This window comes from Pseudomonas sp. RIT411 (assembly GCF_003057735.2).
GTDB classification, from domain to species: Bacteria; Pseudomonadota; Gammaproteobacteria; order Pseudomonadales; family Pseudomonadaceae; genus Chryseomonas; species Chryseomonas oryzihabitans.
Window position 1 is genome coordinate 212,068 of the sequence record NZ_QBIZ02000007.1, and the last position, 45,510, is coordinate 257,577.

Genomic DNA, 45,510 nt, shown 5'->3' on the forward strand with positions numbered 1-45,510 from the left:
GCGCGTCGGCGACGAGATCGCCGCCTGTGTCAGCCACGCCCTGCTCTTCGGCCATTTCCGGCTGGACGAGCAACGGGCGGCCGACCACCTGGGCGTCAGTCGCGCCGTGGTGCGCGAAGCCCTGATGCGCCTGCGCGACCGCGGCCTGGTGGAAAAGGAACCCTATGGCCAGTGGCTGGCCGGTCCGCTCACCGCCCAGGCCATCCGCGACGACTACGAGATCCGCGCCCTGCTGGAACCCGACGCGCTGTTACAGACCGCGCCGGGTCTGGCGCGTAGCGAGCTGCTGGCGATGCTGGAACGGCTGGAGCAACTGGCCGACCATCCTGCCCCCACCTCTTGGGCGGCGGTGGAGCGCATCGAGGCGGATCTGCATGGGCGGTGCCTGGCCGGCCTGCGCAATCGCAAGCTGGCCCAGCTGATCGCCCACAGCCAGAGTCCGTTGAACGTCTCGCGCATCTTCCACCAGTCGCTCGGCACGCCGCTGGACGAGGCGGTGCTGGTGGAGCATCGCCTGGTGCTGGAATCCCTGCTGGTGGGTAGTCCGGACTCGGCGGCCAGCCAGTTGCGCAATCACCTCCTGCGCGGCCGCGATCGCACCCTGCAGCGGCTCAAGGTGCTCTCGGTATTGCCCGACCCGGAATTGCCGGCCTACCTGGAGCGCCTCAGCTAGTGTGGTGTTTCAGACGTTATCTGCACAATTTTGGCGGCGCTTTTTAGGCCCCGGCGGCGTTCCACTCCTCGCCATAGCCCTGCTATGACTCGTCGCGGCGCCTAGCCAGCTCGGAACGCCGAACCGCCAAAAATCACTCGCCAACTCTTGCGCGAACGTCTGAAACACCACACTAGCGCGCCCGCAGGTGCCGCACGTAGCGGTCGCCGATGAACTGGATGCCGCACACCAGCACCACCAGGATGGCGATCACCACGGCCATCACCTGGGTGTCGTAGCGCTGGTAGCCATAGCGGATCGCCAGGTCGCCGAGCCCGCCCGCGCCTATGGCACCGGCCATGGCCGAGGCGCCGATCATGGCCACCAGGGTCACGGTGAAGCCGCCGATGATGCCGGGTAGCGCCTCCGGCAGGAGCACGTTGAAGACGATGTGGCGCCGCTCGCAGCCCAGCGCCTGGGCCGCTTCTATCACCCCACCGCCGACCTCGCGCAGGCTGACCTCGGCGATCCGGGCAAAGAACGGCGTGGCGCTGAGGGTGATGGGTACCACCGCCGCCCAGACGCCGATGGTGGTCCCGGTGATCAGCCGCGTCAGCGGGATCAGGGCCACCAGCAGGATGATGAAGGGCGTGGCGCGAAAGGCGTTGATCAGGGTGCCCAGCACCCGGTTGAGGGTGGGCGCGGCAAAGATGGCGCCGCGCCCGGTGGTGACCAGCACCACTGCCAGGGCGATGCCGGCGAACCAGACGATGGCCGCCGATACGCTGACCATGGTCAGGGTATCGAGAAAGGCCTTCCACAGCGCCTTGAGCATGAAGTCAGACATAGCCCAGCACCTCCGCCCGGGCGAACAACCCGGTCTGGGTCAGGAAGCCTGCCAGCCGCCGCTCCGGTGCCGCGGTCGCCACCAGCAGGCGGCCCAGGGCGTGGCCCTGGATACGGTCGATACCGCCATGTAGCAGTTCGACCGGTGCGCCGAGGGCCTGGCCCAGCGCCTGGAAGTCGGGCTCCACGCCCTGGCCGTCGTAGCTGAGTTCCAGCACCGCGCGGGCACCCGGTTGCCGGGTGGCACCGAGCCGCCTGGCCAGATCCGCCGGCAGCTGCGCCGCCAGGGGTGCCAGCAGCGCCCGGGTGGCTTCGGCCTGGGGCGCGCCGAACAGCTGCCACACCGGGCCCTGTTCGACGATGCGGCCGTGTTCCAGCACCACCACCCGGTCGCAGATCTGGCGGATCACCGCCATCTCGTGGGTGATGAGCACGATGGTCAGTCCCAGGCGGCGATTGATGTCCTGCAACAGCGCCAGGATCGACTGGGTGGTCTCCGGATCCAGCGCCGAGGTGGCCTCGTCGCAGAGCAGCAGCTCGGGCCTCAGCATCAGCGCGCGGGCGATGCCCACCCGCTGCTTCTGGCCCCCGGACAGCCGCGAGGGATAGACCTGTTCCTTGCCCTGCAACCCGACCAGCTCGAGCAGTTCCCGCGCCCGGGCTTCGATCTCGTCGCGGCGAAAGCCGGCGGCCTTCAGCGGCAAGGCCAGATTCTCCAGCACCGTCTGCGAGGCCAGCAGATTGAAGTGCTGGAAGATCATGCCGATGCGCCGCCGCAGCGCCACCAGGCGATCCCCCTTCAGGGTGCCGATGTCGACGCCGTCGACCAGGACCTGACCGGCGCTGACGTCTTCCAGGCGATTGAGGGTGCGAATCAGACTGGACTTGCCGGCGCCACTGCGACCGATGATGCCGAAGATCTCGCCACGGGCGATGCTGAGGTCGATGTCCGCCAGGGCGGTCACCGGCAGCGCGCCGCCGGTGTAGATCTTTTGCACGCCGCTCAGGCGTAGATGCTCGCGCGCGGGAGCGGCCTGGGGTTCGGCGGGCGGCGGCGCCGGTGCGGTTCTGAGTAGTGCATTGCTCATCGGGCGGCCTCCTGCCGGTTCAGCCAGGCCAGGCTGTACAGCTGCGGATTGCCATAGGCCTGGGCGATGGCCTCGCGCACCCGCGGATCGTTCTGGAACACCTGGATGAAGGTGCGGATCGCCGGGTCATCGGCCTTGTCCGGCTTGGTCACGAATCTCAGGGCATAGAGGTGACCGCTGGCCTCGTCGTCGCTGAACAGCAGGGCGCTGTTGGGATCCGTGGTGCCGGCGGCGAGGATGTGCGAGGGATAGCTTTGCGCCAGGGTCACGTCGTCCAGCACCCGCGCCAGTTGCGGACCGGGCAGTTCGATGAATTTCAGGTGGCGCGGATTGGCGACGATGTCCTGCAGGCTGGCCTTGGGCCCGGTACCGGGCTTGAGCTGGATCAGGCCGGCCCGGGCATAGAGGTGCAGCCCGCGGCCCTGGTTGACCGGATCGTCGGCCACCGCAACGGTGGCGCCGTCCGGCACCTCGGCGAAGCTCTTCACCCGTTTGGAATAGAGACCGACCTTGTTTTCCACGCCATAGGCGATGGGCACCAGGCCGTAGCCGTTCTGGGCATTGGCGTTTTCCAGGAAGGGTTGATGCTGGAAGTAGTTGACGTCGATGTCGCCGTGGGCGAGCGCCAGATTCGGCGTGTTCCAGTCACTGAAGGCGACGATTTCCACCTCCACACCCCGCTCCCGCGCCACCTCGGCGGCGCGCTCCAGGGCGGCGTTCTGCGGACTGTCGTTGATGCCGAGGCGGATCTTCTGCGGCTCGGCGGCCTGGGCGGACAGCGCCAGGGTGGTGCTCGCCAGGAGCAGCCCGAGGCGCTGGAAAAGTGGAGGAATAGCCATGGGAGACCTCGAGATGTCGAGGGCTCGTCCGGTGGTCCGGTGGAACCCGTAAGGGAAAGGGGATCAGCTGCCCTTCTGGTCGGGCGTGTCGACGAAGAAATAGTCCTGCCAGCTGCCGGGCTGGTTGCGGATGGCCCCGATGCGGTACATGAATTCCGCCAGCTTCAGGGTGTTCTGCGGCGCCGTGTCGAAGTTGACCTCGGGGCTTTCGATGATCTGCTGGATCAGCGCCGGATCGAGGCGCGAATTCTCGACCTTCACATAGGTACGGGCGGCGGCGGCCTTGTCCTTCTCGATGATCTGTCCGGCCTCGACCAGCGCCTCGCGGAAGGCCTTGTAGGTCTTGGGATTGTCCCGGCGGAATTTCTCGGTGACGAACACCAGGTTGGGCGAGACGGCCCCACCCAGCACGTCATAGGAACTGAGCACCTTGTGCACCTTACCGCTGGCCAGTTCCTGCTCCTGGAACGGCGGATTGGCGAAGTGGCTGTTGATCTCGGTACCGCCGGAGATCACCGCCGCGGTGGCATCCGGATGCGGCACCGCCACGGTCAGGGGATCCAGGCGATTCCAGTTCTTCTCGCCAAAGGCCTGGGCGGCGGCGTACTGCAGGAAGCGCGACTGCACCGAGACGTTGACCGCCGGCACGGCGATGCGGTCCTTGGCGGTGAAGTCGGCCAGGGTCTTCACCTGCGGATTGTTGGTGACCAGGTAGTTGGGAAAGGCCCCCAGGCTGGCCACGGCCTTGACGTTCTGCCGACCATGGGTGCGGTCCCAGAGGGTGAACAGCGGCCCGAGCCCGGCGGAGCCGACATCCACCGCGCCCGACAGCACCGCCTCGTTGACGGCCGCGCCACCGGACAGCTTTATCCAGTCGACCTTGATGTCGACGCCCTCCTGCTTGCCGTGCTTTTCGATCAGTTGCTGGTCACGCAGCACATGCAGGATCACATAGGACACCCCGAATTGTTCGGAAATGCGCAGGGTGCCTTCGGCCTGGGCTGCCTGGGGTGCGGCGACCAGTCCGGTGAGCAGGCTGGCGGCGAGCCCCAGGGCCAGGGGACGACGGGTGAAGGGAAGACGTGGGGGCATCGGGGTGCGCTCATCCTTGGAAGTGGCTTATAGCCTACTCAAGCTGTTCAGCGTTTTTGAAATAAGGATGGGTTATATGGATAGGTCGAGTGGCAGTGTCGCTTTTCCCTCACCCCAACCCTCTCCCACAGGGAGAGGGAGCGCCCAACATGCGTAGGTTGGCGTTGAGCCCGTATGGATGCCTGCTCCCACTACCCGGCACCCGGCACCCGGCCCGCAGGTTGGCGCTGCGCGAAGCGAAGCCCAACACCACCCTGCATCCCGCCCTACTCCCGCGCCGCCTGCCGCGGCGCGTCCGGTTTGCTCACCCGGAATCCCTCGGCGAAGGTCGCCCGGGCCTCCAGGCGCTGCGGGATCAGGCCGCTGCGGTGGTAGAAATCCGCCGCCGCCTGCTGGTCGGCCACCACCTGCGGGTCGATGGGCTCCCAGTGCAGCTGACGGCGCTCGAATTGCAGCCGGGCCACCGCCTCGGGAAAGCCGATGATCTGCGCCAGGGTCCTGGCATAGCCATCGAGGTGGGCATAGCCCCAGCGCTGGGCGGCGGCCAGGCGGTCGAGGTAGTCCTGCAGCGCCGCGCGCCGGGCCGGATCGGCCAGGGCCGTGTCGGTGGCCGCCAGGAAGCTGTTGCCCGCCCAGAGCCCGCGACCACTGACCAGCACCCGGGCGCCGTCGACCTGCTCGGCCTGGGCGGTGTAGGGCTCCCAGGTCGCCCAGGCGTCCACCGAGCCATTGGCCAGGGCCATCTTGGCATCCACCGGGCCGAGGAAGCGAAAGCTCACGTCCTGGGCGGTCAGGCCCACCGAGTCCAGCGCCTTGAGGGCGATGTAATGGCCGATGGAGCCACGCCCGGTGGCGATGCGCTTGCCCTTGAGATCGGCCGCGCTACGCAGCGGCGAGTCGCGCGGCACGATCACCGCCGTGCCATAGGGATCGGACTTGTCCACGGCGATGGCCTTGACCGGCGCGCCAGCGGCCAGGGCGAACAGCAGCGGGCCATCGCCGATGATGCCGGCGTCCACCGCGCCGGCATTGAGCGCCTCGGCCAGGGGCGCGGCGGCGGGAAATTCCGCCCACTGGATCCGATAACCTGGCAGGTCGCGCAGGCCGTCGGCGGCCTCCAGCTGGGCGCGCATGTTGCCCTTCTGGTCGGCGATGCGCAGGGTCAGGGGCTCGGCGGCCAGGGCCGCGGTGGCGGCGAGCAGCAGCGGTAGCGCCAGCAGGGTACGGCGGATGAGGGTCATGGTTTGGCTTCCTGGGTAAAGACGGAGGCATCGGCCAGGGCGGCGACGTCGACAGGTTTGGGCAGCACCTGGAGCTCGCTGAACAGATCGGCCACCTGCTGCACCGCGGCGACGTCCGCCGGCTGCACCGGGCGCAGGCCACGGGAGGTGCGGGTGGAAATGGCCACCGCAGCGCCTTCCGGCAGCCGCGTCAGCTCGGCATAGACCCGTGCATAGTCCTGCGGATGGGCGACCGCCCAGGCCCGTGCCTGGGCCAGGCGCCCGGCGAAATCGGCGATGGCGGCGCGCTTGCCCGGGTCCTCCAGCGACGCCGGGGTGGCGGTGAGAAAGCCCAAGGCGGTGGTCAGCCCCTGGCCATCGCGCAGCAGCCGGGCGCCGTGCTGCTCGGCGATGCCGAGATAGGGATCGAAGGTCGCCCAGGCGTCGATCTGCCCGGCATTGAAGGCGGCACTGGCATCGGTGGGCAGCACGAACTTGACCGTGACGTCCTCACGCTTGAGCCCGGCCTCTTCCAGGGCGGCATAGAGCAGGTGCTGGGAGATGCTGCCCTTGGCCGAGGACACCACCACGGTGCGCCCCTTGAGATCCCTCACCGAATGGATAGGTGAATCCTTCTGCACCAGCAGGCCGTTGGCCTGGGGGTAGCCGACATTGGTGGCGATGAGCTTGAGCGGCACGCCGCCGGACGCGGCCATCAGCACCGGCAGGTCACCGGCATAGGAGGTATCCACCGCGCCGACGCGCTGCGCCTCGAACAGTGGCGCGGCGCCCTGGAAGTTGGCCCAGCGATAGTTGTAGGGCGCGCCTTCGAGGGTGCCGGCGGCTTCCATCATGGCGCGCAGACCGCGGGCCTGGTCGCCCAGCACCAGGGTCACGTCGGAGAGATCCGGCGCCGCCTGGGCCTGCCCAAGCAGCAGGGCCAGGCCCAGCGTGGCGAGCAGTCGCTTCATTGCGCGTACTCCCGGCCTTCGTGACGCTCCAGTTGACGTACCGCCGCCTCCCAGTGACGGACATGGGCGCCGCGCGCCAGATTGCCGGGGATGAGGTCGCTGACCTTCTGCGCGACGGCGTCCGCAGCGATAACCAGCTCGGCGCCACCGCTCTGGGCCGCCAGTTGCGCGGCGCAGGAGCGCTCCAGGTAATAGAGGTGCCAGAAGGCCTCCTCCAGACTCGCGCCCACGGTGAGCAGGCCATGGTTGCAGAGGATCATCGCCGGGTGCGCCCCGAGGTCGGCCACCAGCCGACTCTGCTCGTCCAGATCCAGGGCCACGCCCTCGTAGCCGTGATAGGCCAGGCGGCCGAAGAACCTCATGGCGTGCTGGGAAATCATCAGCAATCCATCGCGCTGGGCGGAGACGCCAATGCCGGCGGCGGTGTGGGTGTGCAGCACCGCATGGAGTTCCGGCTGGGCACGGTGGATGGCGCTGTGGATCACGTAGCCGGCCGGGTTGATGCCCAGTCCGGTGGGGTCGAGGACGATCTCGCCATCAATGTCCACCTTCACCAGCGAAGAGGCGGTGATCTCGTCGAAGGTCTGGCCGAAGGGATTGATCAGGAAGTGCGCCTCCGGGCCCGGCACCCGCAGCGAGAAGTGGGTGTAGATATGGTCGGTCCAGCGTTCGCGGGCGGCCATGCGATAGGCGGCGGCGAGTTTGACCCGCGCCTCCCATTCGGCGGCGGACACCTGGGCGCGGACGCTGGCGAGGGCGTTGTGGAAGGCGGTCATGCGGCGGCTCCGGAAGCAGAAGAGGCGCCAGGGCGACGGGCGTTGCCCTGGTCTGCTTAGAACCTAACGTTGCGACTCGCCGAGACGGAAATATCGATTGCGCATAACCTAATATGCACATAATGGATAACCTAAATTGCAAATTATGTGAATTATGGTTTTCAGCACAGAACCAATCGATCTAAGGTGCTGGGCGCCGGCCTTGCTTTAATGGCCGTCATCGCCCACCCGGCTTACTTGTGGAGCCCTCCATGACGCTTAGGCTCGACCGCCTGCGCCTGTTCCTGCATGACCTCGCCACCCTGGTCGACGAACACCCTGCCGAGCCGCAGCTGCTGCAGCGCGGCGCCGCCCTGCTCGGCGAACTGGTCCGCCATGACGACTGGCTGCCCGAGGACTGCGCCCTGCCCCGCCCCGAGCGCTATAGCCAGTACCTGCTCTATGCCGATGCCCGTCAGCGCTTCTCGGTGGTGAGCTTCGTCTGGGGGCCGGGCCAGGCCACGCCGGTGCATGACCACCGCACCTGGGGCCTGATCGGCATGCTGCGCGGCGCCGAGACCGCTCAGGGCTTCGCCCGCGATCCCGCCGGCCGCCTGCTGCCGGAAGGCGCTCCCGTGCGTCTGGAGCCGGGCCAGGTGGAAGCGGTCTCGCCGCGGGTGGGCGACATCCACCAGGTCAGCAACGCCTATGCCGACCGCACCTCCATCAGCATCCACGTCTATGGCGACAACATCGGCGCCGTGCGCCGCGCCGTCTATGCCGCAGATGGCCAGGAAAAGCCCTTCATCTCCGGCTACACCAATCGCCAGCTGCCCAACCTGTGGGACCTGTCCCAGGAGACCGCCACACCATGACCGCCATCCGCACCGCCGAGGACATCCGCCAGGCCCTCCTCGCCGGCACCGAAGTCGCCCTGCTCGACGTCCGCGAAGAAGACCCCTTCGCTGCCGGCCACCCGCTGTGGGCCGCCAATCTGCCGCTATCGCGCCTGGAACTGGAGGCCTGGTCGCGGCTGCCGCGGCGCGATGTGGCCATCACCCTCTATGACAATGGCGAAGGTCTGGCGGAACGCGCGGCCGAACGCCTGCACGCCCTGGGCTACACCGACGTGGCCCTGCTCGAGAGCGGCCTGGCGGGCTGGCGCGCCAGCGGCGGCGAACTCTTCATCGACGTCAACGTGCCGAGCAAGGCCTTTGGCGAACTGGTGGAAGCGCGCCGCCATACCCCCTCGCTGCCCGCCGAGGAGGTCAAGGCGCTGCTGGATCAGGACGCCGACCTGGTGATCCTCGATGCCCGCCGCTTCGAGGAATACCAGACCATGAGCATTCCCGGTGGCGTCAGCGTGCCGGGCGCCGAACTGGTGCTGCGGGTCGCCGAGCTGGCACCCGATCCGCGGACCCGGGTCATCGTCAACTGCGCCGGCCGGACCCGCAGCCTGATCGGCGCCCAGTCGCTGATCAACGCCGGCATTCCCAATCCGGTGGCCGCCCTGCGCAACGGCACCATCGGCTGGACGCTGGCCGGCCAGACCCTGGAGCACGGCCAGCAACGCCGCTTCGGTGCGGTGAGTCCGGCGACCCAAGCGACCGCCGCGACCCGCGCGCGTCAGGTCGCCGATCGCGCCGGTGTCGCCCGGCTGGCCTTCAGCGAACTGAACGCCTGGTGCACCGAGGCGCGGCGGACGAACTATCTGATCGATGTGCGCACCCCCGAGGAATTCGCCGCCGGCCACCTCCCTGGCGCCCGCTCGACGCCGGGTGGCCAGCTGGTCCAGGAGACCGATCACAGCGCCCCGGTACGCGGTGCCCGCCTGGCCCTGGTGGACGACGACGGCGTGCGCGCCAACATGAGCGCCTCCTGGCTGGCGCAGATGGGCTGGGAGGTGGCGGTGGTCGACGCCATCCCGGCCGGCGCCCTGAGCGCCACCGGTCCCTGGCAGCCGCCCGCTCCCGTCCCCGGGCCGGTGGAGCGCATCTCGGTGACGCGCCTGCAGGAATTGCTGGCGGAGCCCGGCACCCTGGTGGTGGATGTCACCGCCAGCGCCAACTATGTCCAGAGGCACATCCCGGGCGCCGCCTGGGTGCTGCGCGCCGATCTGCCGGCAGCGCTGCCGCCGGCCGAGCGCTATGTCTTCACCTGCGGCAGTGGCCAACTGGCCGCCTTCGCCGCCGTCGATGTCCAGGCCATTACCGACCGGCCGGTCTTGCTGCTGGAGGGCGGTACCGCGGCCTGGCTGGCTGCGGGTCTGCCGGTGGAAGGCGGCGAAACACGGCTGCTGTCGACCCGGCGCGATCGCTACCGGCGCCCCTATGAAGGCACCGATGCCCCGCGCGCGGCCATGCAGGCCTACCTGGACTGGGAATTCGGCCTGGTCGAGCAGTTGCGGCGCGATGGCACCAGTGGCTTCCGGGTGATCTAGCCGCTGCTCCGCACGAAGGCCGCCACCCAGGCCGCCGTTTCCACCAGTGCCTGGGTCTGGCTCAGGCCGCTGCTCTTGAGCGGCTTGAGATCGTGGTCGGCGGTGGCGATCCACTGCACTTCGAGCGTGGGCGCCAGGGCATAGCCGGCCACCTCCGTACGGGTGCCCAGGGCATCCCGCTCGCCCTGGACGATCAGCGTCGGCGTGGCCAGGGTCGCCAGGTGCTCGGTGCGCAGCCGCTCGGGCTTGCCGGCCGGATGGAAGGGATAGCCCAGGCAGACGAGGCCCGTCGCGCCCAGTTCGTCGGCCAGCAGACTGGCCATCCGCCCGCCCATGGACTTGCCCGCCAGCCACAACGGACCGCTTTCTGCCGCGCGCCAGGTGGCGACCATGGCCCGCCAGTGCTCCAGCAGGACCGGCGCCGGATTCGGCGGGCGGCGCCGGCCTTCGGCGCGGGCCCGCGCCATGTAGGGAAAGTCGAATCTCAGGGTGCGGATGTCACGCCGCGCCAGTGCCTCGGCCAGCTGCTCCATGAAGGGGCTGTCCATCCCCGCCCCCGCCCCATGGGCCAGCAACAGGGTCGCCAGCGGCGGACCCGCGGGTCGGCATTCGCGAAAGCTGTCGAGGTACAACTCGTCTGCCATGGGCTACTCCTCGTCCAAACGCCAAAGCTTAACCGGCTATCCATTGATCTGGATCAATAAAGCGCAGGCCGCGCCCCTCACACTGGGCACCTCGAAACCATTGGAGCCCGGCATGACAGCCGCCCTCGTCTGGGACGCCGACCTCATCGCCCGCTACGATCGCGCCGGCCCCCGCTACACCTCCTACCCCACCGCCGTGCAATTCCACGACGGCATCGGTCCCTTCGACCTGCTCGGCGCCCTGCGCCTGAGTCGCCAGGCCGGACGCCCGCTGTCGCTCTACCTGCACGTGCCCTTCTGCGCCAACATCTGTTACTACTGCGCCTGCAACAAGGTCATCACCAAGGACCGCAGCCGCAGCGTCGCCTACCTCCAGGCCCTGCGTCAGGAGATGGTCCTCACCAGCCGGCACCTGGACGGCGGGCAGCGGGTGGAGCAGCTGCACCTCGGCGGTGGCACCCCGACCTTTCTCAACCCCATGCAGCTGCGTGAGCTGATGGCCGACCTGCGCCGGCACTTCACCCTGGCCGACGGCGACCGGGGCGACTACTCCATCGAGATCGATCCGCGCGAAGCCGACTGGAGCACCATGGGGCTGCTCCGCGAGCTGGGTTTCAACCGCGTCAGCTTCGGCGTCCAGGACCTCGACCTGCAGGTGCAGCTGGCGATCAATCGCCTGCAGCCCTTCGACGACACCCGTACCCTGGTGGAGGCCGCTCGCGCCCTCGACTATCGCTCCATCAACCTGGACCTCATCTACGGCTTGCCGCGGCAGACCCCGGCCAGCTTCGCCCACACCGTGGAGCGGGTGCTGGAATTGCAGCCGCATCGCCTGTCGGTGTTCAACTACGCCCACCTGCCGCAGCGCTTTCCGCCGCAGCGGCGCATCGAAGCCAGCGAACTGCCGGACCCCGCGGCCAAGCTGGAGATGCTGCAGCGAACCGTGGAACAGCTGCTGGCCGCCGGCTATCGCTACATCGGCATGGACCACTTCGCCCTGCCCGACGACGACCTGGCCATCGCCCAGGAAGACGGCACCCTGCAGCGCAACTTCCAGGGCTACACCACCCACGGCCACTGCGACCTGCTGGGCCTCGGGGTCTCCGCCATCAGCCAGGTCGGCGAGGTGCTCTGCCAGAACACCCCCGATCTCGCCCGCTACCAGGACCGCCTGGGCCAGGGCGAACTGGCAGTGGCCCGCGGCCTGCGCCGTTCGCGGGACGACCGCATCCGCGGCGCGGTGATCGCCCAGTTGATCTGCCATTTCCAGCTGGATTTCGCCGCCATCGAGCGCAGCTGCGAGCTGGATTTCCGCCAGTACTTCGCCGACGCCTGGCCGCACCTCGAGGCCATGGCCGCCGACGGCCTGATCCGCCTCGATGCGCGCGGCCTGCAGGTGCTGGCGCCGGGCCGCCTGCTGATCCGCGCCCTGTGCATGCTGTTCGACCGCTATCTGCCGGGCCACGACAACCAGCGCTTTTCCCGGGTGATATGACCCATGCCTGCCACGACTGCTAAAGTTAGACTTTTGGAACCAGACGAGAAGCGATCTTCCCCCATGACCGAGCCCCTCAAGCTGCGCAACGCCCAGGCCCATTGCAAGGATTGCAGCCTCGCCTCGCTGTGCCTGCCGCTGTCGCTCGATCTGAAAGACCTGGACGCCCTCGACCAGATCGTCAAGCGCGGCCGGCCGCTGGCCAAGGGTGACCACCTGTTCCGCCAGGGCGATACCTTCGGCTCGGTCTACGCGGTGCGTTCCGGCGCCCTGCGCACCAGCAGCCTGAGCGATGCCGGCGAGGAGCAGATCACCGGCTTCCACCTGCCCAGCGAACTGGTCGGCCTGTCGGGCATGGACACCGAGCGCTATCCGGTCTCGGCCCGGGCGCTGGAGACCACCACCGTCTGCGAGATCCCCTTCGAGCGCCTGGACGAACTCTCCGAGCAGCTGCCGCAACTGCGCCGCCAGCTGCTGCGGGTGATGAGCCGGGAGATCCGCGATGACCAGCAGATGATGGTGCTCTTGTCGAAGAAGAGCGCCGACGAGCGCATCGCCACCTTCCTGGTCAACCTCTCCGCCCGCTTCCATGCCCGCGGCTTTTCCGCCCAGCAATTCCGCCTGAGCATGTCGCGCAACGAGATCGGCAACTTCCTCGGCCTGGCGGTGGAAACCGTGTCGCGCGTCTTCACCCGCTTCCAGCAGAGCGGGGTGCTGGCGGCCGAAGGCAAGGAGGTGCGCATCCTCGATTCCGCCCGCCTCTGCGCCCTGGCCGGCGGTCAGCTGGAGGGCTGAGGCCAGGGGTCCTGCCTGAGCGGCAGGACCCCGAGCCCCTAGAAGCTGTAGCTGACCGTCGCGGTCACGTTGCGCTCCTCGCCGAAGTAGCAGAAGTCCAGGCTGTAGCAGGACGCCACATAGTCCTTGCCCAGCACGTTGTTGGCATTGACCCGCGCCGTGAGTCCCGGCAGTCCCAGGCGGGTGAAGTCATAGGCGAGCATGGCGTCCACCAGGGTGTAGGCCGGTACCTTGCGCGTATTGGCCTTGTCCGCCCAGCTGGTGCCCACGTAGCGGGCACCGGCGCCGACGCTGAAGCCCGCCAGGGGCCCCGCCAGCTCGTATTGCCCCCACAGCGATGCCTGGTGCCGCGGCGCCTGATTCGGCGTATTGCCCTGGGTGCTGTCCAGCGCCTGGGTGTACTCGATGTCGGTGAAGGTATAGCTGCCCAGCAGCTTGAGCCGCTCGGCCAGTTGCAGATGGCCCTCCAGCTCCAGGCCCCGGGAGCGGATCTCGCCCACCGAGGAATAGAAATCTTCCTGGGGCAGCTTGGTCGCCACGTTTTCCTGGGTGATGTGGAACAGCGAGGCGGTGTAGAAGCTGGCGCTGCCCGGCGGCTGGTATTTCAGGCCCAGCTCCCACTGCTTGCCCTCGGTGGGCTCCAGCGGATTGCCCGCGGCGTCGTTATAGGCATTGGGATTGAAGGAGGTGGAATAGCTCAGGTAGGGCGCCAGGCCGTTGTCGAACAGATAGAGCGCCCCGGCGCGCCCGCTGGCCTGGCCGCGGCGCGCGCTGCTGCGGGTACCCGCCTGGCGATCCTCGATGCCGATCTCCACCCAGTCCTGGCGCAGACCGAGCGAAAAGCGCCAGCGATCCAGTTCAATCAGATCCTGCAGGTAGACACCGGTCTGCTCCAGTGCGCGGCGGTATTCGCTGCCCGGGTAAACGGTCACCTGGCCACCGTAGCTGGGCTCGAAGGCGTCCAGCGGATCCGCCGTGCCACTGGGCCAGTCGACGTGGGTCCAGCGGCGCTGGTAGTCCAGGCCGGCCAGCAAGGTATGGCGACTGCCCGCCCAGTCGAAGTCCGCCTGCACCAGGTTATCCAGGGTATAGGCGTGCAGATTCTCGCGGCCGCCGGAGTAGTAGCGATTGAGCAGGTCGCTGCTGCCGACATAGCCGTAGCCATAGACCTGCTCCAGCTCGACCCGCGACTTGGCATAGCGGAAATTCTGCCGCGCGCTCCAGACGTCGTTGAATCTGTGCTCGAACTGATAGCCGACCATCTGCTGGGTCCGCTCGAACTTGTCGTGATCGGGCTCGCCGTCGAAGAAGTGGTTGCTGATGTAGCGGCCATTGCGGCGATAGAGGCTGCCTTCGGCGGGGACGCCACTGTGGTAGCCGCCATCCGGATCCTTTTGCAGATAGGCCTGCAGGGTCAGGGTGGTGTCGTCGCTCAGGTCGATGGCCAGACTGGGCGCCAGCGCATAGCGCTCTTCCTCCACGTGATCGAACTGGGTGTCGCTGTGCTGGGCCAACCCCACCAGGCGATAGGCGATATGCCCCTCCTCGTCCAGCGGTCCGCCGAAATCGAAACCGGCGCCGCGCTGGCCGAGATTGCCCAGGGTGGCCTGGACCTGGTGGTAGGGCTGGTACAGCGGCTTCTTGCTGGTCAGGGCCACCAGGCCGCCCGGCAGGCTGCGGCCATAGAGCACCGAGGCCGGTCCCTTCACCACGTCGATGCGTTCGAGGAAATAGGGATCGACCTGCAGCGAGCTGAAGGTGCCGCTGTCGCCCATGGTCTTGAGGCCGTCGAGAAAGACGTTGTCGACGCTGTTGTCGGCGAAGCCGCGCATCACCACGTAGTCGTAGCGATTGGAGGCGCCGATCTGGCCAGTGAAGATCCCCGGGGTGTACCTCATGGCCTGCTGCACGGTCTTGGCGCCCTGGTCATCGATCTGTTCGCGGGTCACCACCGAGACCGACTGGGAGGTTTCCAGCAATCCCTTGCTGGTCTTGGTGGCCACGTCGCTGTGGGTCGCCAGGTAGCCATCGGTCTCGCCCAGGGCATTGCCCAGGGCGAAGCCGGTCACCGTGGTCTCGCTGAGGGAGGTCACACCGCTCGCGGGTATGGCCTCTAGGCGATAGCTGTCATCCGCCTGGCGCACCGCCTGCAGGCCACTGCCCTGGAGGATCTGCTGGAAGCCCTCGGCCGGCGTGTAGCGACCCTGCAGGCCCGGACTGCGCCGACCTTCCAGCCCCTGGGCGGGGGCCGACAGCAGTACACCGCTCTGGGCGGCGAAGGTGCTCACCACCGTGGCCAGACTGCCCGCCTCGATGCGGTATTCCTGCGCCAGGGACGCCGCCTGGGCCAGGCCCTGGGACGTGGCCAGGCCGGTGATGCCCAGTGGCATGGCCAGGGCGAAGACGCGCAGGGCGCGGCGCAACGGATGCAGGGTGAAACGGGTTTGGCGATGCATGAGGGGCCTCGAAGCGGAGATCGTTTCCCCCAAGCCCCGCGAGCGCGCCAAAGGGGAACCGCTCGCCGCAAATTTTTTTCAGGCGGGTACGATCTGCACCCACCAGGGCAGGCGTCGCTCCACCCGCACCGGCAGGCTGTCGGCCAGTGCGGCCAGGGCGCGGTCGGTGTCAGCCAGGGGATAGCTGCCCACCACCCGCAATTGCGCGACCGTGGCGGTGCAGGTCAGCAGGCCTGGGCGATAGCGCCCCAGCTCCGCCACCAGCGCCGCCAGCGACCAGTCGTCCACCACCAGCCGCCCCTGGCGCCAGAGTTGCCGCCCCGGATCGACCGGCCCCAGTGGCCGCACCGCGGACGCGGTCATGAGGGCCCGGTGGCCCCGGGTCAGGACCTGAGCACCGGCCTGGAGTGGCGCCAGCTGCAGGGCGCCGTCATAGGCCGCGACCTCCAGCCCGTCGTCACGCAACCGCACTGCGCAGCAGCCCGGACCGGGTCTTACCTGGCCGAACGCCGTGTCCAGTCGCAGCGGCGCCGCCCCGTTCCGGCCTTCCAGCAGCACCTCGCCGCGCAGCAGCCGCCAGCGGTCTGCGGCCTCCTGCGCCAACTGGCTGTCGGTGTTGAGCCAGACGCGCCCCCCGGCGGTCAGGTCGAAGGCACGGATCTCGCCGACCGCCGTGCTCAGGGTGGCGCCCTCCCCCAACCGCCAGTCGTCCGGCCGCGCCCAGCCCAGGGCCAGTCCGCCCACCGCCAGACCCAGCACCTTGAGCGCCCGCCGCCGGCCCAGGGACTCGCGCCGCGCCAGGGCCAGGCGCCCGGACGGCGGCAGACCGCTGAAGCGTGCACTGATTTCCTCCACTCGCGCCCAGGCCACCGCGTGGCGGCTATCCGCCTGTAGCCAGCGCTCCCAGGCCCGCTCGGTGGCCGGATCCACCTCGTCGGCAGCCAGTTCGGCGAACCAGTCCGCCGCTTCTGCCAGAGGTCCGCCGCCGCCAGGCGTCAGCGCACTCAAGACACCAGTTCCAGGCAGTGCAGCATGGCCTGGGCCATGTACTTCTTGACCATCCGCTCCGACACGCCCAGGCGCTCGGCGATGACGGCATAGGTGAGGCCTTCCAGCTGCGCCAGCAGAAAGGCCTGGCGCACCCGAGCAGGCAGGCGGTCGAGCAGCGCATCGAGTTCGGTCAGGGTTTCCAGGATCAGCGCCTGGGCTTCCGGTGAGGGCTGCACGGCCTGCGGTCGGGCCGCGAGCACCTCGAGATAGGCGCGCTCCACGGCCTGGCGCCGCCAGTGGTTGGCCAGCAGGCCCTGGGCGACGGTCGCGAGAAAGGCGCGAGGTTCGCGCAGGCGCTCCAGTTCCCCTTCCCGGGCCAGCAGCCGCACGAAGGTGTCCTGGGCCAGATCGGCCGCCTGCCCCAGGCAACCCAGTCGCCGCTGCAGCCGCTCGCGCAGCCAGCCGTGATGATCCTGGTAGAGGGTCCGGATGTGTCCATACCGGTCGGACTCGAGCGTCTGCATCACCATCCTCGGAAGCCGCTGATTTCCGATAATGATAATGCTTCTCGATCACAAGATACAGCCGTGTCGTGCGCCCGAGGTGCGCAGACGGCCAAGGTAGAGCGTTAGAGACTGATCGGCTTGCGCCCGGCGAAGGCGTGCGTCAGGGTGCCGCCATCGACCAGGTCCAGTTCGCCACCCAGGGGCACGCCATGGGCGATACGCGAGATGGTCAGGCCCTTGGGCGCCAGCAGCTGGGCGATGTAGTAGGCGGTCGCCTCGCCCTCCACCGTGGGGTTGGTGGCGATGATCATTTCCGTGAAGCCACCCTCGCTGACGCGCCGCTCGAGTTCGGGTACGCCGATGGCGTCCGGACCCAGGCCGTCGATGGGCGACAGGTGCCCCTTGAGCACGAAGTAGCGCCCGCGATAGCCGGTCTGTTCGACGGCGAAGACGTCCATGGGCCCCTCCACCACGCAGAGCAGACTGTCGTCACGCCGGGTGTCGGCGCAAAAGCCGCAGATCTGGTCTTCGCTGAGGGTGCGGCAGCGCTGGCAGTAACCGACCCCTTCCATGGCGGCGCTGAGGGCAGAGGCCAGGCGCTGGCCACCCTGGCGTTCGCGCTCGAGCAGTTGCAGGGCCATGCGCTGGGCGGACTTCTGGCCGACACCGGGCAGGACCCGAAGCGCATCGATCAATTGGCGAATCAGGGGACTGAAGCTCATGGACTACCGTACTGGAAGGCGGGAGAGACGGGTGCCCGATGGGCACCCGCAGCTGGAACAACCTAGAAAGGCATCTTGAAGCCGGGCGGCAGCTGCATCCCGGAGGTCATGCCGGACATCTTGTCCTGGCTGTTCTGCTCGATCTTGCGCACGGCGTCGTTCACCGCGGCGGCGATCAGGTCTTCGAGGATTTCCTTGTCTTCCTGCATCAGGCTGTCGTCCAGGCTGACGCGCTTGACGTCGTGTCGGCCGGTCATGACGACGCTGACCAGGCCGGCGCCGGATTGACCGGTCACTTCGGCGTTCGCCAGCTCTTCCTGCATCTTCTGCATCTTTTCCTGCATCTGCTGGGCCTGCTTCATCAGGCCGGCCATGCCACCTTTCATCATGTCTGCTACCTCGAACTATGAATGGAAAACCGGTCAGGCTTGGGTGTCGACCGGCTCGATGGTACCCGCGCGCACCGTGGCGGCGAACTGTTGCATCATCTGGCGGATCAACGGATCGTCCTGGATGGACTGCTCCGCCTGTCGCTGACGCTCCGCCCGGCGCCGGGCCGCGGCCTGGGCGGGCGTCTCCTGCTCGGGGGTCTGGATGGTGACCTCGAGCGTGATGGGACGTCCCTGCTGCTGGTTCAGCGCATCGTTGAGCCGGCGCTGCTGGTTGGCGTTGAACAGGGCGCTCTGCGCCGGATCCAGGTGCAGGTGCCAGCGATCGCCGTCCACCGCCACCAGGGTGCAGTTGGCCGCGATGCTGGCGGTCAACCCGCCCAGCTTGAGGTCGGGGAACAGGGTCTGCCAATCGGCTGCCAGACCGGTCGCCGGTTGCACCGCCGGCGCCGGCACCGCGGTCACCGCTTCGGCAGCCGGCTCACCCAGGCTGTCGAGATAGTCGTCCAGCCCGACCTCGTAGTAATCCTCGGCCGGCGGCGGCTCTTCGTCACCGTCCAGTTCGTCACCGGAGGTGTCCGCGGGCAATTCGGCGATCACCGTGGCCTCAGGGGTCGCCTCGACCTGGGGAGTCGGTAGCGCCCTGGGGCCAACCGGCGCATCAGCCGCTTCGACCGGAGTTTGAGCCGGAGCCGGAGCCGGAGCTGGAGCTGGAGCTGGAGCTGCAGTCGGAGCCGCCTTGACCGCCACGGGCGCAGGATCCTCCCAGGGGAGATCCACCGGCTCTTCTACAGGGGTGGTATTACTGGAGACAGGCGTTGCCGGCACCGGCGCAGGTGCTGCCTCGCGTGGCGACGGGCGCGCAGGCGCAGCCGCTGCCGGAACCGCCGCGGCCACCGGACGGGGGTTGGAGTCAGCCGTGGCCGGGCTGGCTCCCGTCGTCTTTAGTGCCGGTCGCTCGGCAACCACCGCACCGGCGGGCCGGAAGGCCAGCATGCGCAGCAGGACCATCTCGAAGCCGTGGCGCGGATCCGGTGCCAGCGGCAGATCGCGCCGCCCGAGCAGACCCAGCTGATAGTAGTACTGGACATCTTCCGCCGGCAGCGTCTGCGCCAAACTCAGCACCCGCTCGCGATCACCCTGGCCATTGTCCACGGCATCGGGCAGCACCTGGGCGATGGCCACGCGGTGCAGCACATTGAGCAGCTCGGCCAGCACGCCGCCCCAGTCGGGGCCCTGCTCGGCCAGATGGCGAACCGCGTCCAGCACCGCGCGACCGTCACCGTCCAGCAAGGCCTGGAGTACATCGTAGACCTGGCCATGATCGAGGGTCCCGAGCATGGCGCGCACATCGGCGGCCAGTACCTTGCCCTCGCCAAAGGCGATCGCCTGGTCGGTCAGGCTCATGGCATCGCGCATGGAGCCATCGGCCGCACGACCCAGCAGCCAGAGGGCATCGTCCTCGAAGGGAATGCTTTCCGCGGCGAGCACCTGCTGCAGGTGGGAGACGACCCGCTCCGGCGGCATGTTCTTCAGCGAGAACTGCAGGCAGCGCGAGAGGATGGTGACCGGCAGCTTCTGCGGATCGGTGGTGGCGAGCAGGAACTTGACGTGGGGCGGTGGCTCTTCCAGCGTCTTGAGCAGGGCATTGAAGCTGTGGGTGGAAAGCATGTGCACCTCGTCGATGAGGTACACCTTGTAGCGACCGCGGGAGGGCGCGTACTGCACGTTCTCCAGCAGCTCGCGGGTGTCTTCCACCTTGGTACGGCTGGCGGCGTCCACTTCGATGAGATCGACGAAGCGGCCTTCGTCGATCTCGCGGCACACCGAGCAGCTGCCACAGGGCGTGGAGCTGATGCCGGTCTCGCAATTCAGGCACTTGGCCAGGATCCGCGCGATGGTGGTCTTGCCCACCCCGCGGGTACCGGTGAACAGATAGGCGTGGTGCAGCCGCTCGTTGTCCAGCGCATTGATCAGCGCCTTGAGCACATGGGTCTGGCCGACCATTTCGCGGAATGACCGCGGGCGCCATTTGCGCGCAAGAACCTGGTAACTCATCGAGACCTGATCAGGAGAAGACGTGGGGGGCGCCCATGCTAACGAAGAGGGGCCGCGAATGCATCCCGCGGCGTGGCATCGGGGCGACGCCGGGCGGGCTGTGGCTACCTCCCTAGATGGAGGCGGCCTGGCGGATTTTCAAGCGATCAGGAGGGAAAACGGCGGGTAAAAAGCCGCTTCAGGCACGCCGGCAGTGGTCCTCACCGTCGGCCAGGACCACGCTTGCGACATAGGCTGCCAGGGCATCCAGCTGGCTGCGCAGGCGGGTCACGGTGGCGTTCATCTTGAAGGGATTGATCGCCTCTTCGTTGGTCAGGTCGATCCTGATCAGCAGCAGGGGCTCGCTGGGGTGGTAGATCTGCGCGACCAGCGTCGTCTCGGTGTCGCGTCGGCAGTCGACACGATAGGGATGGAGGCCATTGCTCAGGGCGCGTCCTGCGCATTCGAGTCCGTTCTTCACAAGAGATCCTTGGACATCTGTCCAGTGGTGAGGGTACGGCGCGCATGATGGCACAGAGCCATGAACCAAAACAGTGCATTTCGTCACGAAAGCCCTGTGGCGTGGTCGCGGAGCGCTGGGAGACGAGGCGGAAAAAGAGGAGGGAAACGCGGAAGAGGAAAAGCGCGGGGCAGAAATGGAGGTGGCCCCGCCAGCCACACCCCGGCACACGACATCACCGCTGCGGCTGCTCCCTTCCGGGCCTGACCGGGTTCACGGTTGATCGTTGCGGGGGGACCGACAGAGCCACCATAACGCCTCACCCTGAGGTGAGGTGCGTCATTCTACGCGGTTGGGGCGAAGTTGCAAGCCATACAAGGACTTAGGTTCGCTAGGGTGCTGCCTGCAGGTCCCAGAGCGCAGCGAAACTGCCCTCCCCCTCGCGCAGCCGCTGCGGCGGGCCGTCCTCGACGATGACGCCCTGCTCCAGCACCAGGATGCGGTCGAAGCCGGACAGGGTGGAGAGCCGATGGGCCACCGCCACCACGGTACGGCCTTCCATCAACTCCAGCAGGGCCCGCTGGATGACCGTCTCGGAATGGCTGTCCAGCGCCGAGGTGGCTTCGTCGAGGATGAGAATGGGCGCATCCTTGAGAAAGGCCCGGGCGATGCCCAGACGCTGGCGCTGACCACCGGAAAGCAGCACGCCGCGCTCGCCCACCGGAGTGTCGTAGCCCAGCGGCAACTCGCGGATGAAGTCGTCGCAATAGGCGTGACGGGCCGCCGCCTCCACCTCGGCGTCGCTGGCTTCCGGCCGGCCATAGCGGATGTTCTCGCGAATGCTGCGATTGAACAGCGCGGTCTCCTGGGGCACCACGGCGATGCGCTGGCGCAGGCTGTCCTGACTGACCGTGCGAATGTCCTCGCCATCGATGCAGATCCTCCCCCGCTGGATATCGTCGAGGCGCTGCAACAGGCCGATCAGGGTCGATTTGCCGGCGCCCGACGGCCCCACCAGCCCGATCTTCTGGCCGGCCGGCACCTCCAGATCGAAACCCTGGAACACCTGCCGACCATCGGGATAGCGATAGTGCACGCCGGTAAAGCTCAGGGCGCCGCGCGCCTGGGTCAGGGGCCGTTCGACGTCGCTCTGGCCGTGGGGCTGGATAAGGATGCGCAGGGTCTCGCCGATGGCGCCCAGTTGCTGAGTGGTGTCCACCAGCGCCAGGGCCAGGTCACGGGAGCCGTGCAGGATGCGAAAGGTCAGGGCACTGACCATGACCACGTCGCCGGCGGTGATGCTGCCGCGGCTCCACAGTGCGATGGCCCAGGCCAGCATGCCGCCGGCCATCAGCGACAGGCAGGTGTCGTGGAGTACCCGGGCCTGCTCCAGATGCATCCAGCTGCTGCGCTGGGCACGCGCCTCTACGCCGATGGCCTGGGCCAGTCGCTGCACCTCGCGCTCTCGGGCGGAAAAGGCCTTGATGGTCCAGACGTTCTGCACCAGGTCCACCAGCTCGCCGCCGACATGGGCCGACTGAGCGGCGAAGCGCTGGTGCCGCGCCCGCCCGCGAATGCCGAAGGCGGTGATCACCAGCGCCACGATCAGCACGAAGGCCACCAGCGCCCCGGCCATGCGCAGGTCCACGGTGCAGAGCACCACCACCGCGCCGATGAAGTCGACGCAGGGCGGCATGATCTTCCAGGCCAGGCCGCCGTAGATGGCCCCCGCGGCCGCTCCGGTGGCGGAGATGCGATTGCCCAGGGCCCCGGCGAAATGCTGGGAGAAGTAGTGCATCGGATGGCCGGTGAGATAGCGGAACAGATCGACGCGCAGATCGGCGCAGCTGGCCACCACCGTGCGGCAACCCAGCCAGCCACCGCTACGCCAGAACAGGTTCTCCAGCACGATCAGCGAGATGAACATCCAGAACGGCCCCCACACCGCCGCCCGGCGTGCCGGATCGGCCATGGCATCGACCAGCAGCTTCATGCCGTATTGCACTGCCACCGCACAGGTCGCCGCGCCGACCACCAGCAACAGCAGGCCGCCGAAGTGCCAGGGTCGCAGGCGGACATAGCGCCAGAGAAAGGCGCCGACCCGTTCCGGCAGGGGCCATTCGGCGCGCCGCCGCTCGCGGCGCCGAGCTGCGCTCATCGCTCCTCTCCGCCTGCCAGTAGCTGGCGCTGACGCTGCAGGACCTCGGCCAGAGGCTCGTGCAGCGCCCGGTGCCCTGCCCCGTCGGCCACGCCGAACAACCCGGTGGGACAGAGGCGGTCATCGTCCCAACCGGGATAGTCGAGCACCGGATACAGGCAGATGCCCTGCACCGGCACGCCCTGGCGCAGCGCCCGCCCGACCTGATCGGCCACGTGTTCCAGCCAGGCGGCGCGGGCCGGGCCTTCGGCCCCCGTCTCGGCGATCAGCAACGGCCGGCCATAGCGCTGGTGGACTTCGGCCAGCATGCCCTGCAAGGGTCGATAGGCCGGATCCTCCGCCGCCAGGGTACCGCCGTCCAGATACCACTGGTTGTCGGAGTAGTAGTTCAGACCCAGGATGTCCAGGTAATCGGGGCGCCCGCCCAGCCCTGGCCACTGGCGCCCGCTGAGCAGGTCCCAGGCCTCGAACTGGGCCTGGCGATAGGCCTCCGCAGCCTCGCGCTGTTCGGGGCGGCGCGCGACCACATGGATCAGCGGATCGATGGCCAGGAAGCGCGCCGCGGGCAACTCGGCTCGAATCGCCTCGATGGCGGCGATGCTGGCGCGCACCAGTTGATGCTTGAGCTCCTGACCGCGGCCGCGAGCGCCGGGATTGAACAGGCCCTGATCGCCGCCAGCCCAGGCCCAGTAGGAGATCTCGTTGATCGGCGCCAGGCACGGACGGGTCTCGCCCTCCTCCCGCAACAGTCGGGCAAAGGCGGCGGCATAACGGGCGAAGGCGTCGACGAAGGCCGGCCGCCAGATATCCAGGTGATCGGGCCAGCCATAGTGGCAGAGGTCCCAGATCACCTGGACGCCGGCCGCCCGCGCGGCTCGCACCTGCGGCAGGACACTCGACCAGTCATGGTGCCCGGCCTGGGCCTCCACCCGGTGCCAGCGGACGCCATCGCGCACGGTACGCAGGCCCTGGGCGGCCACCGCGCCATAGTCTTCCGCGGCCCAGCGGTCATGGCCGGTGCTGGTGAGCAGATCCAGGCGTCGGCCATCGGCGCGTCTGTGGCTGGAGCATTCGAAGCCGGCCATGAAGAAACTCTGGAAGGGCGAGCGTTCGGCTATCACGTCTCTCATGGGGCCTGCCTTGCCAGGCTTTCGTGGTGTTCGGCGCTCTCCCCCGCCGCCGGCCCGAGCTCCGCCTCCTCGATGCGCTTGTAGGCGGCCAGCGCCTGGCCCACCACCTGGTCCATGTTGTAGTAGCGATAGGTCCCCAGACGGCCGATGAAGATGACCTTGGGTGTCGCCTCGGCCAGGTGCTGGTAGCGCCGGTACAGCTCGGCGTTTTCCGGGCGTGGAATCGGATAATAGGGCTCGCCCTCCGCGCTGGGATATTCGTAGGTCAGGCTGGTGCGCTCGTGGGTCTGGCCGGTGAGGTGCTTGTACTCGGTGATGCGGGTGTAGGGCACCGCTTCGCTGGGATAGTTGACTACCGCCACTGGCTGGAAGCGCGGCGTATCGCGCGTCTCGTGCTTGAAGGTCAGGGAACGATACGGCAGGCGGCCGAAGCGATAGTCGAAGAATTCGTCGATGGGTCCGCTGTAGACCAGGTGCTCATGGGGGATCAGTTCGCGGATCTCCCGGTAGTCGGTGTTGACCATCACCTTGATGTTGGGGTGATCCAGCATCCGTTCGAACATCCGGGTGAAGCCATGCAGGGGCATCTGCTGGAAGGTGTCGCCGAAGTAGCGATCGTCGGTGGTGGTCCGGGTCGGCACCCGCGCCGTCACCGAGCGGTCCAGTTGCGACGGATCCAGTCCCCACTGCTTGCGGGTATAGCCGCGAAAGAAGGTCTCGTAGAGTTCGCGCCCGACCTGGTTGATCACCACGTCCTCGGAGGTGCGGATGTCTTCGACCGGCTCGGCGCGGGCGGCGAGAAAGGCTTCGGCGCCCTGCTCGTCCAGCTCCAGGCCATAGAGGCGATTGAGGGTGGTCAGGTTGATCGGGATGGGCACCTGCTGACCCGCGACGTCGGCCAGGACCCGGTGCTCGTAGGGCCGCCACTCGGTGAAGCGCGACAGGTAGTCGACGATGCGCTGGGAATTGGTGTGGAAGATGTGCGGACCATAGCGGTGCACCAGCACCCCGGCATCGTCATAGTGATCAAAGGCATTGCCGCCAATGTGCGGGCGCCGATCCACCACCAGCACGCGCTTGCCCAGCCCCGCGGCCAGCCGTTCCGCCAGCACGCTGCCGGCGAAACCGGCCCCCACGATCAGATAGTCGAAACGCTCAAGCGCCGTTACCGCCATTGGATCTTCTCCCGCATCAGGTCACAGGTGCTGTCCCAGGACATCCCGGTCAGCAGGGCATCGGCGCGCGCCAGAAAGGCTTCGCGCTGATCTTGACTGGCCAGGGCCGCCTCGCAGGCAGCGACAAAGGCCTCGGCGCCTTCTGCGATCCAGACCACGCCGCTGTCGCCGTAGGTGCGCACCACATCGGTGATGGGCGTCGACACCACCGGACAGCCGCCGGCCAGGTATTCGGGCGTCTTGGTTGGGCTGATGAAACGCGTCGCCTCGTTGAGGGCAAAGGGCATCAGGGCCACGTCCCAGCCCGCCAGATAGGCCGGCAACTCGTCATAGGTCTTGCCGCCCAGGTAATGCAGATTGGGCAGCTGCGGCAGGCTGGCCGGATCGATCTTGACCACCGGACCCAGGATCACCCACTGCCACTGGGGACGCAGCCGCGCCACCGCGGCCAGCAGGTCGAGATCCAGGCGCTCGTCGATCACGCCATAGAAGCCCAGCCGCGGCCGCGCCAGACCGGCCTGGTCTGCAGGCTCCGGCAGGGCCGCGCGAGCCTGGCCGAAGTGCGCCACGTCCACGCTGCTGGGAAAGGGAAAGACCCGTGGATGGCGGTCACGCTTGGCCTCGTAGAGGCTGTAGCCCCCGGTAAACACCAGGTCGGCGCGCTGCAGCAATTCCCGCTCGCGCTGCAGCAGGGCCGGGGGCGCGCCGCGAAAGGCCGAGAGTTCGTCCATGCAGTCGTAGACCAGGGTCTGCGCCGGGATCTCGCCGGCATAGTCCAGCGCCATGGGCGTGAAATACCAGGCCACCGCCACCGGTTGCCGCAACTCCTGCAGATAGGTCTGCAGCAGTTCCTGCTGGGCGCAGGCTCGGGCTTCCGCGGACAGGCAGCGAGGCAGATGAGGCACCAGTACCCGCACGCCGTTCTCTTCCACACGCACCTCGAGGTGCGACCGGCCATCCGTGGCATCCAGCGGCTCTTCGCAATAGAGCACGTTGTAGTGCTCGGCGAAGCGCACCATCTCGTGCTGCGGACGCTGGTAGACGAAGCTCCAGCGCAAATGGGCCAGGCATAGCAGCAGCGGCCTGGCGGGATCCAGGGGGCGCTCCGCAACGCGCGCGGGCTGTTTGGTCTTGCCGATCGTTTCGGTATGGGGGCCGGCCCAACTCATGGTGTGCTCCTGTGAGATCGGACGCCTGGCCAAGGGCGGCAAAACAGCCGCGCCTCGGCCGGCGCCTTGGCAACTTGCATAACGTCCAGAGACCGTCCAGAAGGTATCGGCAGTCTGACTGCGCGATATCGAGCAACGTTATCGACTTATCCAATTGGCAAGGGTTCATAACTTTATCGATGAACTTCCGCTTCGCTAGAACCAATATCCTCATTCAACTTCAGAACAACGTCTGCTCGATGAATTGGCATAACTAACGCTTCGCTCGAAAATAATTAAAGCGAAGCGTTAGTTGCACTCGAGTCTGCACGAAACAGTTATTTCGAATTAATGGCTACAGGCTTGGTGAGGACGGTTGCATGTTGATGATCACGGGCGGCGCAGGCTACATAGGTTCCCATACGACGCTGGAGCTGCTCCGTGCGGGCCACGAAGTGGTGATACTGGACAACCTGGTCAACAGCCGGGTGGAGGCCGTGCAGCGCCTTACCACGCTCGCCGGGCGGGCGCCTGTCTTCGTGCGCGGGGACGTCCGGGATCGCGCCCTCCTGGATCGGCTGTTTCAGGAGCTGCCGATCACCGGGGTCCTGCATTTCGCCGGACTCAAGGCGGTCGGCGAGAGCGTGCAGCACCCCCTGCGCTATTTCGACAACAACGTCGGCGGCACCCTGGTGCTCTGCCAGGCCATGGCCGCCGCCGGGGTGCACCAGCTGGTCTTCAGCTCTTCTGCCACCGTCTACGGTCACTGCATTCCACCCATCAGCGAAAGCTGCCCGACTGCCGAGCCGACCAACCCTTATGGCCAGTCGAAACTCATGGCCGAGCAGGTGCTGCGCGGGCTGGCCGGGGCCGATCCGCGCTGGTCCATCGCCGTGCTGCGCTACTTCAATCCCATCGGCGCCCATCCCTCCGGGCTGATCGGCGAAGATCCCCAGGGCACGCCCAACAACCTGGTGCCCTATCTGCTGCAGGTGGCCAATGGTCGCCGGCCCTGGCTGGATGTCTACGGCGACAACTACCCGACGCCGGACGGCACCGGCGTGCGCGACTACATCCATGTCCAGGACCTGGCCCGCGGTCATCTGTCGGCGCTCAACGCCCTGGCCGAGCGCCCCGGGGTTTCGACCTGGAATCTGGGCACCGGACGCGGACATTCGGTCAAGGAGGTGGTGGCGACCCTGGAACAGCAACTGGGCCGCGACATCCCCTGTCACTTCGCCCCGCGACGCGCGGGCGACGTGGCCCAGTGCTGGGCCGATCCGGAAAAGGCCTGGCAGGAGCTCGGCTGGCGCGCCGAACGCAGCCTCGCCACCATGCTGGAAGATGCCTGGCGCTGGCAGTCGCTCAATCCCCATGGCTATCGCCAGACGGCCAAGGCGGCTATCGCCGTGGAAGAAGTTCTCGAAAAAGAACAACGTGCGAGCGAACCCGCCACGCGTTCCGCTTGAACCTGGAAATTATTCTGGCCGATATATAAGGCTTCGCTTAAACCAAACGAAGCCTTATTTTTTCAGTTATTGCCTTGGCACTAGCTTAAAGCAGTTTTTAAACGAAGCGATAAATATGGGTACGTCTTTATTACCGCTTCGTTATACCTAACAACGCCTGCAGTTATTGGCAGAAGGAGTGAAGATCAGACCCTTGCGGGCCTGATCCCTGGCGCTAGCGGACGCCTTGCGCCTCGAGGATCTGCAGGAAGGCATCCTCGTCCAGCACCTTGACCCCCAGCTCGTTCGCCTTGGTCAGCTTGGAACCCGCCCCTGGCCCTGCGACCACCACGGCGGTCTTGGCCGACACCGACCCCGACACCTTGGCGCCCAGGGCTTCCAGGCGCTCCTTGGCCTCGTCGCGACTCATGGCCTCCAGGGTTCCGGTAAGCACCCAGGTCTGGCCGGCGAACGGCAAACCCTGCACCGCCTGCCGGGTACTTTCCCAATGCATGCCGAAGGCCTTGAGCTGCGCCTCGATGGCCAGCGCCTGGGCGACGTGGTCCGCGTCGGCGAAGTACTCGCGCAGCCCCTGCTTGGCTCGCTCGTTGAGGCCGGACAGGGTCTTGAAGGTCAGCCAGTCCTGCGAGCCTTCGATCAGGGCCGCCAGGCTGGGAAAGGCCGCGGCCAGCGTCTTGGCGCCGGTCTTGCCCAAGTAGGGAATGTGCAACTGGTCGAGGAAGTCGGCGAAAGCGGCGTAACCGGAAAATTCGGCATGCACCTCCCCCTCGTCGGCCAGCTCGATGCCGTTGGCCAGCAGCGCCTCCAGCACGTCGCGGTTGTGCGCGGACTGGAAGAAGTTGTGAATCTCGAAGGCCACCTCGGGCCCGATGTCCGGCAGATAGACCAGCACCTCCGGCAGGGCCTCGCGGATTCGCTGCAGACTGCCCAGGGCGCGTGCCAGGCGCTTGGCGGTCTCCTCCCCCACCTCGGGGATGCCCAGGGCGAAGATGAAGCGCGCCAGCGCTGGCCGGCGGCTGGCCTCGATGGCGGCCAGCAGATTGCGACTGGACACCTCGGCGAAGCCTTCCAGCTCGACCACCTGCTCGTAGGTCAGGGTGTAGAGATCCGCCGGCGACTTCACCAGCGCGCGATCCACCAGTTGCTCGACGATACGATCGCCCAGGCCGTCGATGTCCATGGCCCGCCGCGAGGCGAAATGGATGATCGCCTGCTTGAGTTGCGCCTGGCAGGCCAGCCGGCCGACGCAGCGATAGACCGCGCCCTCGCTCACCGACTCCTTGCCCTTGCCGCGCTTGATCAGCTGGGTACGCTCCACCGCCGACCCGCACACCGGACAGTGGGTGGGGATCTCCACCGGGCGCGCATTCGCCGGCCGCCGTTCCGGCACCACCTGCATGATCTGCGGAATGACGTCCCCGGCGCGACGCACGATGACGCTGTCGCCGATCATCACGCCCAGCCGGGCGATCTCGTCCATGTTGTGCAGGGTGGCATTGGTCACGGTGACGCCGGCCACCTGTACCGGCTTGAGGCGGGCTACCGGGGTGATGGCACCGGTGCGCCCCACCTGGAATTCGACGTTGAGCAATTCGGTCAGCTCTTCGCGCGCCGGAAACTTGTGCGCCAGGGCCCAGCGCGGCTCGCGGGCGCGGAAACCCAGCTCGCCCTGCCAGTCCAGGCGGTTGACCTTGTAGACCACGCCGTCGATTTCGTAGGCCAGGGTATCGCGGCGCTGGCCGATGTCCTGGTAGTAGGCGCGGCAGCCTTCCGCGCCCTGTACCTTGCGCAACTCGCGACTGATGGGAATGCCCCAGTCACGCAGCCGCTGCAGGATGTCGTACTGGGTCTCCGGCAGTGTCCCGCCCTCGACCCGCCCGAAACCGTAGCAGCAGAACTCCAGCGGCCGCTGGGCGGTGATCCGCGAATCCAGCTGACGCAGGCTGCCAGCTGCGGCGTTGCGCGGATTGGCGAAGGTCTTGCCGCCGCTCTCCATGGCCCGGGCATTGAGCGCCTCGAAGCCGGCGCGGGACATGAACACTTCGCCGCGCACCTCCAGCACCGTCGGCCAGCCCTCGCCCTGCAGGCGCAGCGGGATGTTGCGGATGGTGCGCACATTGGCGGTGATGTCCTCCCCGGTGGTGCCGTCGCCGCGGGTGGCGCCGCGGGTCAGCACCCCTGCCTCGTACAGCAGGCTGACCGCCAGGCCATCGAGCTTGGGCTCGCAGGTGTACTCGACACCGGAATCCGGCCCGGCGAAGTCGGTCTCGCCGAACTCCTCGCGCAGGCGTTTGCCGACGCTGCGGTCGAAGTCCTGCAGATTCTCGTCGGCGAAGGCATTGCCCAGGCTGAGCATGGGCACCTCGTGGCGGATGGTGCCAAAGGCGGCCAGGGCCGAGCCGCTGACCCTCTGGGTGGGCGAGTCGGGCGTCACCAGTTCGGGATGGTCGGCCTCCAGCGTCTTGAGTTCGCCGAACAGCCGGTCGTACTCGGCATCGGGCACGCTCGGCTCGTCCAGCACATAGTAGCGGTAGTTGTGGGCGTCGATCTCGCTGCGCAGGGCGGCGATGCGGGTGACAGCATCTTGGGCGTCGGTCATGGCGGTCTCTCACTGTCGCCACCCCAGGGGGTGGCCCTGACGGCACCAGCGGCGCCGCGGCAAAACTTACAAACAAAAAGAGCAGCCGAGGCTGCTCTTGGTTCGCTCCGGCGCGATCAACGCTTGAGCATCAGACTCTTGCGTTCGAAGTCGACGATGCGCTGGCGGTAGTGTTCGATGGTCTGGGCGGTCATCACGCTGCGCTGCTCGTCCTTCAGCTCGCCATTGAGCTCCGAGGACAGCTTGCGCGCCGCGGCGACCATCAGGTCGAAGGCCTGCTTGGGATGACGCGGACCGGGCAGACCCAGGAAGAAGCTCACCGCCGGGGTGTGGAAGTCGTCGATGGCATCCAGGTCGAAGGTGCCCGGACGCACGGCGTTGGCCATGGAGAACAGCACCTCGCCATTGCCCGACATGCTCTCGTGGCGATGGAAGATGTCCATGTCACCGAATCGCAGCCCGCTTTCGAGGATGTTCTGCAGCAGTGCCGGACCAGAGAAGCCCTTTTCGTCGCGGGAGATGACATTGATCACCAGCACCTCGTCCACCGGCGCCATGGCAGCCTGACTGCTGCCGCTGCCGACGGGCTCGCTGACCGGCTCGCGCTCGGGCGCCTTGCTGCTCAGCGGCTTTTCCTTGCGCGGCTTGTCGCGACCCCGAGTTGCCACCTCGTCGGAATCGACGGCCAGGCCGGCCAGACCTTCATCACCCGCGGACAGATCGAAGCTGTCGGCACTGGGTTCTTCACGCCGTTCTTCGCGACGCTTGCGCTGGGTGGAGCGTGGCGGTGTCGGCTCGCCCGGATCGTCCAGCGACGGCTCCTTGGGCTCTACCACCCGCGTCGGACCGACGATTTCCGGATCCTCGTCCTCGTGATCCGGATGATTGCTCAGCGACTGGTCAAGCTTGAACTTGAGCTTGCCCTTGCCGCTCATGCGACGCCAACCATCGAACAGAATACCGGCGATGACGATGACGCCGATGATGATCAGCCACTCGCGCAGACCCATATCCATGAAAAAGACATACCCCTGTGAAAATAATGGACCGACAGCCGTCGGGAAACTTTGGAAAGTCGACGCTTGCGAGGTCTTTCCAAAACCTCCGAAACCTACGCCAAGTCAGTGTTCTTCTTAGCTTTTTCCACTTACCGCTAGCGCGGCCATAAGCTAGCACGACTGCTGCCAACTTTACACCGCCAAGCCACGAGGCTGTGGGGTACTAGGCATCGACCATGGCCACGGCCTCTTCCACATCCACCGCCACCAGCCGCGAACAGCCCGGTTCGTGCATGGTCACACCCAGCAACTGATCGGCCATCTCCATGGCGATCTTGTTGTGCGTGATGTAAATGAATTGCACCTTCTCCGACATGCTCTTGACCAGGCGGGCATAACGGCCGACGTTGGCATCATCGAGAGGAGCATCCACTTCATCGAGCATGCAGAACGGCGCCGGATTCAACTGGAAGATGGCAAATACCAGCGCCAGTGCCGTCAGGGCCTTTTCGCCGCCCGACAGCAAATGGATGGTGCTGTTCTTCTTACCCGGCGGGCGCGCCATGATCGCAACCCCGGTATCGAGTAAATCTTCTCCAGTAAGTTCCAGGTAGGCGCTGCCGCCACCGAAAACTTTTGGGAACAGCGCCTGCAGGCCGTGATTGATCTGGTCGAAGGTGTCCTTGAAGCGATTGCGGGTTTCCCGATCGATCTTGCGGATGACGCTTTCCAGCGTCTCCAGCGCCTCCACCAGATCGGCGTTCTGGGCATCCAGATAGGTCTTGCGCTCGGCCTGCTGCTGATATTCGTCGATGGCCGCCAGGTTGATCGGTCCTAGTCGCGCGATCCGCGCCGCGACCGCTTCCAGCTGCTCTTCCCAGGCGACTTCGCTGGCCTCGGCGGGCAGGGTCGCGATCACCGTCGGCAGGTCGTAGCCATCGGCCGCCAGCTGCTCGGCGAAGCCGCTGCGCCGCGTCGCCAGCCCCTGCCATTCCAGGCGATGCTGCTCCAGCTGACCGCGCAGCAGGGTCCCCTGCTGCTCCGCCTGCAGACGCCGCCGCTCGAAATCGCGCAATTCCCGATCGGCGTCTTCCAGGGCCAGGCGCGCCGTGCGCATCTCCTCGTCCACCTGCAGGCGCCGCTCCAGCAACTCCTCCAGACGCAGCCGCACCTCGTCGAGGGGCTCGCCGCCCTCTTCCAGGTTGAGCGAGAGCTGCTCGCAGCGCTCGCCGAGGCGCGCGGTCTGCAATTCCAGTCGTTCCAGGGCCTGGAGGGTCGACTGGCGCTGGGCTCTCAGGGTGGTCAGCCGCACCGTCAGCTGATGGAGTTGTTCCTGGGCCTGGCGCTGACGCTGCCGCGCCGAATCCACCGCCTGGCGATGCCGGTCGCGCTGCTCCTGCAGCTGCGCGCGCTGCTCGGTATCCACCGCCATGGCATCGAGAGCGTCCTGCAGCCGCAACCGGCATTCGCCCAACTCTTCCTGCTCACGCGCCACCTGCTGCTCGACATCCCTGAGCTCCGCCTCCAGTTGCCGGCGACGAATGCTCAACTGCTCGGCCCGCGCCTGCTGCGCGGACAGCTGGGCGCGGGATTCGGCAAGGCGCAGCTGCTCCTGCTGCTGGCGCCGCCGCGCCTCTTCGCGTTCGCTTTCCAACCGCTGCTGGACAGCGCGACGGTCCTCCAGTCGCTCTTCCTGCATGGCGAGCGCCTCGCCGAGTTCCAGGCGGCGTGCCTGCAATTCCTCCAGTTCACGCCCACGCGCCAGCACACTGCCCTCGGCCGCCTGGGCGCGGCGCACGCGCAAGAAGTGCCGGGAAAGCCAGTAGCCTTCCGGGGTGATGAGACTCTGACCCGGTGCGAGGGCCGCCCGGCGCGCCAGGGCTTCGTCGTAGCTGTGGGCGATCAGCACCTGACCCAGCCAGGGTGACAGGTCGCGCGGGGCCTGCACCTGCTCGAGCAGGCTGCCCGCGGCGACCGGCACCGCGCCGGGCAGTGCCAGATTCAGGGCGCCACTGGCGAAGCTGTCGAGACGCAGGGCCTCCAGATCATCCAGACAAACCGCCTGCAGGTCGCTGTCGAGGACGGTTTCCACCGCCAGCTCCCAGCCGGGAGTGACCTGGACCTCGTCCGCCAGCTGCGGCGCCGCGGCGAGCCCCTCGGCTTCGAGCCACTGAGCCGCGCCGGTATCGGGGGCCAGCGCCGCCTGCTGCAAGGCCTCCAGCGAGGCGATGCGGCCTTCCAGCCGCTGCAATTCGCCCTGACGCTGACTCTGCTCATTGGCCAGTCCCAGCAATTCTTCCCGCAGTCGCTGCAAGCCCTCGGCGACCTGCAATTCCTGCTCGGCCAGGCCTTCCAGCAGCAATTCGTCTTCGGCGATCTGCTCTTCCAGCATGACCAGCCGCTCGGAGGGACCATCCTCGCCCAGCAGGGTGCGCTCGTCGCGCAGCCGGCGCTGCCGCTCCATGCCGCGCTCCAGGCTCTGCTCCAGGGAGCGAATGCGCGCCTGCTGCACATCGGCCTCCCGTTGCGGCTCGACGCTGGCGGCGCTGAGCGCTTCCCAGCGTTGCTGCCAGTCCGCCAGCGCCAGTTCCGCCTCTTCCAGCGCGGCGCTGCCCTCCTCGCCCAGCTCCCGAGCCGCCTCTTCTTCCGGTTCGAGCATCGCCAGCTCTTCTTCGAAGGTGGCGAGCAGCACCCGGTCGTGCTCCAGGTGGGACTCGGCTTCGCTGCGGGCCTGTTCGGCTTCGCGCAGATCGTCCTGCAACTGGCGCTGACGCTGCTGACCATGCTGGATGGTCTGCTCCAGGCGGGCGATGTCACCCCCCAGGGAGTAGAAGCGCCCCTGCACCAGGTTGAAGGCTTCGCTCAGCTCATGATGACCGTCGCGCAGCCGCTCGATGCCGGCGTCCGCCTGGCGCTGCTCCGCGGTCAGGGCTTCGAGAGCCGTTTCCTGGTCGCGGATCACCTTTTCGCGCTGCTCGACACGGCCATCCAGCTCGCGCCAGCGCACCGCCTGCAATTGCGCCTTGAGCTGCCGCTCCTCCTGCTTGAACGCCTGGAAGCGTTCGGCCGATTGCGCCTGGCGGTGCAGCCGTTCCAGCTGGCGCTCCAGCTCTTCGCGCAGGTCGGTCAGGCGGGCGAGATTCTCCTGGGTGCGGCGAATGCGATTCTCGGTCTCGCGCCGCCGCTCCTTGTACTTGGAGATGCCGGCGGCTTCCTCGATGTAGTGCCGCAGGTCCTCCGGGCGCGCCTCGATCAGCTTGGAGATCATTCCCTGCTCGATGATCGAATAGCTGCGCGGCCCCAGGCCGGTGCCGAGGAAGATGTCGGTGATGTCGCGCCGGCGGCACTTGGTGCCGTTGAGGAAATAGGTGTTCTGACCTTCGCGGGTCACCCGCCGGCGGATGGAGATTTCCGCATAGCTGGCGTATTCGCCCACCAGGGTGTGGTCGGAGTTGTCGAAGATCAGTTCGATGGAGGCCTGGGACACCGGCTTGCGGCTGTTGGAGCCGTTGAAGATGACGTCGGTCATCGACTCGCCGCGCAGATTCTTGGCCGAGCTCTCGCCCATCACCCAGCGCACGGCGTCGATGATGTTCGACTTGCCGCAACCGTTGGGGCCGACCACCGCTGCCATGTTGCTCGGGAAATTCACCGTCGTCGGATCGACGAAGGATTTGAATCCCGCCAGCTTGATCGACCTCAACCGCATATCAGGAGCCCTTGTTCACCGCGCCGTGCCCAACCGCAGGCGAAAGGGCGAAAGTCTACCATTGGCGGCCCGCCTGCCGTTGCCGCGCATGAGCTTATTTCCGGGCGTTCTGCACGCCACCGGGGCGACAGGCTATAGTCCTGCACCCCCACTCGCAGGATGCCACCATGAAGATCCTTCGCTTCACCCTGCTCGCCGCCGCCCTGGCGGCCAGCGCCAAGGTCCTGGCCGCGCCGCCGCTGCTCAACGTCTCCTACGACGTCATGCGCGACTTCTACAAGGACTACAACCCGGCCTTCCAGGCGCACTGGAAAGCCGAGCACGGCGACACCCCAGTGATCCAGATGTCCCATGGCGGCTCCAGCAAGCAGGCGCGTGCGGTCATCGACGGCCTGCAGGCCGATGTCATCACCATGAACCAGGCCACCGACATCCAGGCCCTGGCCGATCGCGGCCTGGTGCCCAAGGACTGGGAAACCCGCCTGCCCGATCGCAGCGCGCCCTTCACCTCGGCCACGGTGCTCATCGTCCGCCAGGGCAACCCCAAGGGCATCCATGACTGGTCCGATCTGCTCAAGGACGGCGTCCAGGTGATCGTGCCCAATCCCAAGACCTCCGGGAACGGTCGCTACACTTACCTCTCCGCCTGGACCTATGCGCTGCGTCAACCGGGCGGGGACGAGCAGAAGGCCCGCACCTTCGTCGCCGACCTGTTCAAGCACGTGCCCATCCTGGACACCGGCGGTCGCGCCGCCACCACCACCTTCATGAAGAACCAGCAGGGCGATGTCCTGGTGACCTTCGAGAACGAAGCCGAGATGATCGCCCGGGAATTCGGTCGCGGCGGCTTCGAGGTGGTCTATCCGAGCATCTCGGTGCAGGCCGAGCCGCCGGTGAGCGTGGTCGACAGCGTCGTCGACAAGAAGGGCACCCGCGCCGAGGCCGAGGAATACCTCAAGTATCTCTGGTCCGACCAGGGCCAGAAGATCGCCGCGGACAACTTCCTGCGCCCGCGCAACGCCCAGATCCTGGCACAGTACGCCGATCGCTTTCCCAAGCTGGAACTGATCGATGCGCAGAAGGAATTCGGCCCCTGGAGCGGCATCCAGAAGACCCACTTCGCCGATGGCGGGGTCTTCGACCAGATCTATACGCCCCAGTGACAGGCTCGCGCCCGGCCAGGTGCCGGGCGTCCGGCGGGCATGAATGACGCGCACACAAAAACACCGCCCGGAGGCGGTGTCTTTGTTTATTTGGAGCGGGAAACGAGACTCGAACTCGCGACCCCGACCTTGGCAAGGTCGTGCTCTACCAACTGAGCTATTCCCGCAATGTGGCGTCCCCTAGGGGACTCGAACCCCTGTTACCGCCGTGAAAGGGCGGTGTCCTAGGCCACTAGACGAAGGGGACGAAACCTCTTTCCGCAAGGTCTTTCACCTTGCATCCCACTGTCATGAAACCGTGAGATTGTGTTTGGAGCGGGAAACGAGACTCGAACTCGCGACCCCGACCTTGGCAAGGTCGTGCTCTACCAACTGAGCTATTCCCGCAATATGGCGTCCCCTAGGGGACTCGAACCCCTGTTACCGCCGTGAAAGGGCGGTGTCCTAGGCCACTAGACGAAGGGGACGAAACCTCTTTCCGCAAGGCCTTTCACCTTGCATCCGCCTGCCCTGAGGCAACCGGACTGTATGTGGAGCGGGAAACGAGACTCGAACTCGCGACCCCGACCTTGGCAAGGTCGTGCTCTACCAACTGAGCTATTCCCGCAATTTTTGGCGTCCCCTAGGGGACTCGAACCCCTGTTACCGCCGTGAAAGGGCGGTGTCCTAGGCCACTAGACGAAGGGGACCAGGTAGAATCCCTGAGGACTCCGGCCTACCACTCGGCTGACGCTTGCCGCCGTTGGGAGTGCGCGCATTCTAGGGAGCCTTACCCTGGGCGTCAATAGCTGATTAAATACTTTTCAAATCAACGACTTCGCTCGTACGACAAACGGCGGGCAAGCACCATGGAGAAGGTCATGTCCTCAACGATGATTGCAGCGGTAGTGGGGCTTGGCATCCTCCTGTTGATCATGATCGCCTTCGTCAACCAGAAGCTCGAAGCGGGACGCCTGGAAAAGCAGCGCCTGGTCGCCGACCTCACCGACCGCATCAAGCGCTGTGCCCAACTGGGCGGCAGCCTGCCCGGGCAGCTGATGACCCCGGCGCTCAAGCAGCTGTTCCATCGCATCGAACTGGGGCTGATCGCGCGCCTCGCCGCCCTGCAGGCCCCTTCCGCCAGTCTCACCGCGCGCAAGACCGAACTGGAAGAAGCCCTGGCCAAGGGCGATGACATCGAAGTCGCCAACGCGGCCCGGCCGGTGCATACCGAGGCGCGGGTCAAGGAAGTCCGCGGCTACATGGAGATGCTCCATGCACTCGTCGCCCATGCCAACCAGATCGGCATTCTCGACGGCCAGGAGGCGCAGCGCTGGGTCGGCGAGATGCGCTATCTGCTCACGGCGACCTATGTGGAGTTCTTCCGCTACCAGGCCGAACAGCAGATCAAGAGCGAGCACTACATCCAGGCGCGTCAGTCCTACGAGCGGGCGATCATGCAGATTCGCAAGCAGCAGCAGCCCGAGCGCTATACCGAGTTGCTGGCCCATCTGGAAGAGCAGATCGCCCAGGTGAAACGCCAGCAGAGCGAACTGGCCGAGCAGGCCAGCAGCAGCGCCAACGAGCTGTCGGACAGCGTGGATACGCTCAAGGACGACAGCTGGCGCAAGAAGAACGACTACGAGTGAGGGCTTCCCTGCCCTCCCCGTCGATCAGCAATCGGTCGCGGCCAGAAAGGCCTCTACCAGGGCTTCGATACCGGCCTGATCCGCGGCGCTGAAGCGCGCCGGATGCGGACTGTCCAGATCCAGCACGCCGATCAGGCGACCGCCCTGGACCAGCGGCACCACCAGTTCGCTGCGCGACGCGGCGTCACAGGCGATATGCCCGGGAAAGGCATGGACGTCATCGACGCGCTGGGTGCGCCGCTCGCGGGCTGCCGCGCCGCACACGCCCTTGTTGAAGGGAATGCGCATGCAGGCCACCTTGCCTTGGAAGGGGCCGAGCAGCAGCTGGTCCTCGCCCTCGACGAAATAGAAGCCAGCCCAGTTCAGGTCCGGTACTTCCTGATAGATGAAGGCCGACAGCTGGGCGGCATTGGCCACCAGATTGCGCTCGCCGGCCAGCAGGGCTTCGACCTGGGCGGCCAGCATGGCATAGCCCTCGAGTCCGGCCCCTACGCCCGTCAGTTCTACGGTCATGCTTTCTCCAAGAGTTTGAGCCCGACCCACTGCCGGGCGAATTGATAGGCGCAGCGGCCGTTGCGGTTGCCGCGACCGGACGCCCAGCGGATGGCCTCGCGATCCGCTTCTTCCGACCACTCCAGCTGCAGACCGGACTTGCCGGCCAGGGCCGCGCACCAGTGCCGCACCACGGCCAGGTAGTGATCCTGGGTAAAGGGATAGAAGGACAACCAGAGGCCGAAACGATCCGACAGGGCGATCTTGTCTTCGGCCGCTTCGCTGGGGTGCAGTTCGCCGTCGACGTGCTCCCAGTTGGCATTGTCGCTCTGCCGCTCGGCCACCAGGTGGCGGCGGTTGGAGGTGGCATAGAGCACCACGTTGTCCGGCGCCTGCTCCAGGGAACCGTCCAGCACGCTCTTGAGCACCCGGTAGTCGTCGCTGCCGGAATCGAAGGAGAGGTCATCGCAGAACACCACGAAGCGCTGCGGTTGACCGGCGAGTTGCTCAACGGCGCGCGGCAGATCGGCGAGATCGTCGCGTTCGATTTCGATCAGCCGCAGACCCTCGCCGGCATATTCCGCCAGCAGCGCCCGGATCAGCGATGACTTGCCAGTGCCCCGCGCACCCCACAGCAGCGTGTGGTTGGCCGGCAGTCCGGCCACGAACTGGCGGGTGTTGCGGGCGAGTTGATCGCGCTGGCGATCGATACCCAGCAGATCGGCCAGGCGCAGTTCCAGATTGACCTCGAGCGGCTGCAGATAGCCGCCATGGCCTTCCCGACGCCAGCGCGCCGCATAGCAGTGCTGCCAGTCCAGCGGTTCGCGACGATGGGGCAACAGGGGTTCGAGGCGCTCCAGCACCTGCCGGGCGTGGAGCAGAAAGTCTTCTAGGGAGGCATTCACGGGGATGATCCTTGACGACGAAAAGAGAAAGCGGGTCAGCCGCCCTTCAGGCCAGGCATTATCGTATGACTTTTACCATCCAGACAAAGCCCGGCTGGAGGGCCCCCTAGGAGGCCAGCGCCTGGCGGACATGCTTTTCCAGCTGAGACGGACGGGTGATGGGCGCGAAGCGCTGCACACGCCCCTGCGCCGGCGTGACGAGAAACTTGGTGAAGTTCCAGCGGATCGCGCCACCCAACAGCCCTGGCGCTCTCTTTTTCAGCGCGACGAACAGCGGATGGGCACCGTCACCATTGACGTCGAGCTTGGCCATCACCGGAAAGCTGACGTTGAAGCGGGTCAGGCAGAAGGTCTGGATCTCGGCATTGCTGCCCGGCTCCTGGCCGCCGAACTGATTGCAGGGAAAGACGATCACTCGCAGTCCTTCGGCCAGATAGCGCTGCTGCAGCGCCTCGAGGCCGTCGTACTGGCGAGTGAAGCCACAACGGCTGGCGGTGTTGACCACCAGATAGGCCCGCGCCGGCCAGTCGGCCAGGCAGGCCCGTTGGCCATCGGCGGTCTCGAACGGCAGGCTGAGGAGGTCCCTGATCACGCGGAGGCCCTGGGTTGCAGCTGCAGCGCCACCGAGTTGATGCAGTAGCGCAGGCCGGTCGGCGGCGGACCGTCGGGGAAGACGTGGCCCAGATGGGCGTCGCAGCGGGCGCAGAGCACCTCGACGCGGTGCATGCCGTGGCTGAAGTCTTCCTTTTCCCGCACCGCCTCGCCATCGATGGGTGCGTAATAGCTGGGCCAGCCGCAGCCGGAATCGAACTTGGTGCTGGAGTCGAACAGCGCCAGCTCGCAGCAGGCGCAGTGATAGACGCCGGGCGTCTTGGTGTTGCAGTAGGCACCGGTATAGGGTCTTTCGGTGGCGGCCAGGCGACAGACGCGAAACTGATCGTCGGTCAGGCGCTCACGCCAGTCTTCCGGGCTACGCTGTACTTTTTCCATGATGACCTCTCTGGATGCCGGCGCATCTTTTGTAACAGGCGATGCGGCCGTATGATTCCCGCTCAGTCTGGCATCCGCCCCCGGATGCTGCCAAGCGCCGGTCGGCGTCCGTCCCCGCCGAGTCTTTCTCGCCCTTTTCCAGGATTCATTTCCCCATGCAGGTCTCCAAGTCGAACAAGCTCGCCAATGTCTGCTACGACATCCGCGGCCCGGTCCTCAAGCATGCCAAGCGCCTCGAAGAAGAAGGCCACCGCATCCTGAAGCTCAACATCGGCAATCCGGCGCCCTTCGGCTTCGAGGCGCCCGAGGAGATCCTGCAGGACGTCATCCGCAATCTGCCGACCGCCCAGGGCTACAGCGACTCCAAGGGCCTGTTCAGCGCGCGCAAGGCGGTGATGCAGTATTGCCAGCAGAAGCGCATCGAGGGTGTCGGCATCGAAGACATCTACCTGGGCAATGGCGTCTCCGAGCTGATCGTCATGGCCATGCAGGCGCTGCTCAACAACAACGACGAGGTGCTGATCCCGGCGCCGGACTATCCGCTGTGGACCGCCGCGGTCAGCCTGGCCGGCGGCAAGCCGGTGCACTACCTGTGCGACGAACAGGCCGGCTGGTTCCCCGATCTGGCCGACATGGAAGCCAAGATCACCAGCAACACCAAGGCGCTGGTGCTGATCAATCCGAACAACCCCACCGGTGCGGTCTACTCCAAGGCGGTGCTGGAAGGCATCGTCGAGCTGGCGCGGCGGCACAACCTGGTGCTGTTCTCCGACGAGATCTACGACAAGATCCTCTACGACGAGGCCCAGCACATCTCCACCGCTTCCCTGGCGCCGGACGTGCTGTGCCTGACCTTCAACGGCCTGTCCAAGTCCTATCGCGTCGCCGGCTTCCGGTCGGGCTGGCTGATCGTCTCGGGGCCCAAGCACCGCGCCCACAGCTATATCGAAGGCCTCGACATCCTCGCCAACATGCGCCTGTGCGCCAACGTGCCGGCGCAGCACGCGATCCAGACCGCGCTGGGCGGCTACCAGAGCATCAACGACCTGGTCCTGCCGCCCGGGCGCCTGCTGGAACAGCGCAATCGCACCTGGGAGTTGCTCAACGACATCCCCGGGGTCAGCTGCGTGAAGCCGATGGGCGCGCTCTATGCCTTCCCGCGGATCGATCCCAAGGTCTGCCCCATCCACAACGACGAGAAATTCGTCCTCGACCTGCTGCTGTCGGAAAAGCTGCTGGTGGTCCAGGGCACCGCCTTCAACTGGCCCTGGCCCGACCACTTCCGTGTCGTCACCCTGCCCCGCGTCGATGACCTTGAGCAGGCGATCGGCCGCATCGGCAACTTCCTCGGCGGCTACGCCCAGTAGCGGCAAAGCATTTCCGGGTCTTTCACCGGTTGGCGCCCCCGGCGGCGTCAACCGGCGCTGGCACTCGTGCGCTGGCCGCCGCCAGCCCAATCGGCCGGCAGACGACACAGTTTGCAATAGTGGAAACGTTGAACGGACCGGGACGGAACCTTATATAGCCGGCAGATAAACCTGTGAGGAGCTGTACCCCACCATGATGCGCATTCTGTTGTTTCTGGCTACCAACCTGGCGGTGCTGATCGTTGCCAGCATCACCTTGAAGGTGCTTGGCGTGGATCGCTACACCGGTCAGAACTATGGCAGTCTGCTGGTGTTCTGTGCCGTGTTCGGTTTCGCCGGATCGCTGGTCTCGCTGTTCATCTCCAAGTGGATGGCGAAGATGAGCACCCGTACCGAGGTCATCAGCCAGCCGCGTACCCGCCATGAGCAGTGGCTGCTGCAGACCGTCGAAGAGCTGGCCCGCGAAGCCGGCATCAAGACCCCCGAGGTCGGCATCTTCCCGGCCTACGAGGCCAACGCCTTCGCCACAGGCTGGAACCGCAACGACGCCCTCGTCGCGGTCAGCCAGGGCCTGCTCGAGCGTTTCTCGCCCGAAGAGGTGCGTGCGGTGCTGGCCCACGAGATCGGCCACGTCGCCAACGGCGACATGGTGACCCTGGCGCTGATCCAGGGCGTGGTGAACACCTTCGTAATGTTCTTCGCGCGGATCTTCGGCAACTTCGTCGACAAGGCCATCTTCAAGAACGAGGAAGGCCATGGTATCGCCTACTTCGTGACCACCATCGTCGCCGAACTGGTCCTGGGCATCCTGGCCAGCATCATCGTCATGTGGTTCTCGCGCAAACGCGAATTCCGCGCCGACGAAGCCGGTGCGCGCCTGGCCGGCCCCAATGCCATGATCGGCGCCCTGCAGCGCCTGCGTGCCGAACAGGGTATCCCGGTGCAGATGCCCGACACCCTGAACGCCTTCGGCATCAACGGCTCGCTGAAGAACGGCCTGGCCGGTCTGCTGATGAGCCACCCGCCGCTGGAAGACCGCATCGAAGCCCTGCGCCGCTACGGCCAGCGCTGAGTTCGAGCGATGAAAAAACCCGGCCAAGGCCGGGTTTTTTCATGGGCGGGTCAAGCTGCGGATGGCTTCGCCCAGGCCTTCGCCGGTCAGGGGGAACATGCGCTGCCCCATCAGCTCGCGCAACAGGCCGATGGAGGTGCTGAAATCCCAGCCATCGCGTGGATAGGGATTGAGCCAGGCAGCCCGCGGAAAGTGCTGGCACAGCCGCTGGATCCAGAGCGCGCCGGGCTCTTCGTTCCAGTGTTCGACGCTACCCCCCGGGTGGGTGAGCTCATAGGGCCCCATGCTGGCATCGCCGACGATCACCAGGCGGTAGTCCGCGCCATAGCGGCGCAGAAGCTCACCGGTCGCCAGCCCCTCTTCGTGGCGCCGGGCATTGTCCCGCCAGACGCGTTCGTAGACGCAGTTGTGGAAGTAGTAGTACTCCAAGTGGCGGAACTCCAGGCGGCAGGCGCTGAACAGCTCGCTGCACAGCTGTACATGCAGGTCCATGGAGCCGCCGACATCGAGCAGCAGGAGCACCTTGGTCGCATTGTGCCGCTCTGGGCGATAGCGCACGTCCAGCAACCCGCCCTCGCGCGCCGTGGCCGCGATGGTCTCCTCCAGATCGAATTCCGCCGCCGCGCCCTGGCGAGCGAAGCGCCTGAGCCGGCGCAGGGCCAGTTGCAGGTTGCGGCGATCCAGGGGCGCGCGGTCATCCAGATTGCGGAAGTCGCGCTGCTCCCAGACCTTGGCCGCCCGCCCCTGGCGGGTACCGGCTTCGCCCACGCGCACACCGAAGGGATTGTAGCCACCGCTGCCGAAGGGACTGGTACCGCCCGTGCCGACCCATTTGTTACCGCCGGCGTGCCGCTCGCGCTGTTCGGCGAGACGCTGCCGCAGGGTCTCGAGCAGCTCATCGAGGCCACCCAGGGTCTGCAGCCGCTGGCGATCCTCCTCCGATAGCCGCCGCTGCAGCTCCAGCCGCAGCCAATCCGCGGGAAGCGCCTGCGCATTCGGCGCACGCTCCGACCTGGCCAGCTCGCCGGCATAGACCTGGTCGAAACGGTCGAAGAAGCGCTCGTCCTTGACCAGCACGGCGCGCGCCAGCAGATAAAAGGCCTCGGGATCGGCCACCGCCAGGCCGGCATCCAAGGCAGCGTGCAGATCCAGCAGTTCGCCCAGGGACACCGGGATGCCCGCGGCCCTGAGTCGAGTGAAGAAATCGAGGAACATGCCGCGCTCAGCTCCGCCGCCGGCGCATAAAGGCCTGGCGTTCGAGCAACTGCAGATCCTGTTCGTTCTTTACCAGGGCACCTGCCAGGGGCGGCAGACCGCCCTCGCCGTGCAGCGCCCGCTGCGCCGCCTCATCGCCCAGCAACAGCGCCAGCCAGTCCACCAGCTCCGAGGTGGACGGCTTCTTCTTCAGCCCCGGCACGCTGCGCAGGTCGAGGAAGAGATCCAGCGCCTCCTTGACCAGGCGACCCTGGAGATCGGGATAGTGCACCTGGACGATACGTTCGAGGGTGTCGCGCTCGGGAAAGCGGATGAAGTGAAAGAAGCAGCGGCGCAGAAAGGCGTCCGGCAGTTCCTTTTCGTTGTTGGAGGTGATGATGATGACGGGTCGCCGCTGGGCACGAATGGTCTCGCCGGTCTCGTAGACATGGAACTCCATGCGATCGAGTTCCAGCAGTAGGTCGTTGGGAAACTCGATGTCGGCCTTGTCGATCTCGTCGATCAGCAGCACCACCGGATCCTCGGCGGTGAAGGCGTCCCACAGCTTGCCCGGCTTGATGTAGTTCGCCACCTCCTGCACCCGGGGATCCCCCAGCTGGGAATCGCGCAGGCGACTCACAGCGTCGTACTCATAGAGCCCTTGCTGCGCCTTGGTGGTGGACTTGACGTGCCAGGTGATCAGCCGCGCCCCCTGGCTCTCGGCCACCTGCTCGGCCAGCAGCGTCTTGCCGGTGCCCGGTTCGCCCTTCACCAGCAGCGGACGCCCCAGCTGGATGGCGGCATTGACCGCCAGACTGAGTTCGGCCGTGGCCACATAACGCTCGGTACCCTGAAAGGCCATCACTGATCCTCGGCAGCTGTTTCGCCTGACGATAGCACGCCGCACCTGGGCTGGACGCCATCGGACGCAAGGCCTAGGCTGCGAGTTTTCCGCGCCGTACAGGATCCGCCATGAGCCGCATCTTCGCTGACAACGCCCAATCCATCGGCAACACGCCGCTGGTCTACATCAATCGCCTCGGTCCCAAGGGCGTCACCCTGCTCGCCAAGATCGAGGGACGCAATCCGGGCTATTCGGTCAAATGCCGTATCGGTGCCAACCTGATCTGGGACGCCGAAGCCAAGGGGCTGCTCAAGCCCGGCATGAGTCTGGTGGAGCCCACCTCGGGCAATACCGGCATCGGCCTGGCCTATGTCGCCGCCGCCCGTGGCTATCGCCTGATGCTGACCATGCCGGCCTCCATGAGCCTGGAGCGGCGCAAGGTGCTCAAGGCGCTGGGCGCGGAGCTGGTGCTGACCGAGCCGGCCAAGGGCATGAAGGGCGCGATCGAGAAGGCGCGGGAGATCGCCGAGAGCGAGCCCGATCGCTATTTCATGCCGCAGCAATTCGACAACCCGGCCAACCCGGCCATCCATGAAAAAACCACCGGCCCCGAGATCTGGAACGACACCGATGGCGCCATCGACGTGCTGGTGGCCGGCGTCGGTACCGGCGGTACCCTGACCGGCATCTCCCGCTTCATCAAGAACACCAAGGGCAAGCCGATCCTCTCGGTCGCCGTGGAGCCGGAAACCTCGCCGGTCATCAGCCAGACCCTGGCCGGTGCCGAGGTGAAGCCCAACCCGCACAAAATCCAGGGCATCGGCGCCGGCTTCGTACCCGGCAACCTGGACCTCGCCATGGTCGATCGCGTCGAGCAGGTGAGCGATGAGCAGGCCAAGTTGATGGCCCAGCGCCTGATGCGCGAGGAAGGCATTCTCTGTGGCATCTCCTGCGGCGCCGCCATGGCGGCCGCGGTCCGGCTGGCCGAGACGCCGGAGATGCAGGGCAAGACCATCGTGGTCATCCTGCCGGATTCCGGTGAGCGCTATCTGTCGACGATGCTCTTCGACGG

39 protein-coding genes, 6 tRNA genes and 1 other RNA gene (1 of these 46 only partly in view) are annotated in these 45,510 nt (G+C 66.6%); 11 read left to right on the plus strand and 35 right to left on the minus strand.

From position 1 onward, the window contains the following. Positions 1–673 carry the 3' portion of a GntR family transcriptional regulator gene (locus tag DBY63_RS12965; RefSeq protein WP_108582011.1) on the plus strand. Its footprint begins 341 nt before the window's first position, so only the last 673 of its 1,014 coding nucleotides appear in the window; its start codon lies off the left edge, out of view; its stop codon occupies positions 671–673. Between the two features lie 172 nt (positions 674–845). On the opposite strand, the gene DBY63_RS12970 is transcribed toward DBY63_RS12965, so the two are convergent. From DBY63_RS12970 to DBY63_RS13000, 7 genes are all read right to left on the minus strand, one after another. Further along, positions 846–1,499: a methionine ABC transporter permease gene (locus DBY63_RS12970; RefSeq protein WP_044342295.1), complete on the minus strand. Its 654-nt coding sequence runs from the start codon at positions 1,497–1,499 to the stop codon at positions 846–848. Beyond that, positions 1,492–2,586: an ATP-binding cassette domain-containing protein gene (locus DBY63_RS12975; protein WP_042137666.1), complete on the minus strand. Its 1,095-nt coding sequence runs from the start codon at positions 2,584–2,586 to the stop codon at positions 1,492–1,494. Before DBY63_RS12975 ends, DBY63_RS12970 begins: the two co-directional genes overlap by 8 nt. Continuing rightward, positions 2,583–3,425 carry a MetQ/NlpA family ABC transporter substrate-binding protein gene (locus DBY63_RS12980; protein ID WP_027597733.1) on the minus strand — a complete coding sequence of 281 codons (843 nt, stop codon included), beginning with the start codon at positions 3,423–3,425 and terminating at the stop codon, positions 2,583–2,585. The genes DBY63_RS12975 and DBY63_RS12980 overlap by 4 nt, the downstream gene beginning before the upstream one ends. A 63-nt stretch (positions 3,426–3,488) precedes the next feature. Continuing rightward, on the minus strand, positions 3,489–4,517 hold the full coding sequence (locus DBY63_RS12985; protein WP_108582010.1) for an ABC transporter substrate-binding protein: 1,029 nt from the start codon (positions 4,515–4,517) through the stop codon (positions 3,489–3,491). A gap of 266 nt (positions 4,518–4,783) precedes the next feature. Further along, positions 4,784–5,749, minus strand: coding sequence for an ABC transporter substrate-binding protein (locus DBY63_RS12990; protein WP_108582186.1), 966 nt, complete (start codon positions 5,747–5,749; stop codon positions 4,784–4,786). Between the two features lie 5 nt (positions 5,750–5,754). Further along, positions 5,755–6,708 carry an ABC transporter substrate-binding protein gene (locus tag DBY63_RS12995; protein WP_108582009.1) on the minus strand — a complete coding sequence of 318 codons (954 nt, stop codon included), beginning with the start codon at positions 6,706–6,708 and terminating at the stop codon, positions 5,755–5,757. Further along, on the minus strand, positions 6,705–7,484 hold the full coding sequence (locus DBY63_RS13000; protein WP_108582008.1) for a class II aldolase/adducin family protein: 780 nt from the start codon (positions 7,482–7,484) through the stop codon (positions 6,705–6,707). The genes DBY63_RS12995 and DBY63_RS13000 overlap by 4 nt, the downstream gene beginning before the upstream one ends. A gap of 251 nt (positions 7,485–7,735) precedes the next feature. Between DBY63_RS13000 and DBY63_RS13005 the strand changes: the two genes are divergently transcribed. Next, a complete protein-coding gene (locus DBY63_RS13005) occupies positions 7,736–8,338 on the plus strand; it encodes a cysteine dioxygenase (RefSeq protein WP_108582007.1) in 603 nt (200 codons plus the stop codon). Beyond that, on the plus strand, positions 8,335–9,903 hold the full coding sequence (locus DBY63_RS13010; RefSeq protein ID WP_108582006.1) for a rhodanese-related sulfurtransferase: 1,569 nt from the start codon (positions 8,335–8,337) through the stop codon (positions 9,901–9,903). The genes DBY63_RS13005 and DBY63_RS13010 overlap by 4 nt, the downstream gene beginning before the upstream one ends. On the opposite strand, the gene DBY63_RS13015 is transcribed toward DBY63_RS13010, so the two are convergent. Then, positions 9,900–10,547: an alpha/beta family hydrolase gene (locus DBY63_RS13015; RefSeq protein ID WP_058792834.1), complete on the minus strand. Its 648-nt coding sequence runs from the start codon at positions 10,545–10,547 to the stop codon at positions 9,900–9,902. The genes DBY63_RS13010 and DBY63_RS13015 overlap by 4 nt on opposite strands. A gap of 112 nt (positions 10,548–10,659) precedes the next feature. Here DBY63_RS13015 and hemN point away from each other — a divergent pair, with 112 nt between their 5' ends. Together hemN and fnr are read left to right on the plus strand one after the other, a co-directional pair. Beyond that, entirely contained in the window at positions 10,660–12,042 is a 1,383-nt protein-coding gene (gene hemN / locus DBY63_RS13020) for an oxygen-independent coproporphyrinogen III oxidase (RefSeq protein WP_108582005.1), read from the plus strand. A gap of 63 nt (positions 12,043–12,105) precedes the next feature. Further along, on the plus strand, positions 12,106–12,837 hold the full coding sequence (fnr, locus tag DBY63_RS13025) for a fumarate/nitrate reduction transcriptional regulator Fnr (RefSeq protein WP_007162251.1): 732 nt from the start codon (positions 12,106–12,108) through the stop codon (positions 12,835–12,837). A gap of 38 nt (positions 12,838–12,875) precedes the next feature. Here the strand turns inward: fnr and DBY63_RS13030 are convergent, their stop codons facing one another. The 12 genes from DBY63_RS13030 to DBY63_RS13085 all read right to left on the minus strand — a co-directional run bounded on the left by DBY63_RS13030 (position 12,876) and on the right by DBY63_RS13085 (position 26,029). Next, the gene (locus DBY63_RS13030) at positions 12,876–15,293 is read right to left on the minus strand and encodes a TonB-dependent siderophore receptor (protein ID WP_108582004.1); all 2,418 of its coding nucleotides are present in this window, start codon (positions 15,291–15,293) and stop codon (positions 12,876–12,878) included. Positions 15,294–15,371: 78 nt separating this feature from the next. Beyond that, positions 15,372–16,301, minus strand: coding sequence for a DUF4880 domain-containing protein (locus DBY63_RS13035; protein ID WP_108582003.1), 930 nt, complete (start codon positions 16,299–16,301; stop codon positions 15,372–15,374). Further along, entirely contained in the window at positions 16,298–16,807 is a 510-nt protein-coding gene (locus DBY63_RS13040) for a sigma-70 family RNA polymerase sigma factor (RefSeq protein ID WP_039976252.1), read from the minus strand. The genes DBY63_RS13035 and DBY63_RS13040 overlap by 4 nt, the downstream gene beginning before the upstream one ends. Positions 16,808–16,911: 104 nt before the next feature. Beyond that, on the minus strand, positions 16,912–17,511 hold the full coding sequence (recR, locus tag DBY63_RS13045) for a recombination mediator RecR (protein WP_007162247.1): 600 nt from the start codon (positions 17,509–17,511) through the stop codon (positions 16,912–16,914). 62 nt (positions 17,512–17,573) lie between these two features. Then, positions 17,574–17,900: a YbaB/EbfC family nucleoid-associated protein gene (locus DBY63_RS13050; protein WP_007162246.1), complete on the minus strand. Its 327-nt coding sequence runs from the start codon at positions 17,898–17,900 to the stop codon at positions 17,574–17,576. Positions 17,901–17,933: 33 nt separating this feature from the next. After that, positions 17,934–19,958 (minus strand): DNA polymerase III subunit gamma/tau, encoded by a 2,025-nt coding sequence (gene dnaX, locus DBY63_RS13055; RefSeq protein ID WP_108582002.1) that lies wholly within the window; start codon positions 19,956–19,958, stop codon positions 17,934–17,936. Positions 19,959–20,136: 178 nt separating this feature from the next. Next, positions 20,137–20,418, minus strand: a complete 282-nt coding sequence (locus DBY63_RS13060) for a hypothetical protein (RefSeq protein ID WP_027597719.1) — start codon at positions 20,416–20,418, stop codon at positions 20,137–20,139. A 185-nt stretch (positions 20,419–20,603) separates the two neighbouring features. Further along, positions 20,604–20,700, minus strand: an RNA gene (ffs, locus tag DBY63_RS13065) — signal recognition particle sRNA small type. Between the two features lie 88 nt (positions 20,701–20,788). Further along, complete coding sequence (locus DBY63_RS13070; RefSeq protein WP_108582001.1) at positions 20,789–22,555, minus strand: ABC transporter ATP-binding protein; 1,767 nt, start codon at positions 22,553–22,555, stop codon at positions 20,789–20,791. Then, entirely contained in the window at positions 22,552–23,673 is a 1,122-nt protein-coding gene (locus DBY63_RS13075; protein WP_108582185.1) for a beta-glucosidase, read from the minus strand. The genes DBY63_RS13070 and DBY63_RS13075 overlap by 4 nt, the downstream gene beginning before the upstream one ends. An 8-nt stretch (positions 23,674–23,681) precedes the next feature. After that, complete coding sequence (glf, locus tag DBY63_RS13080) at positions 23,682–24,860, minus strand: UDP-galactopyranose mutase (protein WP_108582000.1); 1,179 nt, start codon at positions 24,858–24,860, stop codon at positions 23,682–23,684. Continuing rightward, positions 24,851–26,029 carry a glycosyltransferase family 1 protein gene (locus DBY63_RS13085; protein WP_027597715.1) on the minus strand — a complete coding sequence of 393 codons (1,179 nt, stop codon included), beginning with the start codon at positions 26,027–26,029 and terminating at the stop codon, positions 24,851–24,853. The genes glf and DBY63_RS13085 overlap by 10 nt, the downstream gene beginning before the upstream one ends. A gap of 359 nt (positions 26,030–26,388) precedes the next feature. Here DBY63_RS13085 and galE point away from each other — a divergent pair, with 359 nt between their 5' ends. Further along, entirely contained in the window at positions 26,389–27,477 is a 1,089-nt protein-coding gene (gene galE / locus DBY63_RS13090) for a UDP-glucose 4-epimerase GalE (RefSeq protein ID WP_108581999.1), read from the plus strand. 214 nt (positions 27,478–27,691) lie between these two features. Here galE and ligA read toward each other — a convergent pair whose 3' ends face one another. From ligA to smc, 3 genes are all read right to left on the minus strand, one after another. Then, a complete protein-coding gene (ligA, locus tag DBY63_RS13095) occupies positions 27,692–30,076 on the minus strand; it encodes an NAD-dependent DNA ligase LigA (protein WP_108581998.1) in 2,385 nt (794 codons plus the stop codon). A 116-nt stretch (positions 30,077–30,192) separates the two neighbouring features. Further along, positions 30,193–31,092 (minus strand): cell division protein ZipA, encoded by a 900-nt coding sequence (zipA, locus tag DBY63_RS13100; RefSeq protein WP_007162238.1) that lies wholly within the window; start codon positions 31,090–31,092, stop codon positions 30,193–30,195. Between the two features lie 205 nt (positions 31,093–31,297). Then, positions 31,298–34,783, minus strand: coding sequence for a chromosome segregation protein SMC (smc, locus tag DBY63_RS13105; protein WP_108581997.1), 3,486 nt, complete (start codon positions 34,781–34,783; stop codon positions 31,298–31,300). A gap of 167 nt (positions 34,784–34,950) precedes the next feature. On the opposite strand from smc, the gene DBY63_RS13110 reads away from it, so the two are divergent. Further along, the gene (locus tag DBY63_RS13110) at positions 34,951–35,946 is read left to right on the plus strand and encodes a sulfate ABC transporter substrate-binding protein (RefSeq protein WP_027597712.1); all 996 of its coding nucleotides are present in this window, start codon (positions 34,951–34,953) and stop codon (positions 35,944–35,946) included. A gap of 91 nt (positions 35,947–36,037) precedes the next feature. Here DBY63_RS13110 and DBY63_RS13115 read toward each other — a convergent pair. From DBY63_RS13115 to DBY63_RS13140, 6 genes are all read right to left on the minus strand, one after another. Further along, positions 36,038–36,113 (minus strand) — tRNA-Gly (locus tag DBY63_RS13115). 4 nt (positions 36,114–36,117) lie between these two features. Then, positions 36,118–36,193 (minus strand) — tRNA-Glu (locus tag DBY63_RS13120). Positions 36,194–36,257: 64 nt separating this feature from the next. Further along, positions 36,258–36,333, minus strand: a tRNA-Gly gene (locus tag DBY63_RS13125). Between the two features lie 4 nt (positions 36,334–36,337). Continuing rightward, a tRNA-Glu gene (locus tag DBY63_RS13130) sits at positions 36,338–36,413 on the minus strand. 64 nt (positions 36,414–36,477) lie between these two features. Further along, positions 36,478–36,553, minus strand: a tRNA-Gly gene (locus DBY63_RS13135). A gap of 6 nt (positions 36,554–36,559) precedes the next feature. Then, positions 36,560–36,635, minus strand: a tRNA-Glu gene (locus DBY63_RS13140). Positions 36,636–36,806: 171 nt separating this feature from the next. On the opposite strand from DBY63_RS13140, the gene DBY63_RS13145 reads away from it, so the two are divergent. Then, positions 36,807–37,574: a hypothetical protein gene (locus tag DBY63_RS13145; RefSeq protein WP_223855427.1), complete on the plus strand. Its 768-nt coding sequence runs from the start codon at positions 36,807–36,809 to the stop codon at positions 37,572–37,574. A gap of 24 nt (positions 37,575–37,598) precedes the next feature. Here the strand turns inward: DBY63_RS13145 and DBY63_RS13150 are convergent, their stop codons facing one another. From DBY63_RS13150 to msrB, 4 genes are all read right to left on the minus strand, one after another. Then, positions 37,599–38,087 carry a GAF domain-containing protein gene (locus tag DBY63_RS13150; RefSeq protein ID WP_108581995.1) on the minus strand — a complete coding sequence of 163 codons (489 nt, stop codon included), beginning with the start codon at positions 38,085–38,087 and terminating at the stop codon, positions 37,599–37,601. After that, positions 38,084–38,971 carry an ATP-binding protein gene (locus DBY63_RS13155; RefSeq protein ID WP_007162233.1) on the minus strand — a complete coding sequence of 296 codons (888 nt, stop codon included), beginning with the start codon at positions 38,969–38,971 and terminating at the stop codon, positions 38,084–38,086. The genes DBY63_RS13150 and DBY63_RS13155 overlap by 4 nt, the downstream gene beginning before the upstream one ends. Before the next feature lie 106 nt (positions 38,972–39,077). After that, the gene (locus DBY63_RS13160; RefSeq protein WP_027601225.1) at positions 39,078–39,563 is read right to left on the minus strand and encodes a glutathione peroxidase; all 486 of its coding nucleotides are present in this window, start codon (positions 39,561–39,563) and stop codon (positions 39,078–39,080) included. Beyond that, entirely contained in the window at positions 39,560–39,961 is a 402-nt protein-coding gene (gene msrB, locus DBY63_RS13165) for a peptide-methionine (R)-S-oxide reductase MsrB (RefSeq protein WP_007162231.1), read from the minus strand. The genes DBY63_RS13160 and msrB overlap by 4 nt, the downstream gene beginning before the upstream one ends. Positions 39,962–40,116: 155 nt before the next feature. Here msrB and DBY63_RS13170 point away from each other — a divergent pair, with 155 nt between their 5' ends. Both DBY63_RS13170 and htpX read left to right on the plus strand, forming a co-directional pair. Continuing rightward, positions 40,117–41,328 (plus strand): pyridoxal phosphate-dependent aminotransferase, encoded by a 1,212-nt coding sequence (locus DBY63_RS13170; RefSeq protein WP_027601227.1) that lies wholly within the window; start codon positions 40,117–40,119, stop codon positions 41,326–41,328. A gap of 193 nt (positions 41,329–41,521) precedes the next feature. Next, complete coding sequence (htpX, locus tag DBY63_RS13175; RefSeq protein WP_007162229.1) at positions 41,522–42,400, plus strand: protease HtpX; 879 nt, start codon at positions 41,522–41,524, stop codon at positions 42,398–42,400. A gap of 39 nt (positions 42,401–42,439) precedes the next feature. Here the strand turns inward: htpX and DBY63_RS13180 are convergent, their stop codons facing one another. Then, on the minus strand, positions 42,440–43,615 hold the full coding sequence (locus tag DBY63_RS13180; protein ID WP_108581994.1) for a VWA domain-containing protein: 1,176 nt from the start codon (positions 43,613–43,615) through the stop codon (positions 42,440–42,442). A 7-nt stretch (positions 43,616–43,622) separates the two neighbouring features. Beyond that, positions 43,623–44,456 carry a MoxR family ATPase gene (locus DBY63_RS13185; protein ID WP_027597705.1) on the minus strand — a complete coding sequence of 278 codons (834 nt, stop codon included), beginning with the start codon at positions 44,454–44,456 and terminating at the stop codon, positions 43,623–43,625. A gap of 110 nt (positions 44,457–44,566) precedes the next feature. On the opposite strand from DBY63_RS13185, the gene cysK reads away from it, so the two are divergent. After that, on the plus strand, positions 44,567–45,510 hold a 944-nt coding region (gene cysK, locus DBY63_RS13190), incomplete at its 3' end, for a cysteine synthase A (RefSeq protein WP_112298120.1).

Excerpts from the sequence above, each read along its gene's own strand:
- DBY63_RS13015 (WP_058792834.1), bottom strand. The coding sequence starts at position 10,547 with ATGGCAGACGAGTTGTACCTCGACAGCTTTCGCGAATGCCGACCCGCG.
- dnaX (WP_108582002.1), bottom strand. The coding sequence starts at position 19,958 with ATGAGTTACCAGGTTCTTGCGCGCAAATGGCGCCCGCGGTCATTCCGC.
- DBY63_RS13170 (WP_027601227.1), top strand. The coding sequence starts at position 40,117 with ATGCAGGTCTCCAAGTCGAACAAGCTCGCCAATGTCTGCTACGACATC.
- glf (WP_108582000.1), bottom strand. The coding sequence starts at position 24,860 with ATGGCGGTAACGGCGCTTGAGCGTTTCGACTATCTGATCGTGGGGGCC.
- recR (WP_007162247.1), bottom strand. The coding sequence starts at position 17,511 with ATGAGCTTCAGTCCCCTGATTCGCCAATTGATCGATGCGCTTCGGGTC.
- DBY63_RS12970 (WP_044342295.1), bottom strand. The coding sequence starts at position 1,499 with ATGTCTGACTTCATGCTCAAGGCGCTGTGGAAGGCCTTTCTCGATACC.
- galE (WP_108581999.1), top strand. The coding sequence starts at position 26,389 with ATGTTGATGATCACGGGCGGCGCAGGCTACATAGGTTCCCATACGACG.
- DBY63_RS13010 (WP_108582006.1), top strand. The coding sequence starts at position 8,335 with ATGACCGCCATCCGCACCGCCGAGGACATCCGCCAGGCCCTCCTCGCC.
- DBY63_RS13050 (WP_007162246.1), bottom strand. The coding sequence starts at position 17,900 with ATGATGAAAGGTGGCATGGCCGGCCTGATGAAGCAGGCCCAGCAGATG.
- DBY63_RS13040 (WP_039976252.1), bottom strand. The coding sequence starts at position 16,807 with ATGCAGACGCTCGAGTCCGACCGGTATGGACACATCCGGACCCTCTAC.
- DBY63_RS13070 (WP_108582001.1), bottom strand. The coding sequence starts at position 22,555 with ATGAGCGCAGCTCGGCGCCGCGAGCGGCGGCGCGCCGAATGGCCCCTG.
- DBY63_RS13180 (WP_108581994.1), bottom strand. The coding sequence starts at position 43,615 with ATGTTCCTCGATTTCTTCACTCGACTCAGGGCCGCGGGCATCCCGGTG.
- DBY63_RS12995 (WP_108582009.1), bottom strand. The coding sequence starts at position 6,708 with ATGAAGCGACTGCTCGCCACGCTGGGCCTGGCCCTGCTGCTTGGGCAG.
- DBY63_RS13005 (WP_108582007.1), top strand. The coding sequence starts at position 7,736 with ATGACGCTTAGGCTCGACCGCCTGCGCCTGTTCCTGCATGACCTCGCC.
- DBY63_RS12980 (WP_027597733.1), bottom strand. The coding sequence starts at position 3,425 with ATGGCTATTCCTCCACTTTTCCAGCGCCTCGGGCTGCTCCTGGCGAGC.
- hemN (WP_108582005.1), top strand. The coding sequence starts at position 10,660 with ATGACAGCCGCCCTCGTCTGGGACGCCGACCTCATCGCCCGCTACGAT.
- DBY63_RS13000 (WP_108582008.1), bottom strand. The coding sequence starts at position 7,484 with ATGACCGCCTTCCACAACGCCCTCGCCAGCGTCCGCGCCCAGGTGTCC.
- smc (WP_108581997.1), bottom strand. The coding sequence starts at position 34,783 with ATGCGGTTGAGGTCGATCAAGCTGGCGGGATTCAAATCCTTCGTCGAT.
- msrB (WP_007162231.1), bottom strand. The coding sequence starts at position 39,961 with ATGGAAAAAGTACAGCGTAGCCCGGAAGACTGGCGTGAGCGCCTGACC.
- DBY63_RS13110 (WP_027597712.1), top strand. The coding sequence starts at position 34,951 with ATGAAGATCCTTCGCTTCACCCTGCTCGCCGCCGCCCTGGCGGCCAGC.
- DBY63_RS13150 (WP_108581995.1), bottom strand. The coding sequence starts at position 38,087 with ATGACCGTAGAACTGACGGGCGTAGGGGCCGGACTCGAGGGCTATGCC.
- fnr (WP_007162251.1), top strand. The coding sequence starts at position 12,106 with ATGACCGAGCCCCTCAAGCTGCGCAACGCCCAGGCCCATTGCAAGGAT.
- zipA (WP_007162238.1), bottom strand. The coding sequence starts at position 31,092 with ATGGATATGGGTCTGCGCGAGTGGCTGATCATCATCGGCGTCATCGTC.
- DBY63_RS13185 (WP_027597705.1), bottom strand. The coding sequence starts at position 44,456 with ATGGCCTTTCAGGGTACCGAGCGTTATGTGGCCACGGCCGAACTCAGT.
- DBY63_RS13145 (WP_223855427.1), top strand. The coding sequence starts at position 36,807 with ATGTCCTCAACGATGATTGCAGCGGTAGTGGGGCTTGGCATCCTCCTG.
- ligA (WP_108581998.1), bottom strand. The coding sequence starts at position 30,076 with ATGACCGACGCCCAAGATGCTGTCACCCGCATCGCCGCCCTGCGCAGC.
- htpX (WP_007162229.1), top strand. The coding sequence starts at position 41,522 with ATGATGCGCATTCTGTTGTTTCTGGCTACCAACCTGGCGGTGCTGATC.
- DBY63_RS13030 (WP_108582004.1), bottom strand. The coding sequence starts at position 15,293 with ATGCATCGCCAAACCCGTTTCACCCTGCATCCGTTGCGCCGCGCCCTG.
- DBY63_RS12975 (WP_042137666.1), bottom strand. The coding sequence starts at position 2,586 with ATGAGCAATGCACTACTCAGAACCGCACCGGCGCCGCCGCCCGCCGAA.
- DBY63_RS13085 (WP_027597715.1), bottom strand. The coding sequence starts at position 26,029 with ATGAGTTGGGCCGGCCCCCATACCGAAACGATCGGCAAGACCAAACAG.
- DBY63_RS12985 (WP_108582010.1), bottom strand. The coding sequence starts at position 4,517 with ATGCCCCCACGTCTTCCCTTCACCCGTCGTCCCCTGGCCCTGGGGCTC.